This window comes from Comamonas humi (assembly GCF_054782535.1).
In genome coordinates this window covers 1-57,405 of sequence record NZ_BAAGSH010000004.1, presented here as the reverse complement: position 1 = coordinate 57,405, position 57,405 = coordinate 1, and the positions used below count along the sequence as shown (strand labels likewise).

51 protein-coding genes (1 of these 51 only partly in view) are annotated in these 57,405 nt (G+C 60.8%); 18 read left to right on the top strand and 33 right to left on the bottom strand.

Features of this window, described 5'->3' with window-relative positions; all coding sequences use genetic code 11:
- From ACYVKR_RS03140 to ACYVKR_RS03095, 10 genes are all read right to left on the bottom strand, one after another.
- Positions 1 to 1,171, bottom strand: partial view of an IscS subfamily cysteine desulfurase gene (locus tag ACYVKR_RS03140; RefSeq protein ID WP_460479303.1) — the 5' portion only. Its footprint begins 44 nt before the window's first position; 1,171 of the gene's 1,215 nt are visible here — the first part of the coding sequence; it begins with the start codon at positions 1,169 to 1,171; its stop codon lies beyond the left edge, outside the window.
- A 141-nt stretch (positions 1,172 to 1,312) separates the two neighbouring features.
- Positions 1,313 to 1,885 (bottom strand): MarR family winged helix-turn-helix transcriptional regulator, encoded by a 573-nt coding sequence (locus ACYVKR_RS03135; protein WP_460479302.1) that lies wholly within the window; start codon positions 1,883 to 1,885, stop codon positions 1,313 to 1,315.
- Positions 1,886 to 2,116: 231 nt separating this feature from the next.
- A complete protein-coding gene (locus ACYVKR_RS03130) occupies positions 2,117 to 3,127 on the bottom strand; it encodes a branched-chain amino acid ABC transporter permease (RefSeq protein WP_460479301.1) in 1,011 nt (336 codons plus the stop codon).
- A 1-nt stretch (position 3,128) separates the two neighbouring features.
- Positions 3,129 to 4,016, bottom strand: coding sequence for a branched-chain amino acid ABC transporter permease (locus tag ACYVKR_RS03125; protein WP_460479300.1), 888 nt, complete (start codon positions 4,014 to 4,016; stop codon positions 3,129 to 3,131).
- 3 nt (positions 4,017 to 4,019) lie between these two features.
- Positions 4,020 to 4,727: an ABC transporter ATP-binding protein gene (locus tag ACYVKR_RS03120; RefSeq protein WP_460479299.1), complete on the bottom strand. Its 708-nt coding sequence runs from the start codon at positions 4,725 to 4,727 to the stop codon at positions 4,020 to 4,022.
- Positions 4,720 to 5,496 (bottom strand): ABC transporter ATP-binding protein, encoded by a 777-nt coding sequence (locus tag ACYVKR_RS03115; RefSeq protein WP_460479298.1) that lies wholly within the window; start codon positions 5,494 to 5,496, stop codon positions 4,720 to 4,722. Before ACYVKR_RS03115 ends, ACYVKR_RS03120 begins: the two co-directional genes overlap by 8 nt.
- Before the next feature lie 97 nt (positions 5,497 to 5,593).
- The gene (locus ACYVKR_RS03110; protein ID WP_460479297.1) at positions 5,594 to 5,995 is read right to left on the bottom strand and encodes a cupin domain-containing protein; all 402 of its coding nucleotides are present in this window, start codon (positions 5,993 to 5,995) and stop codon (positions 5,594 to 5,596) included.
- A 70-nt stretch (positions 5,996 to 6,065) separates the two neighbouring features.
- On the bottom strand, positions 6,066 to 6,620 hold the full coding sequence (locus ACYVKR_RS03105; protein WP_460479296.1) for a flavin reductase family protein: 555 nt from the start codon (positions 6,618 to 6,620) through the stop codon (positions 6,066 to 6,068).
- Between the two features lie 17 nt (positions 6,621 to 6,637).
- Entirely contained in the window at positions 6,638 to 8,080 is a 1,443-nt protein-coding gene (locus ACYVKR_RS03100; RefSeq protein WP_460479294.1) for a 4-hydroxyphenylacetate 3-hydroxylase family protein, read from the bottom strand.
- Positions 8,081 to 8,137: 57 nt separating this feature from the next.
- On the bottom strand, positions 8,138 to 9,355 hold the full coding sequence (locus ACYVKR_RS03095) for an ABC transporter substrate-binding protein (protein WP_460479293.1): 1,218 nt from the start codon (positions 9,353 to 9,355) through the stop codon (positions 8,138 to 8,140).
- Between the two features lie 499 nt (positions 9,356 to 9,854).
- Between ACYVKR_RS03095 and ACYVKR_RS03090 the strand changes: the two genes are divergently transcribed.
- Both ACYVKR_RS03090 and ACYVKR_RS03085 read left to right on the top strand, forming a co-directional pair.
- Positions 9,855 to 10,532, top strand: coding sequence for a DUF2848 domain-containing protein (locus ACYVKR_RS03090; protein ID WP_460479292.1), 678 nt, complete (start codon positions 9,855 to 9,857; stop codon positions 10,530 to 10,532).
- Between the two features lie 21 nt (positions 10,533 to 10,553).
- A complete protein-coding gene (locus ACYVKR_RS03085) occupies positions 10,554 to 11,906 on the top strand; it encodes an amidase (protein WP_460479291.1) in 1,353 nt (450 codons plus the stop codon).
- Between the two features lie 111 nt (positions 11,907 to 12,017).
- On the opposite strand, the gene ACYVKR_RS03080 is transcribed toward ACYVKR_RS03085, so the two are convergent.
- From ACYVKR_RS03080 to ACYVKR_RS03055, 6 genes are all read right to left on the bottom strand, one after another.
- On the bottom strand, positions 12,018 to 12,968 hold the full coding sequence (locus tag ACYVKR_RS03080; RefSeq protein WP_460479290.1) for a LysR family transcriptional regulator: 951 nt from the start codon (positions 12,966 to 12,968) through the stop codon (positions 12,018 to 12,020).
- Positions 12,969 to 13,113: 145 nt separating this feature from the next.
- Positions 13,114 to 14,787, bottom strand: a complete 1,674-nt coding sequence (locus ACYVKR_RS03075) for an amidohydrolase (protein ID WP_460479289.1) — start codon at positions 14,785 to 14,787, stop codon at positions 13,114 to 13,116.
- A gap of 950 nt (positions 14,788 to 15,737) precedes the next feature.
- Positions 15,738 to 16,136: a MarR family winged helix-turn-helix transcriptional regulator gene (locus ACYVKR_RS03070; RefSeq protein ID WP_460479288.1), complete on the bottom strand. Its 399-nt coding sequence runs from the start codon at positions 16,134 to 16,136 to the stop codon at positions 15,738 to 15,740.
- A gap of 105 nt (positions 16,137 to 16,241) precedes the next feature.
- Positions 16,242 to 17,738, bottom strand: a complete 1,497-nt coding sequence (locus ACYVKR_RS03065) for a UbiD family decarboxylase (RefSeq protein WP_460479286.1) — start codon at positions 17,736 to 17,738, stop codon at positions 16,242 to 16,244.
- 29 nt (positions 17,739 to 17,767) lie between these two features.
- Positions 17,768 to 18,349 (bottom strand): UbiX family flavin prenyltransferase, encoded by a 582-nt coding sequence (locus ACYVKR_RS03060; RefSeq protein WP_460479285.1) that lies wholly within the window; start codon positions 18,347 to 18,349, stop codon positions 17,768 to 17,770.
- 88 nt (positions 18,350 to 18,437) lie between these two features.
- Complete coding sequence (locus tag ACYVKR_RS03055; protein ID WP_460479284.1) at positions 18,438 to 18,866, bottom strand: PACE efflux transporter; 429 nt, start codon at positions 18,864 to 18,866, stop codon at positions 18,438 to 18,440.
- 121 nt (positions 18,867 to 18,987) lie between these two features.
- Here ACYVKR_RS03055 and ACYVKR_RS03050 point away from each other — a divergent pair, with 121 nt between their 5' ends.
- Positions 18,988 to 19,869 carry a LysR family transcriptional regulator gene (locus tag ACYVKR_RS03050; RefSeq protein ID WP_460479283.1) on the top strand — a complete coding sequence of 294 codons (882 nt, stop codon included), beginning with the start codon at positions 18,988 to 18,990 and terminating at the stop codon, positions 19,867 to 19,869.
- A 171-nt stretch (positions 19,870 to 20,040) separates the two neighbouring features.
- Positions 20,041 to 21,138: a dimethylarginine dimethylaminohydrolase family protein gene (locus tag ACYVKR_RS03045; RefSeq protein ID WP_460479282.1), complete on the top strand. Its 1,098-nt coding sequence runs from the start codon at positions 20,041 to 20,043 to the stop codon at positions 21,136 to 21,138.
- A 192-nt stretch (positions 21,139 to 21,330) separates the two neighbouring features.
- Here ACYVKR_RS03045 and ACYVKR_RS03040 read toward each other — a convergent pair whose 3' ends face one another.
- Complete coding sequence (locus ACYVKR_RS03040) at positions 21,331 to 22,107, bottom strand: helix-turn-helix domain-containing protein (protein ID WP_460479280.1); 777 nt, start codon at positions 22,105 to 22,107, stop codon at positions 21,331 to 21,333.
- A 203-nt stretch (positions 22,108 to 22,310) separates the two neighbouring features.
- Here ACYVKR_RS03040 and ACYVKR_RS03035 point away from each other — a divergent pair, with 203 nt between their 5' ends.
- The 4 genes from ACYVKR_RS03035 (at position 22,311) to ACYVKR_RS03020 (ending at position 26,423) form a co-directional block, all read left to right on the top strand.
- Positions 22,311 to 23,039, top strand: a complete 729-nt coding sequence (locus ACYVKR_RS03035) for an SDR family NAD(P)-dependent oxidoreductase (RefSeq protein WP_460479279.1) — start codon at positions 22,311 to 22,313, stop codon at positions 23,037 to 23,039.
- Between the two features lie 45 nt (positions 23,040 to 23,084).
- Entirely contained in the window at positions 23,085 to 24,059 is a 975-nt protein-coding gene (locus ACYVKR_RS03030; protein ID WP_460479278.1) for a Bug family tripartite tricarboxylate transporter substrate binding protein, read from the top strand.
- A 31-nt stretch (positions 24,060 to 24,090) separates the two neighbouring features.
- The gene (locus tag ACYVKR_RS03025) at positions 24,091 to 25,263 is read left to right on the top strand and encodes an alpha-hydroxy acid oxidase (RefSeq protein WP_460479276.1); all 1,173 of its coding nucleotides are present in this window, start codon (positions 24,091 to 24,093) and stop codon (positions 25,261 to 25,263) included.
- Between the two features lie 110 nt (positions 25,264 to 25,373).
- Positions 25,374 to 26,423 carry a porin gene (locus tag ACYVKR_RS03020; RefSeq protein WP_460479275.1) on the top strand — a complete coding sequence of 350 codons (1,050 nt, stop codon included), beginning with the start codon at positions 25,374 to 25,376 and terminating at the stop codon, positions 26,421 to 26,423.
- A 338-nt stretch (positions 26,424 to 26,761) separates the two neighbouring features.
- Here ACYVKR_RS03020 and ACYVKR_RS03015 read toward each other — a convergent pair whose 3' ends face one another.
- The 3 genes from ACYVKR_RS03015 to ACYVKR_RS03005 all read right to left on the bottom strand — a co-directional run bounded on the left by ACYVKR_RS03015 (position 26,762) and on the right by ACYVKR_RS03005 (position 31,849).
- Positions 26,762 to 27,916 (bottom strand): helix-turn-helix transcriptional regulator, encoded by a 1,155-nt coding sequence (locus ACYVKR_RS03015; protein WP_460479274.1) that lies wholly within the window; start codon positions 27,914 to 27,916, stop codon positions 26,762 to 26,764.
- Between the two features lie 185 nt (positions 27,917 to 28,101).
- Positions 28,102 to 29,673, bottom strand: a complete 1,572-nt coding sequence (locus tag ACYVKR_RS03010; protein WP_460479273.1) for a delta-60 repeat domain-containing protein — start codon at positions 29,671 to 29,673, stop codon at positions 28,102 to 28,104.
- 724 nt (positions 29,674 to 30,397) lie between these two features.
- Positions 30,398 to 31,849: a hypothetical protein gene (locus ACYVKR_RS03005; RefSeq protein WP_460479272.1), complete on the bottom strand. Its 1,452-nt coding sequence runs from the start codon at positions 31,847 to 31,849 to the stop codon at positions 30,398 to 30,400.
- 349 nt (positions 31,850 to 32,198) lie between these two features.
- On the opposite strand from ACYVKR_RS03005, the gene ACYVKR_RS03000 reads away from it, so the two are divergent.
- Together ACYVKR_RS03000 and ACYVKR_RS02995 are read left to right on the top strand one after the other, a co-directional pair.
- Positions 32,199 to 33,353, top strand: coding sequence for a helix-turn-helix transcriptional regulator (locus tag ACYVKR_RS03000; RefSeq protein ID WP_460479271.1), 1,155 nt, complete (start codon positions 32,199 to 32,201; stop codon positions 33,351 to 33,353).
- Between the two features lie 131 nt (positions 33,354 to 33,484).
- Positions 33,485 to 33,685, top strand: a complete 201-nt coding sequence (locus tag ACYVKR_RS02995) for a hypothetical protein (RefSeq protein ID WP_460479270.1) — start codon at positions 33,485 to 33,487, stop codon at positions 33,683 to 33,685.
- Positions 33,686 to 34,076: 391 nt separating this feature from the next.
- On the opposite strand, the gene ACYVKR_RS02990 is transcribed toward ACYVKR_RS02995, so the two are convergent.
- Positions 34,077 to 34,544 (bottom strand): winged helix-turn-helix transcriptional regulator, encoded by a 468-nt coding sequence (locus tag ACYVKR_RS02990; RefSeq protein ID WP_460479563.1) that lies wholly within the window; start codon positions 34,542 to 34,544, stop codon positions 34,077 to 34,079.
- 130 nt (positions 34,545 to 34,674) lie between these two features.
- Here ACYVKR_RS02990 and ACYVKR_RS02985 point away from each other — a divergent pair, with 130 nt between their 5' ends.
- From ACYVKR_RS02985 to ACYVKR_RS02970, 4 genes are all read left to right on the top strand, one after another.
- Positions 34,675 to 35,973, top strand: coding sequence for a D-amino acid dehydrogenase (locus tag ACYVKR_RS02985; protein WP_460479269.1), 1,299 nt, complete (start codon positions 34,675 to 34,677; stop codon positions 35,971 to 35,973).
- An 80-nt stretch (positions 35,974 to 36,053) separates the two neighbouring features.
- Positions 36,054 to 36,179, top strand: coding sequence for an alanine racemase (locus ACYVKR_RS02980; RefSeq protein WP_460479268.1), 126 nt, complete (start codon positions 36,054 to 36,056; stop codon positions 36,177 to 36,179).
- Positions 36,180 to 36,192: 13 nt separating this feature from the next.
- On the top strand, positions 36,193 to 36,612 hold the full coding sequence (locus ACYVKR_RS02975) for a type III PLP-dependent enzyme domain-containing protein (protein ID WP_460479267.1): 420 nt from the start codon (positions 36,193 to 36,195) through the stop codon (positions 36,610 to 36,612).
- A gap of 339 nt (positions 36,613 to 36,951) precedes the next feature.
- Positions 36,952 to 37,722 carry a TetR/AcrR family transcriptional regulator gene (locus ACYVKR_RS02970; RefSeq protein WP_460479266.1) on the top strand — a complete coding sequence of 257 codons (771 nt, stop codon included), beginning with the start codon at positions 36,952 to 36,954 and terminating at the stop codon, positions 37,720 to 37,722.
- Between the two features lie 296 nt (positions 37,723 to 38,018).
- Here ACYVKR_RS02970 and ACYVKR_RS02965 read toward each other — a convergent pair whose 3' ends face one another.
- From ACYVKR_RS02965 to ACYVKR_RS02910, 12 genes are all read right to left on the bottom strand, one after another.
- Entirely contained in the window at positions 38,019 to 39,401 is a 1,383-nt protein-coding gene (locus ACYVKR_RS02965; protein WP_460479265.1) for an aspartate aminotransferase family protein, read from the bottom strand.
- A 202-nt stretch (positions 39,402 to 39,603) separates the two neighbouring features.
- Positions 39,604 to 41,061 (bottom strand): flavin monoamine oxidase family protein, encoded by a 1,458-nt coding sequence (locus ACYVKR_RS02960; protein ID WP_460479264.1) that lies wholly within the window; start codon positions 41,059 to 41,061, stop codon positions 39,604 to 39,606.
- 8 nt (positions 41,062 to 41,069) lie between these two features.
- Entirely contained in the window at positions 41,070 to 41,477 is a 408-nt protein-coding gene (locus tag ACYVKR_RS02955; protein WP_460479263.1) for a c-type cytochrome, read from the bottom strand.
- Between the two features lie 53 nt (positions 41,478 to 41,530).
- Entirely contained in the window at positions 41,531 to 42,031 is a 501-nt protein-coding gene (locus ACYVKR_RS02950; protein ID WP_460479262.1) for a hypothetical protein, read from the bottom strand.
- A complete protein-coding gene (locus ACYVKR_RS02945; protein WP_460479261.1) occupies positions 42,028 to 43,521 on the bottom strand; it encodes an APC family permease in 1,494 nt (497 codons plus the stop codon). Before ACYVKR_RS02945 ends, ACYVKR_RS02950 begins: the two co-directional genes overlap by 4 nt.
- A gap of 16 nt (positions 43,522 to 43,537) precedes the next feature.
- A complete protein-coding gene (locus tag ACYVKR_RS02940) occupies positions 43,538 to 44,986 on the bottom strand; it encodes an aldehyde dehydrogenase family protein (RefSeq protein WP_460479260.1) in 1,449 nt (482 codons plus the stop codon).
- A gap of 37 nt (positions 44,987 to 45,023) precedes the next feature.
- Positions 45,024 to 46,034 carry a WD40/YVTN/BNR-like repeat-containing protein gene (locus ACYVKR_RS02935; protein ID WP_460479259.1) on the bottom strand — a complete coding sequence of 337 codons (1,011 nt, stop codon included), beginning with the start codon at positions 46,032 to 46,034 and terminating at the stop codon, positions 45,024 to 45,026.
- 23 nt (positions 46,035 to 46,057) lie between these two features.
- Positions 46,058 to 48,424 carry an efflux RND transporter permease subunit gene (locus ACYVKR_RS02930; protein ID WP_460479258.1) on the bottom strand — a complete coding sequence of 789 codons (2,367 nt, stop codon included), beginning with the start codon at positions 48,422 to 48,424 and terminating at the stop codon, positions 46,058 to 46,060.
- 49 nt (positions 48,425 to 48,473) lie between these two features.
- Positions 48,474 to 48,932 carry a (2Fe-2S)-binding protein gene (locus ACYVKR_RS02925; RefSeq protein WP_460479257.1) on the bottom strand — a complete coding sequence of 153 codons (459 nt, stop codon included), beginning with the start codon at positions 48,930 to 48,932 and terminating at the stop codon, positions 48,474 to 48,476.
- A gap of 33 nt (positions 48,933 to 48,965) precedes the next feature.
- The gene (locus tag ACYVKR_RS02920) at positions 48,966 to 50,828 is read right to left on the bottom strand and encodes a DUF1302 domain-containing protein (protein WP_460479256.1); all 1,863 of its coding nucleotides are present in this window, start codon (positions 50,826 to 50,828) and stop codon (positions 48,966 to 48,968) included.
- Positions 50,829 to 50,840: 12 nt separating this feature from the next.
- Positions 50,841 to 52,217: a DUF1329 domain-containing protein gene (locus ACYVKR_RS02915; RefSeq protein WP_460479255.1), complete on the bottom strand. Its 1,377-nt coding sequence runs from the start codon at positions 52,215 to 52,217 to the stop codon at positions 50,841 to 50,843.
- Between the two features lie 57 nt (positions 52,218 to 52,274).
- Complete coding sequence (locus ACYVKR_RS02910) at positions 52,275 to 52,688, bottom strand: helix-turn-helix transcriptional regulator (RefSeq protein ID WP_460479254.1); 414 nt, start codon at positions 52,686 to 52,688, stop codon at positions 52,275 to 52,277.
- 362 nt (positions 52,689 to 53,050) lie between these two features.
- On the opposite strand from ACYVKR_RS02910, the gene ACYVKR_RS02905 reads away from it, so the two are divergent.
- The 4 genes from ACYVKR_RS02905 to ACYVKR_RS02890 all read left to right on the top strand — a co-directional run.
- Positions 53,051 to 53,698, top strand: coding sequence for a TetR/AcrR family transcriptional regulator (locus ACYVKR_RS02905; RefSeq protein WP_460479253.1), 648 nt, complete (start codon positions 53,051 to 53,053; stop codon positions 53,696 to 53,698).
- Positions 53,699 to 53,827: 129 nt separating this feature from the next.
- Positions 53,828 to 56,143 (top strand): xanthine dehydrogenase family protein molybdopterin-binding subunit, encoded by a 2,316-nt coding sequence (locus tag ACYVKR_RS02900; protein ID WP_460479252.1) that lies wholly within the window; start codon positions 53,828 to 53,830, stop codon positions 56,141 to 56,143.
- A 115-nt stretch (positions 56,144 to 56,258) separates the two neighbouring features.
- Positions 56,259 to 57,047, top strand: coding sequence for a maleate cis-trans isomerase family protein (locus tag ACYVKR_RS02895; RefSeq protein ID WP_460479251.1), 789 nt, complete (start codon positions 56,259 to 56,261; stop codon positions 57,045 to 57,047).
- Between the two features lie 11 nt (positions 57,048 to 57,058).
- Positions 57,059 to 57,405 (top strand): alpha/beta fold hydrolase (locus ACYVKR_RS02890; protein ID WP_460479250.1); only part of this gene is annotated, 347 nt, incomplete at its 3' end.

Here is a 57,405-nt window from a genome sequence, read left to right as displayed (position 1 = left end):
GGTACATCTCCCACAGGGGCGACAGATCGCGGAGCTTGCCCACGCACCCTTGCAGCATCTGCACCGCGTTATCGATGTCGGCCTCGGTGGTGAAACGGCCCATGGTGATGCGCAAACTGGAGTGCGCCAGCTCATCGCTGCGGCCCAGGGCGCGCAGCACGTAGCTTGGCTCCAGGCTTGCGGAAGTACAGGCGGAGCCCGACGACACGGCAATGCCCTTGACGCCCATGATCAGAGATTCACCCTCGACATAGTTGAACGATGCGTTCACATAGTGCGGCACGCGCTGCGTGACATGCCCATTGATGAAGACCTGATCGATACTGGACAATCCCTCGATAAGCCGGTCGTGCAGCTTTTGAACACGTGCCACATCCGACGCCATCTCGGCCTTGGCGATCCGGTAGGCCTCGCCCATACCGACGATCTGGTGCGTTGGCAACGTACCAGAGCGCATGCCGCGCTCATGGCCGCCGCCATGGATCTGCGCCTCGATGCGGATGCGCGGTTTGCGGCGAACGTACAGCGCGCCAATGCCCTTGGGGCCATAGGTCTTGTGCGCAGTCAGGCTCATCAGATCCACAGGCAATGTCTTGAGATCGATGTCGATCTTGCCCGTAGCCTGCGCGGCGTCGACGTGGAAAATAGTGCCATTAGCTCGGCACATTTCGCCGATGGCGCGGATGTCCTGCACGACGCCGATCTCGTTGTTGACTAGCATGACCGATGCCAGGATGGTGTCTGGTCGCAGAGCCTCCTTGAAACGGTTCAGGTCCAGCAGCCCGTCTTCCTGCACATCGAGGTAGGTGACTTCAAAGCCTTGGCGCTCCAGTTCGCGCATGGTATCCAGCACCGCCTTGTGCTCTGTCTTGACGGTGATCAGGTGCTTGCCCTTGCCCTTATAGAACAGGGCTGCGCCCTTGATCGCCAAATTGTCCGATTCAGTGGCGCCCGAGGTCCACACGATCTCGCGAGGATCGGCTCCCACCAACTCGGCAACCTGGACTCGGGCGAGCTCAACAGCCTCCTCGGCTTGCCAGCCCCACGCATGCGTGCGCGACGCCGGATTGCCATAGTTCTCGCAGAGCCATGGAATCATGGCTTTAGCGACCCGGGGGTCCACGGGCGTGGTGGCACCATGGTCGAGGTATATCGGCAGATGTGGAGTCATTACTTTGTCTCAGAGGTAGTTGCCGTCCCATGCCGGCGGGTGTATTGCGCAGCCACGCGTTGCCTGGAAGAGCAATGCGTCGAAACAGCATCAAAGAAAGCTAAGTTACTTACATTATTACCGGCAACACCCCAGTTCTACTCACTGAACCCTGGAGCCCTTGGTCGGCATACGGTCTCTGCCGCGCGCAGCCTCGCTCGCTTCCTGGCGCTGGATAGCCTGCAACATCGCGACCGTGCGGGAGAAGTCGCCAATCAATGACGCAATGATTCTCGATAACGACTGAAAATCCCTCGCCGTGATGTGCTCGAACAGCCTGTCATTCACCAGCAGCAGCTCAGGACCAAGTGACTCGATCTGGCGCTCGCCTTCGGATGACAGGCGCACCAGTACACTGCGCGCATCGGTAGGATTAGGAGACTTCACGATCAGTCCCCGTTGATCCAGCTTCTTGAGCTCCATGGTCACGAAGGTGTTGCTCACGTGCAGTTCGTCGGCGATCTCATTGATGCTGATACCGGTGTCGCCCTCGTTCTGCGCGATGATCATCATCATGTTGTACTGGGGCGAAGTCACCCCAATCCGCGACGCTAGGTAGCCACGCGCAACTTCCAGATAGGAGGCAGCACTACCAAGGTCATACAACAGCCGTCGAAATGCCTTGTCACTACCGCTGGCTGCATCAACAACAGCCGGTATCGAAACGGTGGGCATCAGGGTAAATTTGGACGCACGCCGAGCATCCACGCGCTTCCCTCCCGCCGATTTGGAGGCGCGTGGCGTACGCGGCTGCGTTGGTTTTGAGGAACTCCCACGAACAGGTTTGCTCGCGGGTACGGACACGTTGACGGACTTGCGACTCATCGTTGCATGATACCCAACCGACGTCTCGCAGGTAGCCAGTACATCCTGCGCCTGGCAATCAGCCGCAGGATGTGCGCAGCCCTAAGCGCCGGGCGCCACTTGTCTGGGCGTGCGCTCTCCCACCGATCTGCGCCGCTCCAACCAGGCCAGCCATTCGCCCACCACTCCGCGACGAAACAGCAGCACGCACAGCATGAAAACGATGCCGGTCACGATCGATACCGAGTCGCCCAGGCGCTCGAAACCACTCCATCCGGTAATAGATGCGAGCCATGCACCGACGTCACCCAGTTGATTCTCCAGTAGCACTACCAGGCACGCGCCAACGGCCGGACCGAAGATCGTGCCCATACCGCCCAGCAAGGTCATCAGCACCACGCTGCCCGAGAGATGCCAATGTATGTCGGCCAGCGTGACCACTCCGAACAACAGCGCTTTCATCGCCCCCGCCAGGCCTGCAAGCGCGGCCGACAGGACAAACGCGAGCTTCTTTACACGCACCACGTCATAGCCGAGCGAAGTGGCACGCGGCTCGTTGTCGCGCACCGCCACCAGTACCTGGCCGAACGGCGAATGAATGGTGCGATAGATCACGTAGCACGCGCCGATGAACACCGCGAGGAAGGTGTAGTAAAGCGCACGGTCGTCCGAAAGATCGACCAAGCCGAAGAGCGTGGATCGGGGAACCGACTGCAGGCCGTCCTCACCGCCGAGCGCCGGCTGCTGGAGGATGATGAAGTACACCAGCTGCGCCAATGCCAGCGTGATCATGGCGAAATAAATACCCTGGCGACGCAGCGCGAGGCTGCCAATGACCCATCCCAGAAGTGCGGCCACGGCCATGCCCAGAAGCAGGGCGACTTCGGCCGTCACGCCCCAATGCTTGAGTGCGTAGCCAGCGCAGTAGCCCGCACCACCAAAAAATGCCGCGTGCCCCAGCGACAGCAGGCCGCCATAACCCAGCAAGAGGTTGAAAGCACAGGCCAGCAAGGCAAAGCACAGCAGCTTCATCAACAGCACGGGATACACCAGTGCGGGCGCCACCAGGCTGGCGATGAGCGCCAGCAACAACAATACGCGGGTATTTTTCATCTCATTTCCCCTTGCCAAACAAACCCGCCGGGCGCACCAGCAGTACCAGCACCATCATCAGGAACACGGCGGTCGACGACGCCTCGGAGTAGAAAATCTTCACGAGACTCTCGATCAAGCCCAGGCCCAGGGCCGTAGCGACGGTGCCCACAGTGGAGCCCAGCCCCCCAATGACGACCACCGCGAACACGATGATCAGCAGGTTCGAGCCCATCAGCGCATTGACCTGCAACACCGGCGCTGCCAGAACGCCGGCAAATGCCGCCAGCGCCACGCCAAAGCCATAGGTCAGCATCACCATGCGCGGCACGTTGACGCCAAAGGCTTCCACCAGCTTGGGGTTCTCGGTACCGGCGCGCAGCAGTGCGCCCAGGCTGGTGCGCTCGATCACGTACCAGGTTCCGCCGCAGACGACGAGTGCAATCAGGACCACCCAGGCCCGGTAGGTGGGCAGCACCATGAAGCCTAGGTCGATAGCCGAGCGCAGCGCCTCCGGCACTGGATAGCTCTGGCCTGACACCCCATATGCCGCCCGGAAGATGCCTTCGAGCACCAGGGTCAAGCCAAAGGTCAGCAGCAAGCCATACAGGTGGTCCAGCTGATAGAGGCGCCGCAGCATGGTGCGTTCGAAGAGCATGCCTCCAGCGCCAACGATCAACGGCGACAGTAACAGCGAAGGCCAGTAGCCCACGCCCAGGAACGTCAGGCCCATGAAAGCGACGTAGGCACCGATCATGTAGAACGCGCCATGCGAGAAATTGATGATGTTCAGCAGACCGAACACCACGGCCAATCCCAGAGAGAGCACGGCATAGAACGCGCCGTTGACCAGGCCCAGCAGCAATTGGCCGCCCAGGGCCGCCACGGGAACGCCAAAAATTTCGTCCATTGCCTAGACTCCAATCAATTCGTTGAGCGTCGCCGCCTTCTGTTCCAACTCGCTCGCGGGGAAGTGCTCGACGATCTGCCCGTGCTCCATCACATAGAAGCGATCGGCCATCGTCTGCACGAACTCGAAGTTCTGCTCCACCAGCAAGATCGTGTAGCCGCGTTGCTTGAGCGCCTGTAGGGCCACGCCGATCTGGTCGACGATGGCAGGCGCAAGGCCTTCCGAAATCTCGTCGAGCAGCAGCAGCCTTGCGCCAGTGCGCAGGATGCGCGCGAGCGCCAGCATCTGCTGCTCGCCGCCCGACAACCGTGTTCCCTGGGTATTGCCGCGATTGGCAAGGTTGGGAAACAGCTGGTAGATCTCATCCGCCGACATGGGCTTTCCGCCAGGCAACGGCGGGGGGAGCATCAAGTTCTCCAGCACCGAGAGGCTCGAGAAGATGCCGCGCTCCTCGGGGCAATAGCCAACGCCGCAACGGGCGATCGAGAACGTGGGCAGCCCAATGGTCTCCGTGCCGTTGATGCGAATCGAACCCTTACGCGCTCCCGTCAGGCCCATGATGGAACGCAGCGTCGACGTGCGCCCCGCTCCGTTCCTGCCTACCAGCGTCACCAGTTCGCCCTCGCGGACGTGCAGGTCCACACCATGCAGCACGTGGGACTCCCCATACCACGCATTCAACCCCTTGATATCCAGTACTGCTTCATGCATGAGCGGCCTCCCTGCCTGGCTTCTTGCGTCCCATGTAGGCTTCGCGCACGCGCTCGTCGGCGGCGACTTCCGCGTAGCTGCCTTCGGTAAGAATCTGGCCGCGCTGCATCACGGTGATCCGGTCGCAGATGCCGGCCACCACTTTCATGTTGTGCTCCACCATCAGCACGGTGCGGCCTGCTGCGACCTTCTTGATGAGTTCAGTCACGCGGCTGACGTCCTCATGCCCCATGCCTTGGGTCGGCTCGTCCAGCAGCATGACCTTGGGCTCGACCGCCAGCGTCGTGGCCAGCTCCAGGGCGCGCTTCTGCCCATAAGGCAGATCGCCCGCGCGCAGGCCAGACTGCGCGGCCAGCCCCACCTGCTCCAGCGCGCTGATCGCCCGCTCGTTGAGCTGGTCAAGCACCTGCTTGTTGCGCCAGAAGCGGTAGGTCAGCCCCAGCGAGCGCTGCAAACCCATGCGCACGTTCTCCAGCGCGGTGAGATTGGCAAACACCGAGGAAATCTGGAATGAGCGAACCAGCCCCCGGTCCACCAGCACCTCCGGCCGCGTATGGGTGATGTCCTCTCCGTCGAAGTGGATCGTTCCACTCGATGCGGGAAGAAAGCGCGTGAGCAGGTTGAAGCAGGTTGTCTTGCCAGCGCCATTGGCGCCAATCAATGCGTGGATGTGACCGCGCCGAATTCGCAGGTTCACACCACCGACCGCGATGAAGCCGTTGAACTCCTTGCGCAGGTCTTTTGTCTCTAGAATAATTTCGGATTGCATACGCAGCGTACCCGGGGAAGGCTTGAAGAAAATGCGCGACGCGGCGCCATGACCCGGCACGAGGCCAGGTCACGGAGCCGGCTACCTCAGCGCGCCATCAGCGCGTGGGGTAGGTATCCATGTCGGCGTAGTAATGCAGTTCCAGCAGCACGCAGCCGTTGTTCGACTTGAACGGGCCATGGAAAGCTCCGGGCGGACGGCAGGCGTAGGTGTGAGGCTTGAAGGCCTGGCCGCCCTGACCTTGCTCGTCGTTACCCACTGTGAGGTCGCCCTCCACCAGATAGACCTCTTCGAAGTAGTCGTGGACAAAAGGCTTGGTGGTGAAGATACCGGGCTTGAAGCGCAGCAAGCGGGTGCGGAAGCCCTCTTTCTTCTGCTCGTCCAGATGACCAGAGAGGATCTTCTGCTCAATGCCTTGCGGATAGCCTGGAGGGACTTCCCAGCCCTGGGTATCCATGTCTACCGGAAAGAATTCCTGATGCGTCTTGCTGATTTTCATGATGAAGGCTCCTGGTTAACTTCAGTGAATGAACGGATGAATGAAATGGGTGAATGGCGGGCGGTTCTCTTCAGCCGAATCCCGCCATCACCATGTCGGAAAGGCTGCTGTCCGCGGGCGGGGCTCCGAAATCGACGCCCCAATAGGTGCCGTACTTGCCCCTATAGAACGCAAGCGGCACGGCGTGCGGCACATCGCTGTGCACGGCGGTGACCCGTCCCACGAGAATCAGGTGATCTCCGCCAGGGAAGTGCTCGTGCATGTCGCACTCAAGGCTGGTCGCCGCGCCGCTCACCAGCGGGCATCCATTGGCGCCAACCGTGTGCTCCACGACATCCCACGGGTTGGTGGTCGACGGCCGGGCGAACGCGTTGGACACGCTCTGCTGGTCCGCCGTCAGGATATTCATCGTGAAGTGGCGCGCCTGTTTCCAGGTCTGGTATGCGTTGGAGCTGTTGAGCAGGCAGAACAGCACCAGCGGCGGATCGAGCGAGACAGAGGTGAAGGAGTTCACCGTCACGCCCACCTTCTGCCCTTCAGGGGTAGTGGTCGTCACTACGACGACGCCAGTGGTGTAGTAGCCAAAGGCGTTGCGCAGTGCACGCGGGTCAATAGCGGCAGACACGTCGTGCTCCTTCAGATTCAGGCTGCCGCCTGGTCGAGGTCGTAGCCGGACAGGAAGCTGTCCACCTGGCCGAGCGCGCGATCCCAGTCGTACGAGCGGTAGGAGTAGCCGCGCGTCACGATGTTGGCGCCGCCGTAGAACATCTCGTATTGCAGGTGGCGCGAGCCGAATTCCGAGCCCACCGCGTCCCAGGCCAGCTTGAACAGCTTGACGCGGCCGACGTGATCGGTCACCGGCGACCGCTGGGTCTTCTCGATGTACTGGGCGATATCGGGATTCTGCAGGTCACGGAAGGACGACGGCAGCATGATCATTCCGCCACCGGCCAGTTCGCGAATCTGCGTCATCAGCTTGGGATAGAGCTGCTGCGTGATCACCATCGCCGAGTACAGCATCTGGCGGTTGGGGACGAAGTACTTGCCATAGTGCGTACCTGCCACTTCCATACCGTGCAGCAGGCCTTCGACCATCGCCACTTCGGCTGCGATCTGGCCCAGGGCCTCCTGCACTTGCGGAAACTTGATCACGCCGTTGACTTCGGCGATCTTACGCGCCAGGCCCAGCAGGAAGCGCGACTTCACCGTGAAGCGGATCTGGCACTGGTAGTTCTGGTACAGGTGCGTCGGGGCGACATGCCACTGCGCCTGGGCCATCTGCACGTTGTTGTGCACGAACACGCGGTCCCACGGCACCTTCACTTCGTCGAAGTAGATGAGTGCGTCGTTCTCGTCGAAGCGGCTTGCCAGCGGGTTGTCGAAAGTCGAGGTGGATGCGGCCTCGAAGGACTTGCGTGAGAAGAACTTCACGCCCTTAGCGTTGAGCGGGATGCATGCGGAGAAGCTCATGCTTTCCTCGCCCGGCTTGAGCGGCGCCATCGCACCAACGAAGACCTCGTTGGACATGGGGGACGCGGTACCAAGCATCTTCGCGCCCTTGATGGTGATGCCCTCCGCATCCTCATCCACCACGCTGGCAATCAGGCCATCGGCCTGCTGGCCGGCATCCTTGCCGCGGTCTGCCTGGGGGTTGACGATGACGTAGGTGAGGTACAGATCGTTGTCGCGGGCGTATTCGTAGTAGCCCTGCAGCGCCTTGGCGCGCTTGGTGTCATAGCGCTCGAAAACGTCCATGCCCATCACCATGCCGGAAATGCACGAGGCCACGTGGTCCGGCGAACGGCCCAGGAAGCCGCAGGTCTGCTCGGTCCAGGATTCCAGCGCCTTGCGGCGCTCCACCAGTTCACCATGCGATGTCGGCAATTGCCACATGCGGTTGACCTGGCCGCCGCTGGTGGGCGACTTGAAGGTCATGCGCTCGATGTTCTCAGGCTTGGCCTGATAGTCGAACAGCCCTGCAGCGGAGCGGATCGCCTCGCGGAATGCGGGGTGCTCCACATGGTTTTCCACGCGCTTGCCGTCGATGTAGATCTCACGGCCATCGCGCAGGCTGTCGAGATGCATTTGTCCATTCTTTACCATGATGGGTTCCTTTTTTGCTTGGGTAACTTGAGATAGGCTTCAGAGCTTGCAACCGCTCTTGTCCAGCGGAATGAATGCGGAAGCGCCGGGAATGACTGCCTTGACGTTGTAGTAGTCCCAGGGCTCCTTGGACTCCGAAGGCGTCTTCACTTCAACGAGCAGCATGTCGTGGACCATGCGACCGTTCGGCTGAATGCGACCGTTGGTTGCGAAGAAGTCGTTGATAGGCGTTTCACGCATCTTGGCCAATACAGGCTGCGGCGCCTTGGTACCGGCGGCCTGAACAGCCTTCAGGTAGTGCATGGTTGAGGAGTACACGCCAGCCTGCACCATCGTGGGCATGCGCTTGGTTTTCTCGTAGAAACGGCGCGACCAGGCACGCGTGGCCTCGTTCTGGTTCCAGTAGAAGCCGGTCGTCAGCACCATGCCCTGGGCCTGTGCAAGGCCAAGGCTGTGAATGTCGGAGATGAACACATGCAGGCCCGCCAGCGTCTGCTTGCCCGACTTGCGCAAGCCGAACTCGCCGGCCTGCTTCACGGCATTGACGAAGTCACCGCCGGCGTCAGCCAGTGCAACCACCTTGGCCTTGGAGCCTTGAGCCTGGAGCAGGTAGGATGCCAGGTCCGAGGCATTCACCGGATGGCGTGCCGTACCGACCACCTTGCCGTTGCGCGCCTTCACAGCACCTATGGCATCGCTCTCCAGCGAATGGCCGAGTGCATAGTCCACCGTCAGGAAGAACCAGCTGTCCAGCCCTTGCGACATAAGCGCATTGACGGTGTTGGTCGCCAAGGCATAGGTGTCATAGGTGTAGTGCACCGTGTTCGGCGAGCAGGCGTCACCGGTCAGCTTCGAGGTGCCGCCGCCGTTGACGATGACCACCTTGTTCTTCTGGCGGCCCACATCGGATACCGCCAGCGCCACCGAAGAAGGCAGCAGGTCGGTGATCATGTCCACGCCCTGTACGTCAAACCATTCCCGAGCCTTGGCCGCAGCCACGTCGGTCTTGTTCTGGTGATCGGCGGAGACCACCTCGATCGGCTTGCCGAGCACCTTGCCGCCGAAGTCATCGACAGCCATGCGCAGTGCCGTCACAGAGCCCTGGCCGCCAATGTCGGCGAACAGGGAACTCATGTCGGTCAGCACGCCGATCTTCAGCGGCGCTTCACCAGCTTGCTGGGCGGACACCGTTGCCATGGAGACCATCAGCGCCGCAACTGCAGCGAGGCTCCGAATACCTCGTTTCGAGACTTTCATTTGACTTCCTTTCCCTTGCTGAGATGGGCACCGCCCACATGAGTGAATGCCTGGGAACGAATCATCAAATTAGCTAAGTAACTTAGCTATAAGGTCAAACCCCAAGTCCTCAAAAAAGAGCCAAAAAGAGGAAAAGAAAGCCTACTCAGGCCACCCCAAAGAAACGATAAATCATGTTTAAAAACAATTGCTTATTTAAAAATATTCAACAACCAGAAAGGAACCCATAAAATTTTCTTGTCACGTCTACCAAGAATTTCTCATTGGACAGATTGCGCAACCCATTTCGATACTGGCCTTGCTGGAGCACGGACAGGTTTCAGGCGTGCGCTCAACAAGCCATGCCACGACGTGGATGCTCCGGCGGTAGGTACACCAACGTGTAGCTATGTACCCATTCATCGTCATCGAGCACTGTGCAACTGCATCTTTTTAGGAGCAGTCGGATGCCTTGCCAGTGGCGATGCCGCCCTCTTCGGCTTAACTGCAAATTCCCACCATGCAACTGCAATTCACCACCCCCGAAGGCCAGACCCTGGCCCCCATCTTCGACACCCTGATCGTCGCCGGCTGGGCCGGCCGCGACCATGCGGCCATCGAGCACCACATCGAGGAGCTGGCCGCGCTCGGCATTCCGCGCCCCAGCGCCGTGCCGCTGTACTACCGCATCGCCAGCAACCAGCTGAGCCAGAGCAGCACGCTGCAGGTGCTGGGCCCGGACTCCTCGGGCGAGGCCGAGGTCTTCGTCTTCACCCACGGCGGCGAGATGTTCGTGAGCCTGGCCTCGGACCACACCGACCGCAAGCTCGAGGCCTACAGCGTGGCCTTTTCCAAGCAGGCCTGCGTCAAGCCCGTGGCCACCCAGGCCTGGCGCTTTGCCGACGTGGCCGGCCACTGGGACGAGCTGATCCTGCGCTCGTGGATCGTGGAGGACGGCCGCGAGGTGCTGTACCAGGAAGGCACGCTGGCCAGCCTGCGCACGCCCCAGGACCTGATCGCCGGCCATACCGGCGGCAAGAGCCTGCTGCCCGAGGGCAGCGGCATGACCTGCGGCACCATGGCGGCCATCGGCGGCATCCGCCCGGCCACGCAGTTCGCCATGGAGCTGCACGACCCGCGCAGCCAGCGCAGCATCCGCCACCGCTACCGCAGCGAGCTGCTGGACATCGTCGCCTGATCGACCGGACAGGATGCGCCCATGACAACCACCCTCATCCAAGCCGCCGAGCGCCTGGCCCAAGGCCAGACCAGCGCCATGCAACTGGCCGAGCAGGCGCTGGACCGCGCCGCGCAGGGCGAAGGCCCGCGCGTGTTCACCCGCGTGCTGCGCGAGCAGGCCCTGGCCGAGGCCCGCGCCAGCGATGTGCTGCGCGCGGCCGGGCTGGCGCGCTCGCCCCTCGAAGGCCTGCCGGTCTCGGTCAAGGACCTGTTCGACATCGCCGGCCACCCCACGCTGGGCGGCTCGAAGTTGCTGGCCAACGCCGCACCCGCCACGCAGACGGCCGAGGCCGTGCAGCGCCTGCGCCGCGCGGGCGCGGTCATCGTGGGCACCACCAACATGACCGAGTTCGCCTACTCGGGCCTGGGGCTGAATCCGCACTACGGCACGCCGCGCAATCCCTGGCAGCGCGAGGTGGACGGCGGCGGCCGCATTCCCGGCGGCTCGTCGTCGGGCGCGGCCATTTCGGTGACCGACGGCATGGCGCTGGCCGCCATAGGCTCGGACACCGGCGGCTCGGTGCGCATTCCCTCGGCGCTGTGCGGCCTGACCGGTTTCAAGCCCACGGCACGCCGCGTTTCCATGCAGGGCGTGCTGCCGCTGTCGGCCAACCTCGATTCCATCGGCCCGCTGGCACCCAGCGTGCGCTGCTGCGCCGCGCTGGATGCGGTGCTGTCGGGCGAGCAGCACGCCGAGTTGCATCCCGCTTCGCTGCGCGGCCTGCGCCTGCTCGCGCCCACGAATGTGGTGCTGGATGGCATGGACAGCACCGTGGCCGCCGCCTGGCAGCGTGCGCTGTCGCTGCTGTCCGCCGCGGGCGCGCAGATCACCGAGGCCGCGGTACCGCCGTTCTCCGAACTCGCGCAGATCAATGCCAAGGGCGGCTTCACCGCCGCCGAGGCCTGGGCCTGGCACCGCCACTACATCGACGGGCGCCTGTCCGAATACGACCCGCGCGTGGGCACGCGCATCCTGCGCGGCAAGGACATCAGCGCGGCCGACTACCTCGAGCTGCTGGCGCGCCGCCAGCAGTGGATAGACCAGGTCGAGGCGCAGATGGCCGACCATGATTTGCTCGTCATGCCCACGGTGCCGGTGATCGCGCCGAAGATCGCCGAGCTTGAGGCCAGCGACGAGGCCTACTTCGCGGCCAACGGGCTGATGCTGCGCAACCCCACGCTGGTCAACTTCCTGGACGGCTGCGCAGTGTCCCTGCCCTGCCACCGCGCGGGCGAGGCGCCCGTGGGCCTGAGCCTGGCCGGCACGGCCGGGCAGGACCGGCGCCTGCTGTCGGTGGCGCTGGCGGTGGAAGGACTGCTCGCCCGGGCTTGACGGCAAACTATCAAAAAAGGAGCTGCTGGCGCTCATCCCTGCTTGATTTCAATACCAAATCACATTGAAATACAGCAGCAACAAGCGCCAGAAGCTCCTTTTTTGATAACCCTACGCCTCTCCCGCGAGGCTGCTGCCGGGCAGGCGCGCGATCGCCGGGCCCTGGTTCAGCGCAAAGGCCGTGGCCACTTCCTCGGCGGCATGGGCCACCGCTTCGGCCAGCGGGTTCTGGTGGTCGCAGCGCCAGCAGGCCACCAGCGGCAGCGGCGGAAACTCGCGGTCCACGCGCAGCAGTCGCAGGCGCTGCTCGGCCAGCTCGCGCTGGATGATGGCCGGCGGCACGGCCGCCACGCCCAGGCCGTCGCAGACCACGCGGATCATCGTCGCCACGGAGGCGATGCAGTTCAGGTGCGGCGAGGCGCCGCTGTCGGCACTGAAGGGGCTGAACAGCTGCTCGATCACCGCATACGGCTCGGAGCCGCGCGCAAAGCTCATGATCGGGAACGCCGCCAGCTCGGCCAGGCTCAGCGTCTCGTCGCCGATGCCCAGCCGCGGGCTGCCGACCCAGGCCATGGCGAACTCACCCAGCGAGAGGTTGGCGATCGCGCTCGCCGCCACCGGCTTGGCCTGCAGCGACACGTCGAGCTGGCCCTTGGCCAGCTGCTCCGACATGTGCAGCGTGGTGTCGCTGGCGATCTCGACCCTGAGGCGCGGGTAGCGCTGCTGCAGCAGCGCGAGGAAGTCGGGAAACCAGCTGTGCACGATGGACTCGATGGCGCCGATGCGGATCACGCCCGCATAGGCCTGCTTGTCCAGCATGTCCTCGCGCATCTCGCGCATGAGCCTGAGCATGCGCTCGGCATGCACCAGCGCCTTGGCGCCGTCGGCCGTGAGCGTGACCTCGCGCACGCCGCGGTCGAACAGGCGCACGCCGAACTCCTGCTCCAGCGTGGCGATGCGGCTCGACACCGCCGCCTGCGTGGTGAACAGCCGCTCGGCCGTCATGCGGAAGTTGCGCAGCTCGGCCAGCAACACAAAGGTTTCCAAGAAACGCAAATTCATATCGGAGATTCTAGGCCCCGATCTCTCTATCACTGCCATAGCGATCCCAGCTTAGGCTACGCCAAACCGATACTCAAGGATTAGACGGCTAAAGCCAAATACAGCCTCGGCCGCCAATTTGCAATGTCAGTTTGCGATATTCCAGTTAGAACGCAGGATCCCGAAAGCTCTCCTTGCCTTCGAATATCGTATACATGACCTTGGCTTCGCCAACGTCCGTAGGTGCAAGATCGAATAGATTCCTGTCCATGACCACCAGATCCGCCTTCTTGCCTACTTCAATCGAACCCCGGTTTTTTTCCTGGAACATCAGCTTGGCACCGTTGATGGTGTAGCTGGTGATCATCTCCTTGAGTGTTGCTCGCTCCCAAGGCTCCATTGCCGACGGCAGATCGCCCGGCTTGGCCTTGTCGGGATCCAGCCGCGTCATGCCGACCTCAAGGCCCGTGGGAGGATACATGTCGCGCTCAAAGGTATCGGTCGAGGGGAAATCGCTTGATGAAACCACCGTGATGCCTGCATCGATGAAGCTTTGGAAGCGCTGCTTGTTCTTGGCCTTGTCGCCAGTCACATCGTTGTACCAGCCCTTGCCGAACCAGGCGGCCTGCGGAACAGCCAGCACATTGAGTTGCTTAAACCTCACCAGGTCGTCGCCACGAACCCAGTCGAGATGGGTGATGGAATGCCGCGAATCCCAGCTGCCGTTCTTTGCCGCCGCGACCTGAAACGCATTCAGCACATTGTTCGACGGGAAAAAATCAGGATTACCGATCGCATGAACGTAGACGCGGAACTTCTCCTTGTCCAGAGCAACAACCGTGTCTTCAAGCACCTTCTGATCCCAGACTAGCTTGGGAGCCCCCACTCCGTCGGCAAAGATCTTGATCGAATCGACCTTGAAGTGATTCCCTTGGTATGTGTTGCGCAGCGATTTCAGGTGATCAACCTGCGAGACTCCTTTGTTTTCATCCGCCCACAGGGCCAAATCGTACTGCGCGGTCAGCTCATTGCCCTTGTCCATTTGCTGCAATGCCTGTAGCAGGCTTTCGGTCGGGTAATGCACCGGCACGAAGGCCGAGGTAATACCATCCTTGCCAGCCGCCTTCTGCCAGGTACGGATCGTCTCCTTGTATTGATCGACCGTGAAGTCTGGCTGAGGCAACGCCTGGATGACCATATTTTGCGCCGCGAACTCGTACAGGACACCTGTCGGTTCGCCAGTGGCCGGATCACGCTCGATGACGCCTCCTGTGGGGTCAGGGGTGTTGCGGTCGATGCCAGCCAATTGCAGTGCCTTCGAGTTTGCATAGGCACCATGATGGTCATTGGCGATGATGAGCACCGGAATGTCTGCGATTACTTCATCGATCAGCTGCTTGGCCAGTACGCCCTTGGCTGCCGCCTCCTGGCCCATCCAGCCGACAGCACGCAATTGCTTCATGCCCGGGTTCTTGGCACGATAGTCGCGCAATGCCTTCTGGCGCTCATCCAGCGTGCTATAGGGATTCAAGCTCAGCCAATACAGGCTTTCAGCCATCAGATAGGCATGGTTGTGGCCATCGACGAAGCCTGGCAGCACCATTCGGCCTTTGAGATCCACCACCTTGGTGTTAGCAGACTCAAATCGCGCGCTGCCGCTGTCGTCGCCGACATAGACGATCTTGCCATCCTTTACGGCCACGGAATTTGCCCACTCCTGTTGGCCATTGACGGTATAGATGGTGCCGTTCTTCATCACCAAGTCGGCCTTGTCGCCATGCCCATCACCTCCACAGGCGCCCAGTGCCGCCGTCAATGCCAGCGACACTACCAACTTCAAGCGCGCGCTGCATCCCGGGCGTGGTTCACGCAAATTTCCGTACTTGGTACTAGGTTGTGCACACCGTGCCGTAGCGGCATATTGAGTGTCGAGTACATCGACGATTGCCACATTCTTGAGCGACTGGAGACGATAGATCACTAAGCACCTCTATGAATTGATGAATACAGGCAAGCAGTTGCAGCTCCGAGGAGTGGGCTAGCGCGATGCCTCAAATTGCACATAGCAAACCAATCCATCAGGCCAACCGCCCTCCTTATACATAATCCAATTAACTAAGTTACTTATCAATAAAGGTTTCCCCTTATCGACCACACGACCATCGCGACACCTGATCTCACGGTACGCCGTGAGGAGAAGGATGAACTATTCGGTGCGCATGGACTGCAGTCCGGCCGACGTGGAAATCGCGGAAGAAGTACATGTGGCAGTACCCACACCTGATCGGCGCATAGACAGCCTGGCCAGCCTTTCAGTCAGCTTTGTCTGCAGAGCCTGCTGCCACCTGCGCAGCACCGGCAACGGGCTTTCAATGCACTGTCGCGTGGGCCCATTGCCGCTCCGCAAAGGAATAGCAGCAGCGTCCACGCGCTGCTGTATGTCTATTACCCCGAAACGCAGTCCGACGAATGGATTGGTCTACGCAGCGAAGACATCGGTGCATTGCTACACACCGCGACTCATAGCGATGATTTACATGAGGTGCAGAAGCGCTCCATGCCGTTGTACAGCAAGGTCAATCTGCGCAGTTACCCTTGAATCCATCTGCGGGCCTTCGCGCGTTGTCCTGATCTGACTCACGGATGATCAGTCCTTCGGCCTACCCGAATATACGAACTGTTGCACGCAGAAATGGATGCGCAGGCATCTTCATGGACCTATCCAAAGCAGCAACTCCATGCCCATCTCGACTCAACAGATCCCATGGGCTGTGACGTTCACCCGCCACACTAGTGATTTCGGACACTGGAAACCATCTTCTCCAGCATCTGCGGCAATATCGTCTGTTCCTGTGAGGTAAGCATTGCCAGCAACTGCTCATCGAAGGCTGCAACCAGCTTCAGCGCCTTTGCAAATACGCCGCGTGATTCCAGACTCAAGCGTATATACACCGCACGTTTGTCCTCAGGTGCCGGGATGCGCTGCACCCAGCCGCGAGTCTCCATGCGGTCAATCGTCCGCCCAAGAGCTGTTCGATCCGTCTGCGAATGCTCGGCCACCGTGCTCATCGGCACGTCTCCAGGAAAACTGTTCAGGATGCGTAAGGCCCGCCACTCGGGCAGGCCCAGGCCCAGCTCGCTCAGCGCGCTGGCTAACAGCCGCTCGCGCTCCCGCACGACCTCGGTCATTCGGTACAAGCTGTCCTGCGGTAGGCCTAGATTGCGGCTGCATCCCATGATGGAGGTTCGATGTCGTTGTACTCGGAAAGGGCCAAGATCGTACCATTCGCTTGCTCAACAAGCATCGAATCCATATTCGCACCAGCGTGCCAGAACCTTGCGCTTCACGGCCTCGGGATACGAGTGCTCAAACGAAGCGATACCCGCACGGGACTCGCCTCGGAATTGCTCGGGATAAAGACAGTTGATCACAGCTTTCCCTCCCGCACCTGCGGCCTTGTCCTCATCGTTCAGGTAAGGCACCATGGGAAATTCGCGCACGGTCGGGAACGAGAAATGATCGTGTGCAGGATGCGAGCGCGTAGCGAGTGCCCAAACGACCTGGTTGATGTCTGCAATGTCGATGTCGTTTCCGACGAGGATCAACTTAGGAATCAGATAGCCCGGGTGCGAGCTGAAAACCACTTTGGCGACACGGTGCGCGAATTCCGCGGCATTGGTTCCAAGCGCCGCAAGGCCCTGCACGTCCACTGACACCACGGCCCAGCAGGTTGCAGCCTCGTAGGAGCACCAGACCATATCCACCGGCAAGCCGGCCGCCTGAACCACATCCAACAGCTGTGCCGAGACCATGGTGCCCCAGATGGTGTGGTTTTCCTCCGGTGGCGTGCCCGCCACGCAGATTGGCAGGATCGGATCGTCGCGAAAGGTGATCGCCTCGACATGGAACACCGGCTGCATTCCGCCCTGATGATGCTGGTAGCCATGGTATTCGCCCATTGGACCTTCCATGGCGGTTTCCTCGAGGCTGATTTCCCCCTCGAGCACGATCTCCGCATTGGCAGGCACCCACAGTCCATTGGTCTCGGTCTGCACAAGCGGCACACCCTGCCCCAGCAGCGCGCCGACGTATCCCGGCTCGCTCACACCGGTCGGCAGCGGCATGCCGGCGACCGCCACCGCGGCGGGCGGCGCTCCCAGCGCCATCGCCCAAGGAGTGGCCTTGCCCTCTCTGGACCACATCTCGCGGATCATGCCGATATGCTGCGTGGGGATCGCAGGCCCAGTCAGCCGGTTTCGGTCCAGCAGCATCAAGCGGCCGATGCCCCAACTGTCCCAGGTCTTATCAGGCGACTGCACGACATGGAAGCCGTAGGTGCCGAAGTAGCGCCCGCCATCCTGCGCGTGCAGCAAAGGCACGGGGAAACGGGTCAGGTCAACCTCCTCTCCCCGCCAGATGTTTTCTTTAACGGGGCCGGTCGCTTGCCGCAGCGGCGCGATCGCTTCGGCTTTCATTGCAGCACGGATCGCAGCAACGATCGCCTTGGGGCGGCTGTCCGGCGGCAAGCCCAGATGCAGCGCCAGGCGTGCATACTCTTGGCCCTTTTCACTGCACATTCCCGCAGGCGCACCGAGCACGCGAGCGCCCGGCATACTGCCAGCGATCCGATGAAAAAGAGGCGCGGGTAAGCGTTCTTCATAGACACGTCGAGTAACGGCGGCCAGCTCCAGGTCGGCACTCACCTCCGTACTCACATCTATAAGATCCTTACGGCGCCTCAGCTCACCAATAAACGAACGAAAATCCAAGGCCTGTTCAATCCAATGCATAACTTCACTCCTAGTTCCTGACCTCCGGCTCATGCCTGCGCGGCGCTACCTGCGAGCCCCTGCCATCTCTTCAATCCGGGGTCGTCAATGCCGAACATGTCCAGCAGCCGCCCCACGCTCTGATCGATGACGTCGTCGAGGCTGCGCGGCCGGTGATAGAAAGCCGGCACCGCTGGGAAGATGACAGCGCCGGCCTTGGCCACGGCGAGCATGTTGTCTAGATGGATGACATTCAGCGGCGTCTCCCTGACCATGAGCACCAGCTTGCGCTGCTCCTTCAACGCCACGTCGGCGGCCCTTGCGATCAGATTCTCGCCATACCCCACCCGAATGCCCGCCAAGGTCTTCATGCTGCAGGGCACGATGGCCACGCCATCGTGTTGAAACGAACCACTGGAAATGCAGGCCGACTGATCCGCATCGGAATACACCTTGGTGGCCAGCCCTTGCACGTCATGCAGGCTGTACGAGGTCTCTTCTTTGAGTGTGACCTTGGCCCATTTGCTCATTACCAGATGAGACTCCACGTTCAGCGCGGCCAGCCGCTCCAGCAGGCGCACGCCATAGACTGCGCCTGTGGCGCCAGTCATGCAGACAACCAGTTTTTTCATACGTCATTCATCAATATATGTGCGTGTGCATGCATATTAATGAATGAAACCCACGAAGTCAACCGGCGCGGGAATATATAGCAGTGAGTTACCGACTCTTGACCCAGGCGCGGCGAAGCCCGTCGTACGCCCAGTTGTAGGCCACGGTGTAAGGGAACATGAACAGGATGAAGCCAAATTCCAGCGCCAGGGCTTGCATCAGTGGGAGCTGCATCACGGCGGCGGCCAGCGGCACGCCGAAGGCCACGATGCCCAGCTCGAATCCGCCGGCGTGCAGCAGGCGCAGCTTCAAATCTCGGTGGATGCGCGCGGGCGGCCATAGCCTGTCAAACATCATGCTGTAGACCGCGTTCCACAGCATGGCGAGGGTGGCCAGCAGCAGGCTGATCGCACCAGCCTGTGCTATCGGCCGATCCAGCCACCATGCCGCTACGGGAGCGCAAATGGCAATGGCGATGAGCTCGAACCCCACGGCGTGGATTGCGCGCTCGGTCCAGGTCTTGTGTTGGGCTTTCATAGTGCTTTCTTCTTGGAGGAAAGCCCGCAGTCTCATATGTTATTCAGGCATTTCAAAGTTGGTATTTATCCATAAATACGATAGATTGAGCCGACCTATCAAATCCACTTGCATTGCATAGATGACTGACATCAGCTTTGACCAGCTCCAGGCCTTTGTGGCGGCTGCCGAAAGAGGCTCGTTCTCCGCAGCCGCGCGGCATTTGCGCAAGGCGCAATCGGTAGTGAGCACCCATGTGGCCAATCTTGAGGTATCGCTGGGCGTGGCGCTGTTCGACCGCGAAAGCCGCAGCCCCATTCTCACGCAGGCCGGCGTGCGCTTGCTGCATGAGGCCCGCGTGGTGCTGGAGCGGCGCGAGCATCTCGTGGGCGTGGCTTACAGCATCGAGCGCAACGTTGAGGAGTCGCTGGTGATCGCGGTCGATGAGCTGTTTCCCATGCAAACTCTCGGGCAGCGTATGGTGGATTTCTCCAAAGCGTTTCCGTTCGTCGAGCTGAAGCTGCTGTTCCCGCGCATGGAGGATGTCAGCCAGCTCGTTTTGAGCGCTGCCGCCGACCTGGGCATCATGTGGCGCCAGGAATCGCTGCAGCCCGAGTTGGGCTTTCGCAACATCGGCTGGGTGCCGCTCAAATTGGTCTGCGCAAGCAACCATCCACTGGCCCAAGGCAGCATTGCCTGGGAAGAGCTCAAGCGCTACCGGCAGATCCAGGTCACGCCACGCGGCGGCGGCCAGGAGAAATCGCGCCTGCGCGTGGCCTCGTCTGTGTGGTGGGTCGAGAGCTATCGGGCGATGCTGGAGTTGGTACGGTTGGGCTTGGGCTGGGCCGTCGTACCCTACCACCTGCTAGATGAACTGCGGGAAGACTCCGGACTGATCGCCCCTAGCCTTGATTTCGACGTGGGCGACGTCCCAGTGCCGCTTGAGTTGGTCTGGCACAAGCAGCGCCCCTGCGGGCCGGCTGCTGCATGGTTGCGAGAGCACCTAGTATCGATAGCCCCTTAGAACAGACCGACACTGATAAACTCTATTTATCCGAATAACAGATAGATATTAATTTGAATGCATCCGTTTTAAAAATAAGAATCGGGCCATTGCTTGCACACCCATCGCCTCACTGCGGGGCGCAGATGCAGGCAAGGCATTCATCGATTTCCTGTTTTGAAAGGTACATTCATGACCATCAACACCACCAACGCCGTCGCCAATGCAGGCGCGTCGCGCCGCAACCTGTTGCGCGCAGCCTTCTCGCTGCCCTTGATGCCCGCCATGCTCCACACACCTGCCATCAGCGCGGCTACCGCTTCTGCCGCAAACATCTTTGTCGAGAGCGAGTTCGCCCCGCTGCGCACTGTAGTGCTGGCGCAATCGGAAGTCGCCATCTCCAAGGCCATGCTCAATGGCCAGGAAATGGCCTTCATCCCGGAGGAGCTGCGCAAGAATCTGCCCGTGGGCCGCGACTTCGGTGAAGCCCAGCCCGAGCTGCAGCGCATCTGGGAGCAAGAACGTGAGAACTTTGGTGCCGTGCTCAAGAAATACGGCGTCGAGGTGCTGCGCCCGCGCAAGCTGACTGCGGTGGAAAAGGCCGTAGCGGGCGATGACGGCTACAGTAACTTCTTCGTGCGAGACCCGTTCTTCACCGTGGGCAATTTCGTTGTCGAAGGCTCGCTGCGCTTTTTGCACCGCCGCAACGAGGTACTGCCCGTGCGCCCCGTGTTCGAAGAGCGCGTCTACCCCGCCGAATGCAGCTATATCGCGCTGCCGCGCCCCGAAGTCGGCACCGAGGCCAATCTGGGCACGGGCCCATTTCTGGAAGGCGGCGACGTGCTCGTGCTGGGCAATCATGTGTTCGTCGGCAGTTCCGGCCTGGCCTCCAACCCGCGAGGCGCGCAGTGGCTGGCCAAGCTGCTCAAGCCCGCAGGCTACGCAGTGGAGTTGGTGCGCCTCAAGCCCGAAATCCTGCACCTGGACTGCGCCCTGGGCCTGATCCAGCCAGGATTGATGGTGGTGTGCGAGGAAGCGCTCCTCGACGGGATTCCAGACACGCTCAAGTCCTGGAAGAAAATCCCTGTGTCAATGCAAGAGGCCGGTAATCTGGCCACCAACGGCCTGCCGCTGAGCCCCGACGTCTACGTCGCCGACCCGGCCTTCCAGCACATCGGTGATCAACTGGAGCGCCATGGTGTGAAAGTCGAGTACGTGGACTTCCGGATCAGTCGTTCGTTTGGCGGATCCTTCCGCTGTAGCACACAACCACTGTTGCGCCGTTCCTGAGTGGGCCGTCTCCTTCAGGCTGATCTCAGACATTCGGTCTTGTTCGCTGAATGACGGCCTCATCCAGGACTTGACGTTCATCAACGTGGCCGCTATCGCTCCTCCGCTGCGCTACTCAAATCGGCCTTCGCGAATCTGCGCCCAATTCGTGGACCACACATGTCAATGGCTCAAGGCCCGCCAGGGCGGCACCTAAGCTGTCATGCTCAGTGTGCGCGCAGCTTCCTGCATCGGCTGCAAATACTGTCCGATCACCGTCTCCGTGGATGCAATCTGCAGCAGCCAGGAGCACGATATGCAGGCATGCACCTGTGCCCCTTTTCGAACGGGCACCGAAACCGCCCCATACCGCTCCACCGACTGAGGAGGAACCACCGAGAGGTCCCGGAGTGCATAGCCCTGGCGACGGATATCCTGCAGCCGCTGCGGTAATTGGCCTGAGCGCAAAACCGCGTGATCCAACTCGTCCGTTGAACGGGCCAAGCGCTGCAGGACTTCATCGCGCTCCGGCTCGGGGCAGAAGGCCAGATAGCACAGCCCGAGCGAGGAGCGCAGCATCGGGGGCCTGAACCCCAGTTGCCGGTAATTGGCCGCCAATCCCATCACCACGGCATCCACGAAATCGAGGATGAGCATGCTGGAGCCGTCCCGGATCGCCAGATTGACGGGCCAGGGCACCTTGCGCTGGAGCCGATCGCAGATCGGCCGCGCCAGTTGCGCGAAGTCGTGCGCGCTGTCCTGCTGCGCCAGCCGTGTGGCCGCGGCCGTCTCGCAGACATAGCGCCCGCGAGGGCCCTGACGCCGGATCCACCCGCTTTCGACCAAGGTCTGCAGCAACCGGGCCAAGGTGGCCTTGGGCAGCCCCGTTTCCTCGCGCAGCTCAGTGAACGACATCGCGGATGAGCGCTGGATGGCACCCAGCACTTGCAATCCCCGCTGCAATGACTGGACGGAGGGGGAGGTGGCCATTTTGCGTGGTTAAAGTTCCGATATGCGGAACTATAGCCTGCCAAGAAAAAAGCAACCGGTCACCATGAAGCCCTCGTTACACAAGGTTTTCATATGGACTGGAATTTCAGCAAAGCGCTGCCTCACAAGAGCAGCAGCGCAGTGGCTATCCTGATAGCAACGCATTCACGGCACAGCCGCCATCAAATGTTCGGGAGGCGTGCATGAACAAGCGTACGGTGTTTTTGACCGGCGGGGCCTCGGGCATTGGACGTGCCACGGTGGAGCGATTGGCTACAGAGGGAGATCGCCTGGTGGTGATGGATCGGGATACCGATGCCCTGCAATCCCTGGAAAACGCCATGCAGGAGCGAGGCCTCGACGTGCGCACGCATGCCCTGGACGTGCGTGACCGTGCCGCCATTGCCCGCGTGCTGGACAGCGAAGCCCGCGTGGATGTCGCGATTGCCGTTGCCGGCCGATACCGCTCGCATCCCTTCGACGAGCTGTCGGACCAGGATTTCCGCGAGACGGTGGATATCAATCTCTTCGGTGTTTTCATATTTGCCCAGGAGGCGGCACGGCGCATGAACGCAGGGGGCCGGATTGTGGTCGTCTCCTCGCGCGGTGCCCTCGGCATGAACCGGGCTGCGGACTATGTGGCCTCCAAGGCAGGCGTCGTGGGGCTGGTGCGGGCCATGGCCATGGATCTGCGTGAGCGCCAGATTGCCGTCAACTCGGTTGCGCCAGGCTTTACCGACACACCGATGACCCGCAGCATGCCCAAGGATCTGTATGCCGCATCGGTCGCACTGGAGCCCTCGGGCGCGGCCGCCTCCCCCGCCGACATCGCCCAGGCCATTGCCTTCTTCGCCGATGCCGATACGCACTTCATCACCGGACAGACCCTGCTGGTCGATGGCGGCAAGTCGCTCGGAGCGATCGGGCTTTGATGAACTAACTCGGTCCATACCACACAACTATTCTCAGGAGACATCATGCACCGTTCTTTGAAGCAAGCCGCTCTGGCATTGGCTTTCACGCTGGGTTACTCCCTGGTATCACATGCGCAGCCCTGGCCCAGCCGTCCTATCACGCTCGTCGTCGGCTGGCCCGCCGGCGGCGATACGGACGCCGCGGCACGGCTGTATGCCGACAAGCTGACCGCCGCCTTGCACCAGCCGGTGATCGTCGACAACCGGCCTGGCGCCAGCGGCGTCATCGCGGCGTCCTTCGTTGCCAAGGCTGCACCCGATGGCTATACCTTGCTGTATACCCCCAGCACCTTCACGCTGGTCCAGCATGTGCTGAAGGTCTCGCCCGGGATCGCACATGACGTCCAGCGCGACTTCACGCCCATCATCAAGGACCAGAATATTCCGCTGGTCCTGGTGACCGGCCTCTCTTCCGGGATTCGCTCTGTCAGCCAGTTGGTTGAGAAAGCCAGGTCGCAGAATGTGAGCTATGGATCTCCGGGCGTTGGCACGCCCCAGCACATCCTGGCGGAAATGTTCAACAAGGCGACCAAGGTGCGCCTCTCGCATGTGCCCTACCGCGGTTCAGCGCCTCTCGTTGCCGACGTGCTCGGCGGTCACGTGCAAGCGGGCTGGACCACGCTGGGTGTCATCGCCAGCCACGCCAGAAGCGGCAAGCTGACCCCGCTGGCGTTGGCCGAGAAACAGCGCAGCGCGCTGCTGCCCGAAGTCCCCACCTTCACCGAACTGGGCTATCCCACGCTGAAATTCAGCGCCTGGCAAGGCCTGCTCGGCCCCAAAGGGTTGCCGGAGCCGATCGTTCAGACCCTGAACAAGACCATCAACCAGGCTCTACAGATGCCAGAAGTGCGGGCCAAGCTGGCCACGTTGGGCATGGAGCCAGCCGGAGGCGCTCCCGCGGTGCTTGCACAGCAAATTGAGTCGGATAGCCGGCTGTATGAAGACTTGATGAAGGAATTCGGAATCAAGCCCGAATGACCGGCCACCCTCGCTTGCCGAACACAACACCATGAAACCGATCCTCTGCGTCGAAGATGCACGCCGTCTTGCACGGCAGCGCATTCCACGGATGTTCTATGACTTCGTCGACTCGGGCTCCTGGACGGAGTCGACCTACCACGCGAACGAACAAGCGTTTGCGGCAATCCGGCTGCGGCAACGGGTCGGCAAGAACATTGAACACCGCAGCACGCGGACCCAACTGCTGGGCAGCGACTGCGCCTTGCCGCTGGCCATTGCGCCCACCGGCCTGGCTGGGTTTGTCTGGGCGGATGGTGAGATCCTGTGCGCCCGCGCCGCCCATCGCTTCGGCGTGCCGTACAGCCTGTCCATCGGTAGCGTCTGCTCGCTGGAAGAAGTCCGACGCCACACCCATGGACCTCTCTGGCTGCAGGTGTCGCTGCTCAAGGACCGCAAGTTTCTGCAGGGGCTGGTCGAGCGCGCCAGGCAGGCCAACTGCAGTGCGCTGATCCTGACGTTGGACTACCACGTCGCCGGACAAAGACACTGCGATGCGCGCAATGGACTTTCGCTGCCGCCGCGTATTTCCCTGCGCCAGCTCGCCGACATGCTGTCCTCCCCGGCGTGGTGCGCAGCCATGTTGCGTACCCGGAACCGGGGATTCGGCAATGTGATCGGCCATGCCAAGGGCGTGCACGACCTGCAGTCCTTTGCCCAGTGGCATGGCAACCAGTTCGAACTCAATATCGGCTGGGACCAGGTGGAATGGCTCAAGCGCCTTTGGGGCGGCCCCTTAATCGTCAAAGGAATCCTGGACCGCGAAGATGCCTTGCATGCGGTGTCCGCTGGTGCGGATGCCATCGTCGTGAGCAACCAGGGCGGACGCCAGCTCGATGGCGCCCCGCCGACCATCGAAATGCTGCCCGAGATTGCAGATGCGGTAGGAACGCAGACGGAGGTGCTGATCGACGGTGGAATCCGTAGCGGTCAGGACATCGTGCGAGCGTGCGCCCTGGGTGCCCGCGGTGTACTGGCCGGACGCGCCATTCTCTATGGCATGGCCGCGGCGGGCGAAAACGGCGTCTCAAGAATTCTGGAAATCCTTCGCTCGGAAATGCTGAGCACCATGGCGTTTTGCGGCATGAACGAGGTCAGCCAGCTCACGCCAGCGAACATCGTGCCGCCCAGCCACCGGCCAGTTCATGACACCAATGGGCCTTAGCGCTCATCTCCCCTACTTCCTTCCAAGCAACAACAGTCCGTGCCTAGGTCTGCACGGATGGCACGGTCACGCCCTTTAACCAACCATCAAATCAAGGAGACACAAGCATCATGAAGAAAATCATTCTTGCCGTCGGGGCCGCAGGCCTGGCGGGTACTGCCCTGGCTCAGTCCAAACTCGAGATCTTTGGAACCGTCGACATGGGCTTTGCGCGCCTCACTGGCGCCGGGACTTCCAAGCTGGGACTGTCCACCGGAGGAATCAATATCAGCCGCATGGGGTTTCGCGGCACGGAGGACCTGGGCGGCGGGCTGAAGGCGGGTATCTGGCTCGAAGCCGGCATCGACCCCGACACCGGTGCCGGCAAGGCGGCTGGTGGCGGCCTGAGCTTCAACCGCCGGTCCACCGTCAGCCTGATGGGCAGCTTCGGTGAGGTGCGCCTGGGCCGCGACGATTCGGCCTCCTTCCTGAATACGCTGATCTTCAGTCCCTTCCTGACCAATGGCGTGGGCGGCACCATGGCCTTGGCGATGCTGGGCGCTCCCGGCGCAGGCACCGCAGCCGGCGGTGCGCCAGTCCAGATCAGCAATGCCATCAGCTATTTCCTGCCGCCGAACCTGGGCGGCTTCTACGGCCAGGTGCAGGCGGCCATGAGCGAGAAGTCCGGCAACGCGCCCGACCACCGCCAGGGCGACTACCGCGGCCTACGCCTGGGCTACCGCCAGGGCGCATTCGACGGCGCACTGGCCATCGGCAGGTTCTACGGTGATGCCTCGGAGAACCATGTCACCGCTAGCAACATCGGCCTGTCCTATGACTTCGGCGTGGCCAAGCCCATGCTGCTGTGGGCCAGCGAGAAACGCGGCGAACTGAAGGTCACGGCACTGCAGTTGGGTGTGACCGCACCGCTGGGCAGTGGCGAGCTGCGTGCCTCCTATGCTTATCACAACACGGCCAACAGTCTGGCAGACTGGAGCAAGATCAGCATCGGCTATGGCTACAACCTTTCCAAGCGCACGCAGCTCTATGGCACCCTTGCCTACCTGAAGAACAAGAACGGCGGCAATCGCTCCATCGGCGTGCAGGGGCTGAGCGCCACTGGTGCCTCCCTGGGCGGAAGCTCCAGTGGCCTGGAACTGGGCATCCGGCATTTCTTCTGATGTAGGAGCATGGCGCCGAGCCATGCCCCAAGCATCGGCGCCCGATATTGCATGACACTAAGCACCTGCTTCAGGCTGATCTGAGACATTCGGCTTTGTCCTGCCAAGTTCCGTTGTGACCGATGCCGGACGTCAACTCGAAAGCGTCTAGGGGTCAGTTCAAAGCCGGGTCGATTCAAAGACCGAGAAAGCCTTGGGCTTGCAGCATAAAACCAGTCCAAGTTTTTATCCACGTCCCATCCACTGTACGTGATCAAGGAACTGGACATTAGCCGAACACTTACTCAGTATCTATCTGCTCAGGCACAGTCAGATGCCTGTGGTCCTCAAAGCTTTTGCTATTTACGCATATGAACTGGAGGCACATTGCCCAGCAGCCGTATCAGATCCTGTTGCCGCGTCGCGCCGGTCTTGGCAAAGATGGAAGATAGCTGCGAGCGCACAGTGCTGATCTTCACGCCCAGTTCCGTGGCTACCTCCGCTGGTGTACTGCCGCGCAGCAGCGGCGGCAGCAAGCGCGTCTCGGCGGGGCTCAAGCCGAAGATGCGCGCCACGAAGTTCGGCACCGACGCGGGCGCGGGCGCGGGCGCGTGTCGGGCCAGCACCAGCATGCAGGCGCCGGGCTGCGCCTGCACCGCCGCGCCGGATGCTGCGCCTTGAACCTCGATGGGCAGCGCCAGGGCCATGAGCCCCGCGGCTGCATCGCCCGGCGCACCACCCACGCCATTCCCTAGCACGCCGCCGCCCTGCCCGTGCGTGCAGGCCCGCACCAGCGCGGCCAGCGGGTCGTGCGGCGCCACATGCGCGGGCAGGCTGCCAAGCCAGCGCGGCGCGATAGCGGCCAGGGCCCGCGCGCTGGGGTTGGCGTACAGCACTCTCGCGGCGGGGTCGAGCATCAGCACGCCGAAATCCAGCGTATCCAGAAAACGGTGCAGCAGCGTCACCTGCTCCTGCAGGCGGCGCGTGGTCCAATGCAGGTCGAAGGCACGCACCACGTGCGGAAGGATCAGGTCCATTCGGACGAGGTCGTTCGCGTCGAAGTCGGGCTGCTCGGGCCTGCGGAAAAGGCTTAGGTGCGAGGGCGGCGCCAGCCCCGGCACGCTGCCGTCCGATACGGCGCTCACCAGCAGGTATTCAGCAGACAGGGGCGCCAGATATTCACGGTAGAAGCGACTTTGGCGAAACACGGGCAAAGCCACGATGTCGCTGCCGCGCATGACGTTGCCCTGCACGAAGAAGCCCTGCGCAACGCCCGATTGCAGCCAGGCGTCGTGCTGCCACCAGTAGTCGGAGTAGGCGCGGGCCGCTTCCTCGGGGTGATTCCAAGCGGCGTAGAAGCTCTGGTCGCGCTGGCCCTGGCCGGCAGCCACAAGCATCGAGAAACTGGCATCGAAGGTTTCAGCGATCACGCGCAGCGCATCGGACCAGGCGTCGTCATGGCCCACGGCGCCGTACAGCGCGTGCTGGATGCGGTCGAATGCAGCCAGGGGCATGGCCCCGTCTTCTGGCGCGGCAGTCTTCGGGTTCATCGCCATCTCTCCTGGTCGTACGGGTGTCACGGTTGTGGCACATCGCCTGGAGGTAGGCAATGGGGGGGATGCTTGGATGATTTGAGTGAAAAAGCTTTCAACGCTTATTTGGCAAGCGTTGAAAGCTATTTAAACAATAGCACTAATATTCAGTTGCGCCGCATCCGCCGCACGCCCAGCGCTGCACAGGCCAAGGCCAGCAGTGCCAGCGCCCATCCAGAGAGAGTGGGGACGGCAGTGGCTGCCGGGGCTGTAGGGGTCAGGGCTGGAGAGAAGAAAACCTGCTCGGATGCGGGGCCTGCGCCGTTGGCGTTCACGGCGCGGGCGGAGCAGGCATACGGCGTGTCGTTGGTCATGCCTATGAGGGTGGCCGGGCTGGGCGTGTTGGCCGCCGTGACCGATCCGCCGGGGCCGAACGGGGTGCAGGCCACATCGTAGCCCGTAATAGGGTCGGGGCCTGGGGGAATTGGCGGCGTGATGGTGAGCGTGACCTGGCCGTTGCCGGGTAAGGCCTGGGTGATGGTGGGGGCGGCAGGGGGCACACCGGGCAGGTCTTGAATAATGGCCAGGCCGTTTCTGGGCTGCTGATCCACACGGGCGAACCAGCCGCCGAACAGCACCTTTTGCGGCGACAGCGGCAGCACGGCGTAGGCCACGAAGCCGGCATTGACCACACCCACATCGTTGAACGCGGCTTGGACAGTATTGGCCGCGATGTCGATGCTGGCCACGCGCTGGTGCGGCGCGCCACCCACCTGGTCGAACGCGCCCGCAATCACCATGGCACTGCTCCCCCCGCCTCGCGGGCGGAAGGCATAGATGGATTCGTTGGCGTCCACGGACAGGGTGTTGTCGATCGAGCCATCGGCATTCAGCCGCGCCAAGCCGGTGCGTGGCTGGCCGTCCACCTGTGTGAGCAGGCCGCCGATCAGCAGCTTGCCGTCTCCCTGCAAGTACATCGCATTCACCCAACCGGTGACGCCGGGGTCGCCGAAGGCGGCATCCAGCGTGCCGTTGGCGTTCAGACGGGCCACGCTGTCGCGCGGTTGGCCGCCAGCCTGGTTGAACATGCCGCCGATCAGCACTTCGCCGCCGGGTTGCAACGCAATGGCGCGCACGCCGTTGTCCAGGGCCGGGTCAGCGAAGGTCGCGTCCAGCGCGCCGTTGGTATCCAGCCGCGCCAAGTAGTAGCGCGCCGTGGTGCCCACCTGGCTGAAGTAGCCGCCGACCAACAGCTTGTCGTCGGGTTGCACCATCAGTGCCTCGACGCCGTTGCCGGACGTGACGGTGACGTTGGGGTCATAGGCCCCGTCCAGCGTGCCGTCCGCGTTCAGCCGGGCGATGTTGTTGCGCGCGACACCGTTCACATGGTCGAAGCGCCCACCGATCACGATCTTGCTGTCGCTCTGCACAGTAATGGCGTGCACCTCACCCGCCGTGGCGGAGGGACCGGTGCCATACGTCACGTCAGGGGTGAAGGCTGGATCCAGCGTCCAGTCGGATCCGCTCAACCGCACCAGACCCCGGCGCGTGATGGTCCCGCTGTAGAACGTTTCGCCGCCGGCCAGCACGCTGGTGCCGTCATAGCGCAGGACGAAGGTGGTGCCGCTCACGGCATTCCACGGCGTGGCCACCCAAGTGGCATGGGCTGGCACAGCAACGGCCAGGGTCAGCAGCGCCAGGGCGGCTTGCCAGTAGCGGCGAAGAATGACGGTAGGCACGGTGTTTTCCTCATGGAACATGAATGCGGCGATGATTGCAAACGCCGCGGGGGAAAACATCCGTCAAATGAAGGAAAAAGCTACGTTTAGCCACATTCCGGCATCGGACTGACACAAAAACGTACCTCCATGGACGCGACATGGCGATACATAGCTACAAAAACCAGAAAGGTATCGCCATGGCTAGGGCATGTCATCAATCAAATCCCCTCCAGTTGAAAGTCACAGCCTCAGCGTTAAGTACAGGCCATGAGTAAAAGATACGCCCTCCTTGATGCCCAGTGGGAACGCATCATGGACTCCAGTGTCAGATGCTACTCAGATCCGGGAGGGCGTCGCCCTCAAGGCAGCCCTCAATCCGGCGAAAACACCATGTAGACGGGGCTTCCACACTGAACCGTCTGGCTGCCGAGCGCCTGGGCAAGCCACGAGCCACCAAGCGCAAACGTGGTGACGGTGTCGCTGTCCTCGTTTCAGAAAAACATGGCTGCTTGCCGGTGGAGAGCTTGCGGGTCAGCGCGCGGCGACGGTGATGAGCCTGGTGCGACTAGCTACGCTGCATGGGTATGATCCATGGGTCTACCTGCGCGATGAGCTAGGACGGCCTCTGGCACATCCAAGCCACCGTATCGACCACGCCTCTGTGAAACGTATCGTTCCAGCAGACATTTCCTGCGCAACGCCCTCACTCGTGCGGCACCGCCCGATGTGAAGATCCAAGCGGTCAGTGGTGATATTCCCACCTCAAGCAGCGCATGCCAATGCCACCCAGCAGCAGGCTGAACATCAGCAGTGCCCATTCACCCAGGATGGGGACTGTCTGGACCGTGCTGGCGCCAACGATTGTCCGGCAGTCAGTCGACCAAGGGGTCGAACCCGTCGCGGTGTCCCATGCATCATCCGTGGGCGACGGCGTGCTCAACTGATTGGGACAGAGGGCCGAAAGACCATCCAACAATGAGGTAGGTGCGGCAGGCGGGGAACCTGTAAGGCGGTTGTAGTGAACGTAGAAATATTGCAGCGCCGCCAGCCCGCTCATATCGGGGATGGGGCCAGTGAGTTGATTGTTGGACACCGCGAACCTATTGAGTGACGTCAACCCCGCCAAGCTTGGAATCAGCCCCGAAAGCTGGTTGCTACTGACATAGAAACTCTGCAGCGCTATCAATCCGCTCAAGCTGGGGATGGTTCCCGTGAGTCTGTTGTTGGCGACGTCAAAATTGACCAGCGCCGCCAATCCACTCAGTGCGGGAATGGAACCCGTCAGTTGATTGTTGTAAGCCCGGAAATCTTCGAGGGCGGCCACTCCAGCCAGACTAGGAATGGCGTCCGCCAAGCGGTTGTTTTCAACCTGAAAGCGTGCCAGCACGGCTAGCCCTGTCAGGCTGGGAATGGGGCCTGCAAGCTGGTTGTTGGCGGCATAAAAGAATTGCAGCGCAGTGAGATTGGTAAGCGCAGGGATGGTGCCCGATAGCTGGTTGTTGCTGACCGAGAACGTGCGCAGCGCGGTCTGCCCGCTCAAACTGACAGGGATCGAGCCGGTGAGTTGGTTATCGGCAGCGATGAAGGACTGCAAGGCCATCAGGCCGGTGAAATCGGGAACAGGGCCAGTGAGCTGATTGCCTGTGACATCAAAACGCTCCAGCGCAGGCAAGCCGCTCAGGCTGGGGATGGAATTCGTGAGCTGGTTGTAGGAGGCGTTGAATTCCCGTAACGCCGTCAAGCCGCTCAAGCTGGGGATGTCACCCGTGAGTAGGTTGTTCTGGACGTTGAAATCCTGCAGCGCCGTCAGCCCACCGATACCAGGAATGGCTCCTGTCAGTACGTTGCTTTCTGCATAGAAGCGCCGTAGCGCCGTCAGGTTGTTCAGCGTGGACGGCAGCGTACCGCTGAGGCCATTGTTTTGAAGCGCCAGGCCCACGACGTGATCATAGGCGTCCTCGCAAATCACGCCATACCAACTGTCGTCGCATGGGTCGCTGGTGCCACCCGCGTGGTCTTGCCAGCCGTTTTTGTTCGTCCAGCCTGCGCCGTTGGTGCCGACATATAGATCGACCAGCGCCTGCCGTTCGCTAGCGGGAACGGCTGCGAAAGCCGTCAGCGCACAAGCACTCAGAGTGGTGGCAATCAGGGCGCCACGCAGTCCGCCGATGACATCTTTAAGGTGGTGCGGCATAGGCTGGACTTTCTCGACAAATCTTGAGTTTCAAAGTGTAGATTTTGAATAGCGCAGCCTGGAAAATCTTCCTTCATTTGACGGATGCTTTGTAAGGTGGTTTTTGAACAATGGCCGCCCCTGTGGAGAAGATTTCACTCATCGCAGCCCTTCGCGGCCTCGCTACGCCCTCCTTTAGTCAGGCCTTAGCATTGCTGTGCACGAACGTCATGACACCCAGCTTGGCCACCAGCGTACGGCACGGCCCACTCGCATACTCCGTCCCTCCACTTCCGTCTCGGCCGCCCGGAGAATCCCCTATTCCCTGATAGCAATCGATATGCCAAAACGATGATAACCAGGAGAAACCATGAGCCAGCCCAAAGAAGTGGCAATAGGTGAATCGATATCCCAGGCAGCGTTCAATCACGTCCTGCACGCGCTATATAGTGCCGTGGGGCGAGACAACACTTGGCCCGATGTGGTACGCGTAATAGCCGATATGTTTAGTGCCAGCGTGGCCTGCTGGTGCGCAACAGACGCACAAGCGCCACGGGAGCACAGTTTCTACGCTGCCTGGAACCTTCCCGAAACGCTGAACCGCGCCTACCAGGATCACTGGGTACAGCACGACCCCTGGCTGCATGCCGGCATGGCCCAGAAAGCATTCGTGCAAGGCCGTGTGCTGCGCGGCACCGACATGGTGCCGGCCCCGGTGTTGCGCCAAAGCCGCTTCTACCGCGAATACATGGCGCTGTACCCGATCGAACACCTGCTGACGGCGGTGGTGTCTGACGGTAGCGTACCAGGCCTGGCGCCACCGATGATCCTGAGCTTGTTCCGTGCGCCAGAGCAGCCCGACTTCGGCGAACACGATGTTGCACGGCTGCAGTTGCTGTTTCCGCACCTGCTGCGCGCCTTCGACCTGCATTGGACCACGCGCCGCCTGCAGGAGCAGGTGACGCTGCTGCACCGTTTTCTGGATACGCTGGATTTCGGTGTGGCCTTGCTCGACCCCGCGGGGCAGGTGCTGTATGCCAACCACAGCGTGCAGGCCATGGCAAGGGAGCCAGCGTTGGCGCGCTGGCTGGGCTGCCTACCTGCGCGTGTGGAGATACACGATCCGTTAAGCCGCCTGGTGCACGCCAGTATGCGCGGGCAAGGTGGAGGCACCACGCTCGGCGAACCCACGTCCGAACTCCTGGCCCTGGCGCTACCCATCGAAGGCAAAAGGGAAGATGCACTGCCGGGCGGCTGCATCTTGCTGCTGGCCCGGCATACCCAGGCACCTGCGGCAGTGTCTGGCTTCGTGATGCGCATCTTCGGCTTGAGCCCTGCCGAGGCGCGCCTGCTGCCACCCCTGCTGCGCGGCAGTACACCGGCAGAGATCGCCGTGGAGGTGGGCGTGAAGATCAGCACCGTGCGCTCACAACTGTCCTCCATCTTCGCCAAGACCGGAGCCGCACGCCAACAGGACCTGATTCGACTGCTGGGCAATGTGCCTCCAGTCCGCATGCGGAAATAACAGAGACTTTGCGGACCACAGACACCTGACTGCGCCTGAAGTTCCCTTTAAAACCTTGGCCTGCCGGAGGCAAGGAATCCGGCCGAACAGGGTCTCTGCGTGAAAAGCTCCAGATTCAGTGAAACGCAGATATGGGCTGCAGCCCACTCAACTTTCAGCAGGTCCTGGCGATCCTGTCGGCGAAGGCCCTGGAGCTCGAAGCGAAGGATAGGTCGCGCTTCCTGCGAGTCATCGGCATTGATGCCACTACGCCAGAAGATTTTCGTGCGGCAGCCAAGAAGAACCGGTCGAAGACGGTCGGCGCGACCAAAGTCCCAAAGAAGAAGGCATAGGGAGCACTGAGATCCAACGGCCCTTCAGCATCTGGCCAGCCGAGCCCCTGAACTCTTCTCGGTCTCGGCAAGCCACCGCGTCGGCTCGCGCCCTGTGTTGTGTGGGCTCGCGGTATCGGTATGTTAGGACTGCCGCATATCGTAGAGCAGTCGCTCGAACAAGCGCTCGACCACCGAACCAATGACTGCTTGAGGTCAGATAGCGTGAGCACGGTCAACGGGAATGAGCGACCGAAGACGCTGCGAAGCAGTCTGCTCACGACAGTACAAAACTCAGCCCTACGCCCTAGCGAACTCAGTCGCTTAGTGCACGCCCTCACTTTGCTCCAGCGCGCCACACGTAGCTGGGATGGCGCCGCTGATCGCGAGTTCGTCGAGCGATCTAGAGAAGTTAGCGATCCAACGGTAACGCCAATGTGTCCTTGATTTCTTCCATCACTACGTAGCTGTGCGATTCCGCCGGCACCGGGAGCTTCTTCAGGATGTCGCCCAGCAGGCGACGATATTCGCGCATGCCGCCCAGGCGGGCTTTGACCAGGTAATCGAAAGCGCCAGAGACAAGGTGACATTCCAGAACATCTGGCACATGCAACAGTTCCTTGCGCACCTTGTCGAAGATTTCTTCCGACTTGGATGACAGCTTGAGTTCGACAAACACCAACAAGGTCTTACCTAGCGCCTCCGGCGAGAGCCGCGCGTAGTAGCCAGCGATCACGCCTTCCCGCTCCATACGCTTGACGCGCTCCGAACATGGCGACGCCGACAGTCCGATCCGATCGGCCAGTTCGGTGATCGCGATGCGTCCCTCGCGCTGGAGGATGTCAAGGATCTTGCGATCTGTGCGGTCGAGAGGGTGAATTTCGCTCGTGGAAGCCATGGCATCAATCAAATATCAGAAAATTCAACTGAATAAAGATGATTTTTCGGTGAAATTAACTTATTAATTATCTATATTCTAATGTAAATCACCTTAAACAGAGAGAATTTCCATGAAAGTCATTGTTCTTGGCGGCGGCGTGATTGGTGTCAGCAGCGCTTACTATCTTGCCCGCCTGGGCGCGGAAGTGACCGTGCTAGATCGCCAGGATGGTCCTGCACAGGAAACCAGCTTCGCCAACGCTGGCCAAGTCTCACCCGGCTACTCCACTCCATGGGCAGCCCCGGGCATTCCACTCAAGGCCCTCAAATGGATGCTCCAGAAGCATGCGCCGCTGGCCATCCGGCTCGACGGTAGTCTGTTCCAGCTGAACTGGATCGCGCAGATGCTGCGCAACTGCACGCCTGAGCGCTATGCCGTCAACAAGGAACGCATGATGCGCGTGGCCGAGTACAGCCGCAACTGCCTGCAGCAGCTGCGCGCCGACACCAACATCGCTTACGAGCAGCGTACCGGCGGTACGCTGCAGCTTTTCCGCACCCAGGTCCAGTTGGACGCCGTGCAGCGCGATATCGCCGTGCTACAGGAATGCGGGGTGCCCTACGAACTCCTGGACCGCGACGAACTGACGCACGTGGAGCCGGCGCTGGCACAAGCGCGCGAGCGCCTCACTGGCGGTCTGCGCCTGCCCAACGACGAAACCGGCGACTGCCACCACTTCACCAGCCAGTTGGCAAATATCGTCCGTGGCCTGGGCGTTGATTTCCGCTTCAATCAGCATGTCGAGGGCCTGATGGTCGAGGGTGATCGTATCGCCGGCGTACGCGTGAATGGTGAAGTTCTTCAAGCCGACCGCTATGTGATGGCCTTCGGCAGCTACTCGCGCGCGGCGCTGGCTCCCTTGGGGCTCGACCTGCCGGTCTATCCGGTCAAGGGCTACTCGCTGACCGTGCCTCTGGCCGATCCCGCGCTGGCACCGCAGTCCACGGTGCTGGACGAGACCTACAAGATCGCCGTCACCCGCTTCGACAACCGCATCCGCGTCGGCGGCATGGCCGAACTGGGCGGGTTCGACTTGCGGTTGGACCCTCGCCGACGCGCCACACTGGAGATGGTGGTGAACGACCTGTTCCCAGGTGGCGACGTGCCCCACGCCAGCTTCTGGACCGGCCTGCGACCTATGACGCCGGACGGCACCCCTATCATCGGCGCCACGCGCTATGCCAACCTGTTCCTGAATACCGGCCATGGCACGCTGGGCTGGACCATGGCCTGCGGCTCCGGCCGGCTGATCGCCGACTTGGTCAGCGGCCGCCGTCCAGAAATCAGCACCGAGGGCCTAGCGCTCGACCGCTACAGCCGCGCAGCAACACGCCCTCGCGCGCAAGCATCGGCCCCTGCCGCCGCCTGAGCGATGGCTCGCCCCTCGGGCGCGCTCATCGACCTCGCACGGCGCTACAGATCACCGCCTTCGACGCGACCACCTATGGCTTGCCTGGCGAGCGCAGCCTGTGCAACTCGGCCGGCGTGCTAGGCTGGCCAGGCGCCCGGCGCGACTGGGCCCGCCCTGGCATCCTGCTCTATGGCGCCGATCCCATGCCGAAGGCCATAACATGACCTACGGCCCGTGATGACGCTAGGCAGCGAAATCTTTGCCGTGCGCACGCTGCAGCCCGGCGATGCCTTGGGCTATGGCGACGGCTACATTGCGCAGCGAGCGACGCGCGTGGGCCTGGTGGCCGTTGGATACGCTGATGGCTATCCGCGCACCGCGGCGGCCGGCACACCTGTGGCGGTGGACGGTCAGTCCACCCAGCTCGTGGGCCGCGTGTCCATGGACATGCTCACCGTGGATATCACCGATCTGCCTAAGGCCGACGTCGGCAGCGCGGTCGAGCTTTGGGGCTCACAGGTCGATGTGAACGCGGTGGCCCAGGCGGCAAGCTCCATCTCCTACGAGCTGCTGTGCAACGTCAAGCGGGTACCACTCCAATACACCGCCCTTTCACTCCCGGGCAGTCGGGCCCATGACGTGCAATCCGCCGCTTAGCGCATTGGTATCGACCTGAGCCGAGTCCTATCTGATGGGCTGCTTGTAGGCGAGCGCCTTTCCTCCGACCAGGAAACATGTTATTTCCAAGCAAGACATTCAACCGCAAGAAGTTGGTGCGGCAGCAAACCCACACCGTCTACTCTGCCCTATGATAGAGATGGTCAATGATGGTGCCTTTATTTATGTAGGGCAGACTCAGAACTTCGTCCGTTAAAAACATGGCCTGATGCGTACGCCGTCTTTGTGCCCAAAATAGAATCATCCTGCGGCTACTCTATTTGGCCCAGCTCCAGCGCCCCTGCCCCAAGCTTATCAACGCAAGAAATATTCATCGATATGCCCGAAATCGAAAAATCCAAGTCGAACATAAAAAAGGCATCAGAGAAGCCCAGCGTCAAGCAGGTAAGCGACTCTATCATCGAACGGGATAAATCCAAATCCTCTAGAAACTCGAAACAAGGTCCAGGCCGGCCAAGAGTTGATAGAGACACTCACACTCAGATTCTTGATGCGGCTGAGCAACTATTTTCTAAAAATGGCTATGTACTCACGGCAACGAGAGAAATAGCGCAACAGGCAGATGTACGCCAGTCAATGATTTCTTACTACTTCCAGTCAAAGCAAGCGTTGTTTGAAGCTGTTTTCAAGCGACGTGCCATGCAATTATCAGAAGCACGTCAGCGTCACCTAGATGAACTTCTCGAAAGAACCGACAGCAAGCCCACAGTAGCAGAGGTAATTCAAGCATATCTTGCACCACAATTTGCACTCAAGCAAAGTGGCGCCGGCGGCCTCGCCTTTGTTCGCATTCAATCCAGGCTGCATAACGAGCCGGAAGAGCTTGCCTTCAAATTGCGGCGAGATGTCTACGATCAGTGCACCAAACGCTATATTTCCGTGCTAGAGAAGCTACTACCCGAAGTAGATCCTGCAGATGTGAACTGGCGTATGGTTTTTCTTGTTGGCACATACCTTTATATGCTTGCAGGAGTTGATCGCCTCGAAGATTTATCTGATGGTCGCTTCAACACGACCAACTCCGACGAATTGGTTGCACGAATGAGCAATTTCCTTGCCTTTGGATTTCAGGCTCCCTCCACCTTTTAGCAGGCCATATTGCAAGGCTATTTTTTACACACCTTAGCACCGATTTCTTGGGGTAGATGGTTGAAATATCGTCCCTAGGCACTCCAAAAATTTATAGTATCGCAGCCCTCTACTGCAAGCAGCCCTAAAATACAGTGTCAAAAAAAGCCCAGCGCAAGGCTGGGCTGAAGGGGTCTTACTCGCGCAGGTACAAGTACCCAATACCCCAAGAGAACACAAAGCAAAATCAATCCGGCAAGATTGGAATTCCAGGGCACCACAGGGTATGCGACCAGCCAATCCCACGGTGCATCGGCTTACATCCAGCCCCGCTTCTTCAGCTCGTCGTAGGTTTCATCCAGACTCTTTTTAGTAGCGTCCACTACTTTGTCAAGCTCCTCGCAGGTGATGGTGAGCGGAGGGGCAATAATCATCCGGTCATTCACGATAGCGCGGATGACAACACCGTTCTTGCGCGCAAACTCGCGGCAAATAGCATTCACCTGCTTGTCGTTGTCGAACAATGCGCCCGTTGCCTTGTCCTTGACGATCTGGATCGCCCACATCAGGCCAACGCCTTCGGTGTAGCTCACCAGCGGATGGTCGTGCAGTTCCTTCAGGCGCTTTTCCAGATGTGGCCCGGTTTCGGTGCGCACCTGATCCACGATCTTTTGGTCCCGCAGCAACTTCACATTGGCCACGCCCACGGCGCAGGCTACCGGATGGCCGGAATAGGTGTAACCATGGCGGAATTCCCCCCCCTTCTCGATCACATCGGCCACACGGTCACTGACCATCACCCCACCCAGTGGGATATAGCCGCTGGTCACGCCCTTGGCGAAGGTCATCAGATCGGGCTGGTAGCCGAAGGTCTCGCAGCCCCACCAGTTACCGGTACGGCCAAACCCGCAGATCACCTCATCGCTGACCAGCAAAATGCCATATTTGTCGCAGATTCGCTGAATCTCGGGCCAGTAGGTGGACGGGGGAATCACTACACCGCCAGCGCCTTGCACGGGCTCGGCTACAAAGGCTGCAACCTTCTCTGCACCGATTTCGAGGATTTTCTCCTCGAGCCAGCCGGCCGCCTTCAGGCCGAATGCCTCGCGGCTCATACCTGCACCCAGCATGTGGTAGTGCGGCTGTTCAATATGGGCAATGCCGGGAATAGGCAGATCGCCCTGCTCGTGCATCCAGGGCATACCGCTCAGCGATGTACCACCGATGGTGGAACCGTGGTAACCATAGTTGCGTGCAATCAGCACCTTGCGCTGCGGCTCACCCTTGAGACTCCAGTAGTGGCGCACCAAGCGGATGATGGTGTCGTTGCCTTCAGAGCCCGAGTTGGCGTAATAGACACGCTTGAACTGCGGCGGACTGACCGATGCAATGAGCTCTGCGAGTTCGATCGACGAAGGGACGGCCGAGTGGAAGAAGGCGTTGTAATAGGCCAAGCGCTTGAGTTGCTCATGTGCAGCCTCGATGAGTGCAGGTTGCCCGTATCCCACATTCACGCACCACAAGCCGGCCATGCCGTCGAGGACGCGTTTGCCATCGGCGTCGGTGATCCAAACGCCCTCGCCCTCCTGGATCACGCGCACACCTTCGGCATGCAGCGCGGCCTGGTCGGTAAAAGGATGGATGAAATGCGCCTTGTCGGCGGCCTGCCATTCGCTGGTGGTGCGCTGGGAAATCGTCATAAAGCCTCGTTCAAAGTAGTCTCAGTGAAATGCGCTGATGTCAGCGCCGCATGACCTTCACTGTAGGCTTTGGCTTGGCCATTCACGAGGTGCATAGAGGCCACAAAGATGAAGGCTGGTAAGCCACTGCCCCCATGATTGCAATAGAAAAAAGGGGACGGCGCATGCATGCCCTCCCCCTTGTCATTTCGCCCCTTTGTGCCTACTTTTGCATCTCCGAAGCAAACAACTGGCGCACTTGCCTGCCGGCACGAAGGCCGCTTTCAACGGCTCCATCCAGGTACTCATGCCAGCCACCAGCCGTGGCAGCGCCTGCCAGGAACAGGCGCCCTTCGGGCTCAGCCATATGCTGTGCAAGACTCATCTGACCAATGCGGTACGAAGGCCAGGCTTGCATGGAGAACGGATCCTTAGCCCAGTCATAGCTGCTGATGCCCGCCAGCTCCGCTCCGGGAATAATTTTTCGCAGCTCACGCTCGACTATGTCGGGGTCATTGATGTCGATGAGCGATCTGCGGCCCACCGTCAAAGAAATGATGGAGCCGATCTTGTCGTCGTTCTTCACAGTCTGTACCACGGTCAGCGGGTTGGGCGAGTCACTGAAGGCAAACACGTTGCCATGATTTTTCTTCAGTTGCACATAGACCTTGGAGCCTTCCGACATCTCGCCCTGATCGATGAAGCTGCGCTTGCGCTGCGATAACTCCGGAGTGAAGCGGATACGGTTGTAGGTATTGGTCGGCACAGTCACTACCACCGCACGCGCAGTAACATTCTGCCCACCTTCCGTGGTGACGCGTACATGGTCCTTAGTCTGCTGAATGGCCGTGACAGGCGCCACCAGGCGAACCTCTGCGCGGCTGTGCTTGAGCATGGATTGCATCAACCCCAGCGTTCCGCCCTTGCCGATCCGGTAGCGACGGTCTGCATCATTGAAACTGTAGTAGTCCCACGCGGCACAGGAGAAGAGCTTCACAAAGCTGATGTAGCTGAACTGATCGGTGGGCCCCGCGCCGTACAGTGTCATCTCGGCATTCAGAATGGCCTTGTGGGTATCGCTGAGATTGAGCCTGGCGATATGTTCAGCTGCGGAGATCTTCTCCAGCTCTTTCACCTTGGGGTTGGCGAAAGGCTCGTAAGGCCTGGGAAAGAGCTCGCGCGCACCGGCACAGAATGCTTCCATGCCTTCGCGATCAATCTCGTCCAGTTCTTTGAGCCCAATTTCCTTGAGCTTGCCATCGGCCATGAGCAGACGAGCGCTGTCGACGTTGGCAATCAGTTCTTCTTCGACGCCGTGACCATAGCGCTGGACTTCTGACCAGATGTGCGGCTGCAACCAATGGATCCAGGCACCACCGAACTCAAGATGCTCACCGGCAAACTCGCCGCGATAGGTACGCCCGCCCAGGCGGGAGCGCCCTTCCAGAACCAGCACGCGATAGCCTTCCGCACCCAATTCACGTGCAGCAGTGACGCCGGCGAAACCGGCGCCCACGACGATGACGTCATACTGGAATCTGTGCGATCCACGCTTGCCATCGGGCAGGGATTTTCCATTGGACGGGGCGGCCGCGACTGCCGCGGGCAGCACTGTGGCCGCCCCCATAAGGATACGGCGACGGGACAGCATCGGGTTTTCAGGAGAGTTAGCTAGCTTCATGTTCGGGCTCACGGCTTCGTCGACAGAAATCGCACCATGGCCGCCCGGTCCTGTTCATTGGCGATGCCGGCAAAGGCCATGTTGGTTCCGGGTATCGCGGCGCTGGGTGACTTCAGGAACTCGTCAAGCTTTTGCGGCGTCCAGGTGCCCTTCGCACTCTTCATTGCAGGACTGAAGCTGAAGCCTTTGGCCTTGCCGATCGGGCGCCCCACTACCTCGGCAAGATTGGGGCCTGCCGCGTGCCTGCCGCTGCCATCATTGGTGTGGCACGCGGCGCAGGTCATGTACAGCTTTTTGGCGCGCGCAAGCTCATCCGCGCTGCCTCCCTCGCTGTCCTGCGCAAAGGCACCTGCAGCCACCAGACCACCCAGCATCGCCATTAGCACTTGCCCCATGCGGGGTAATTTCAGCCACATATTCAATTCCTCCGAAAGCCGGCCTAGCAAAAGGCCTCCATGACTACCGCCGTTCATTGACCGAACCCACCTGATTGCCACATCTCCTGGACTACTCGCCAGCCCTTGGAAGTCTTCTTCAGCACAAAGAGTTGCCGAATGGTTTCGGCCTTCTCGAGCTTGGGCGGATTGGCCTCGCAATGCAACACGGCAAATGCCGATGCCGCATGCGTCGTAGCGATGACAGGCTCTTGCAGCGTGAAATTGCAGCCCTTGTTCCCATCCGGCCCCAGGTAATCCCCCCAATCCGCCAACGCCTTGATGGCATCGCTCATGCCTCGCTTGGGAGTGGCCTCGCCTTCACCGATGATGGTGACGTTGTCCGCGTAGAAGCGATGCGCGAGTTCCGGCGGCGAGGCTCCTCGTTGGTTCGCGGCCTGCTGACCCGCAAAGAACTGGCGCACCTCTGCCTCAGGAGTCTGGACTCCGGCCTGCGGTCCCTTCGCGAAGCTGCAGGCAACGGTTGTTCCCAGCGCCATCGCCACGGCCACTCGTGCCATCCAACTATGTTTCATGTCTTGCTCCTTTCAGATTTTTCTGCGGACTCATCGGCCCGGAAGATGGCAGCGAACTGCCGCGCGCGGTACTTTTTCATCCACAGCCCAAAGAGCACACCGCCCACCATGGCGATCGGAATGCCGATGGGCACACGGTTGACCATCGGGTTCTGGCTGCCGCTGAGGAACTCGAAGTTGTTGACGGCAGCCACAAGGGCCCCGCACAACCCCAGGAAGGCCAGCGCCGGCGCAAGCACGTGCTGCCAAAGCTTGCGATTCGCACGCTGGCGGAAGTACGCGATCACGGCCAGGCTGGTCAGCGCCTGCATGAACATCACCCCCACTGCAGCGAAGCCGAGCGCCACCAGGCCAAGGCCCAGCATGGGGTGGATGCCGAGGTAGGCCGCAACCAGCACAATAATCAGGGAGATCGCTGCCACGGCGGCACTTGCACGCGAAGGCGAGCCATGCACTGGATGCGTGCGGCCAAGCGCGGAGGGAATGCAGCCCTGGCGCCCCAGCACGAACATGTACCGCGCAGCCACGTTGTGCAACGACAGCACAGTGGCAAACATGCTGGTAACGATCGCTGCCTGAATGACGTGCGTGAACAACTTGCCGACATACTGGTCACTGAGCTTGAAATAAACCAGTCCCACATCAGCCTCGGCAATGCCCTTGATGTTGTCCGGCCCTACCGCCCCCACCGTGATCCAGGAAGTCACGAAGTAGAAAACCCCGATGGTGAAGATCGCCAGGTAGGTGGCACGCGGCACGGTCTTTTCTGGCGATTTGGCCTCCTCCGAATACAGTGCCGCAGACTCGATACCGAAATAGCAGGTAAAGGCCAGAAGAATGGCCACGCCAGGAGCTCCCTTCACCATGCCACTCCAGTCGAGTGACTGGGCCGGAAAGGCGGCACGCCCCATTTGCGTGACGATGGCAGAGTCAAACACCAGTAGCAGCAGGAACTCGAACAGGATCACGACCATCACGGCGCGGGCACTGAAGTCGATCCGACGCGAACCCAGGAACGAGATCAAGAACCATGATCCCAACGAGAACCAAAGCCAGTGAATGTTGAGATCCAGCAGATCATGCGCCGATGTCTGCATCACGAATCCGAGGTAGCTCAGGCCTCCGGGCACGAAAACCGTGTAGGACAGCACTGCCACCCAGGCCGAACCCAGCCCGATGACAGGCCCCAATCCGCGGGCCGTATAGGCATAGAACGCGCCACCCACGACGACTTCGCGGCTTATGGCCGAGTAACCCACGGCGAACAGGGCCACCACCACCGAGGCAACCACAAATGCCAACGGCAGCGCAGAGCCACTGCCAAAGACCAGTGCAACCGGCAGCACCCCCACCACCGCGGCCAGCGGCGCCACGGCGGCAATCACGAAGACTGCAAGGCGCAGGGTTCCCAGGCTACGGCGCAGGGATGCTTCGCCAGTGGGCACGGCATGGGCTGACGACACTTGAGCAGGAAGCGATGCTTGGTTCATGATAACTGCCCCCATTTCATGCCCCGGTCGCCGCGCCCATGATGGCCTTGGTCTCCAGGAACTCCTCGAAGCCCCATTGGCCCCACTCGCGCCCATTGCCGGATTGCTTATAGCCCCCCCATGGTGCGGCGATGTCAACGCCCGCGCCATTCAGGTGAACCATGCCCGTGCGCAGCCGCGCGGCAACGCCTGCGGCCTCTTGCTTCGACCCGCCAAAGACATAGCCGGAAAGACCATAGGGTGAGTCATTGGCAATACGCACTGCATCGTCCACCGTGTCGTAAGGAATGACGGCTAGAACCGGTCCGAAGATCTCTTCCCGGGCGATAGTCATCGAGTTGTCCACCTGACTGAACACCGTGGGCTTTACGTAGTAGCCATTCGGGCAGCCCTCGGGCCTTTCCATGCCGCCAACCACTAGGCGAGCGCCCTCTGCCATACCGGTATCGATCATGTCGAGCACGCGGCGATACTGGCGCTCGTTGGCGATGGGACCGACATGGGTGCCGACATCCAGCGGATCGCCCACCAGGAGACTGTCACAGACCTCTTTGGCCAGTGCCTCGACCTCGGCAATGCATGCGCGCGGCACCAACATGCGCGACGGAGCGGCACAGGTCTGTCCCGCATTGCCCATCATGGTGGTAACGCCGTGGGTCACCGCTTCGCGCAGCGGCGCACTGGGCAAGATGATGTTGGCCGATTTACCCCCCAGTTCCAGCGATACTCGCTTGGCGGAGTCGGCTGCGACCTTGGCCAAACTGGCGCCGGCTGCGTTGGAGCCCGTAAGCGAGACCATATCAACCAGGGGATGCCCCGCCAGCAGCTCCCCCAGCTTCGCGCCCTCGCCCTGCACCAAGTTGAAGATGCCGGGCGGCACTCCAGCGGCGTCCAGGATCTCGGCAAGCACTGCTGCGGAATATGGCGCATTCTGGCTGGGCTTGAGCACGATGGCGCATCCCGTGGCAAGCGCCGGTGCCACTTTGCAGACAATCTGGTTGATCGGCCAGTTCCATGGAGTGACGAGCGCGCAGACGCCCACAGGCTCGCGCACGATCTGCGTGGTGCCCTGCATCCGTTCGAACTCGAACTGCTTGGCAACCTGAATGGCGGTCTGGAAGTGCCACAGGCCCACCGGTGCCTGCACCGGCCTGGAGAGTGCTTCCAGCGGCGCGCCCATCTCCAGCGTGATGGCCTGGGCCATGTCAGGCAGGCGCCGCTCAAACTCGGCGCAGATGCTTTGCAGCAATTCGATGCGCCGGGCCAGCGGCCACGCCGCATAGCGCGGAAAAGCCCGAGCAGCAGCCTGCACTGCACGGTCTACATCTTCTGCGCTACCGAAGGCAATATGCCCCGATACCTCGCCCGTGGCTGGGTTGATCACATCGCGGCCACCGCTGCCGCTTGCAGGTGCAACCCATTGACCATCGATATAAAAGTTAAGCAGATGCTCTGCAGAAACCACGGTGTACTCCTTGAAAATAGTAATGGTGTGAGTCGGCTTACTGAGCCTTGCGCATGCTCATTCCACGCGCGGTAAACAGAATGCTGTTGGTGCCATCAGGACTGACGGCAGCGGTGTATGCAGCGCGGTCCGGACGTTGCGAAGACTTGAAGCTGTTGGCACTGTCAACACTCGTCAGCTCAATACCGTCCAGTGCCGTTGCGATGATCGAGCCATCGCGCAATTGCAGAAAATCAGTGATGGAACTGGTGACCGCTGTCGGTACTTGTCGCCATGTGTTCCCTTGGTCTGGGCTGCGCAGCACAGTGCCGCGGAGGCCTCCAACCAGTAGCGAACCGTCGTGTAACACGATGCCCGCCCACAGGCTGCCGCTATAGCCTGTGTCGATGGCATCCCAATGCCGGCCCCCATCGGCCGATCGCAGCAAGGCACCACGCTCACCTGCGACGTACAGCGCTTGCTGTGCGTCCGCAAAAATACGGAACAGGTTCTGGTCCGCGCGCTTTTTCCCGGGAGCTGCCGGTAGTTCAACCTTGTTCCACGTCTTGCCGCCATCCTCCGTTCTGAGCATCAGCGACCACAGCCCCACAGCGATACCTTCGGTGGGGGTCCTGAAATAGACCGAGAACAACGGTTGATCCGTTTCTGAGGTGCTTTGCTGCAGTGTCCAAGTCTCTCCACCATCTTCCGTCTTGAGCACAACGCCCCAGTGCCCCACCGCCCAGCCCGCTTTTTCATCGACGAAATAAACGCTGGTCAGCATGGCTGGCACGGGCACGCTGCGCGCCTGACGCCAGGTTGCCCCCATGTCGTCGGACAGCGCAATGGTTCCGCGCTCGCCCACAGCAACGATGCGCTTGCCGGCGAGGGCCGCATCGAGATACATGGTGCTCGTCAGGCTGGAAGACTTCCATGCCGGGTGGATGAGCGATTTGGCATCCGCAGTCACTTGCGCCATGGCGCCGTGTCCACCGGCTGCGCAAGCCGTGAGAACAGCAACGGCCAGGCCCAACCTGCGGGCCGCCTCGGCCAGCATCTGCAATGTCATTCGAGTTGTAGTCATGGTCAGCGTCAGTGCGTAAGAATCGATGGCGAATAGGCCTTGCCCTTGCGGGGGACGAGCCGTTCAAGCACCACGGCCAGTGCAGGTAGTGCAGTGAATGCCATCACCAGATTCACCACAAACATGAAGGCGAGCAGCTTGCCCATATCGGCCTGGAACTTCAGATCCGAGAATGCCCAGGTACATACGCCAACGGCCAGCGTCAAGGCGGTGAAGATCGTCGCAATGCCTTCGAACTCCAGTGCCTTGCGCATGGCAACCTGGATGGTGTCGCCATCTGCCAGGTGCATTTGCAGCCGGTTGTAGATATAGAGTGCGTAGTCCACCCCAATGCCAACCGCCAGGACCATGACAGGCAAGGTCGCAACCGTGAGTCCGATATGCTCCACCTTCATGAACCAATAGCCGATGAAGGTGCCCACCGTCAGCGGGAAGCAGCATGCGATGGCCGCGCGCAGATCGCGGTAGACCAGCAGCACTAGGCCGATGATGGCCGCGTAGACATACAGCAGCATTGGCGTTTCGCTGTGTTCCAGCTCGTCGTTGGTGGCAGCCAGCACGCCCGCATTGCCTGCAGCCAGCTTGATGGCCACGCCTTCCGGCGGCAGGTTGTCCGCGGAGAACTGCTTGACGGCACCAATCAGTCCACTGATCGTCACGGCCTTGTGATCCGCGAGATAGAAGGTGACTGCCGTCATGCTGCAATCGGCGTTGTTGTAGCCGCGGATGCGTGAGATTTCCGCGGCCAGGGAGTCATGGTTACCCGCGTCGATAGGCGCTACCGCCATCTTGGGATAGCCTTCGTTATAGCCTTGGCTATAGGTGCGCAGCATGCCGACAAACGAATCGGAAGCCACCACGCCAGGCACTGTCGACATGGCCGCGATGAACTCTTGCACGTACTGGCTGACCAGCACGTTACTGCATGATTGCGCGGGCGCGGCAACCATGACCGTCAACCAGTCCTGCCCGATATCGAAATTCTTGGCGATGGAAACGGCGTCTCGGTTGAATCGGGCGTCTTCACGCAGCTCAGGCGCACCGGGCTGCACCGTACCGACGATGCGATCGCGGCTAAACCAAACTGCAGCGCCCAGTACCGCCACCGACAGCACCGTGACGACAACGGCAACCCGCCATTCGGCCACCACCGCCAGCATGCGAATGATCCGCACCCGGGTTTCGCGCTTGGTCATGGCGTTCTGCGCATACTCCGGAGAAAAGTGGCAATACGACGCGGCCAGCGGCAGCATTACGAGATTGGTCAGCACCTTGTAACCTACGCCCAGCGAAGCCGTGATCGCCAGTTCACGAATCATCGGGATCGGGATCAACAGCAGCGTGATGAACGAGATGAAGGCCGTCACCAGCGCCAGTACACCCGGCACCAACAAGCCGGTGAAGCTGTCGCGCGCAGCTTGCATAGTGGTCTTGCCATGGGCCAGCCCTCGTACGATGAAATTGATCTGCTGGACCCCATGCGACACCCCGATGGCAAAAACGAGGAAGGGCACCAGTACCCCCAGCGGATCCAGCCCATAGCCCATGAGCCTGAGTGTTCCGAACTGCCACACCAGGGAAGTCAGCGAGCAGATGATGGGCAGAAAGGTCAGGCGCCAGGAGCCGCAGTACCAGAAGACGGCGCCGACTGTCAGCAGCAACGCCAGGCCGAAGAACTCGATGACGCTCTTTCCCCCTTCGGCTACGTCACCAATTTGCTTGGCAAAGCCGATGATCTGCACCTCGAAGTTATCGTCCTCGAAAGGCTTACGCAGCTTTTCCTCCAGCAAACTGTTGTATGCGACGTAGTCCAACCGCTGCCCATCAGGGGCGATTTCATTCAGGTCGGCGGTCACCATGGCGGAGGTCTGGTCCCGCGAAACCAACACGCCAACATAGCCGCCCTGGCTGGTGGAGCGCTGAATCTTGAGAATAGCTTCAGGCGTCAAGGATTCCGCAGTCACCGTGCCTGGAATCAGTGGCTCGGCCCGGAATCCCTCTTCGGTGATTTCGTTGACGAAGGCATTGGGAGTCCATAGCGACTTCACGCCCCCACGGTCCACGTAGGGCAAGAAGGTCACTGCTTGCGAAACCTCAAACAGACGCGTCAGCGCCTCCCGGGTCCAGATAGTGCCATTCCTGGAGCGAACCACCACGGTCAGCCGGTTCGTTCCTGGCAGGTCCTTGCGATACTGGTTGAACGTATCCACGTATGCATGCCCAACGGGGATCTGCTTCTCATAGCCAGCCTCCATCTTCAACTGGAGCGCGAAGTAGCCCATGATCAGCGTAAAGAGGCCGAGCATTGCAAGGGTCAGGGCCCTGCGCCGGAACAGCCAGCGCTCGAGGCCGGCCACGATAGGTTTGATGTTCATGGGAGAGAGAGGGACAAAAGTTCTTATGGGAGCTGGCAGTGGCTGTGTGCTATCCGTGCCGGGCTGCGGCGTGTATCGCCTGGCGTATCCGGTGATAGGTGCCGCATCGGCAGATGTTGGTCATGCGCTCATCGATCTGCTCGTCTGTCGGGTGAGGAATCTCGGTGAGCAGCGCGCTGGCGGCCATCAGCATTCCGGACTGGCAGTAGCCGCATTGCGGCACTGCCAAGTCCAGCCAGGCTTGTTGCAAGGCATGGCGGCGATCGCTGGACAATCCCTCAATGGTTGTGATCTGCCTACCTTCAGCAAGCTGCAGCGGCGTGATACAGGAGCGAGTGGATTTGCCGTCGACATGCACGGTGCATGCGCCGCAAAGCCCTGCCCCGCAACCGAACTTAGTACCCGGCATTTCCAGCTTGTCGCGCAGCACCCAAAGCAAAGGCATGGCGGGATCTGCCTCGACTTCCTTTGGGTTGCCATTCACAGCGATCTGAAATTTCCTGGACATGGTCGCTCCTGTTCTACACCTGCAAAGCCAAGCTTAGAAAGTACGCGTCACAAAGAAGCCGATCGAGTCACGATCCTTCAGCCCATTGCTCGTCGTATTGCCGCCCCAGTATTTGACGTAGCTGATGCCCCCCTGCCAGACCAACGGGTTCTGGGCAAAGTTCACCGCAAGCGTCGTGGCCTTCACGCCTTTCATCCAGGACGGCGTAATGGCCGAAGGCGTATAGCCATAAAGCGCCTGCTGGTGATAGATGCTTGGCGTTACCTGCCATCCGGAGATGAGCGAGCCGTCATATGTGACGCTGAAGAACACGGCGCCGCCGAGCGAACTTGCAGTGCCCTGCGTGCCGGTGATGGTGTTGGAAGGATTGCTGTAGTCGTACCAGTAAAGGCCACCCGCCGCTGGCGCCTGCATCACCTGGGTTCCGTTGATGGTCCGGTAGTACCGCTTGTCCTTCGAGACCCCTGGGTAGTAGATCCAGGAGGCTTCCGCCAGAAAGTAACCCGATTGCGCGCCAATCCAGTCAAGGAACGGAGCCGAGCTGGGCGTCAGGCTGTTCTGTGCATTCACGATCAGCTGGAACTTCTTGTTATCCCGGTAGGCGGGACAATCAAATGACGTGGCGGCATTGTTGGTCGTGCTGTCCAACGGACCGCCGAGCCCGAAACATCCTGTCAACGCAATGGCGTCGCGGGGACGATAAGACAGCTCCGTCCCGATTGCCCAGCGTCCCAGCGGGAAGTTGGCACTGACGCCAAAGACATCGCGATTCTTCAGGTACGTCATGTTCGCATCGCTGGGACGGAACGTGAACACCGGCGACTTGTCCGTATAGCGCAAATAGTAGAAGCCGAGATTCAGGTCGGTGTCCTCGGGGTTGTATGCGAAACGCGCGCCAAACTGGTTTCCGCCCTTCCCGCCTGGTTCCCGTTCATTGACGGGATAGCCCAGTGATGGAAGATCGTATGCCCCGTTGTTATTGGTATAGACCTGATTGGCGACGTTGTTGTATACGTTGCTATTGCGCGGATTCTGTCCGCCTTGACGCGCGATAGCAGCGGGATCCAGTCCCCCAACGTTGTAGTTCGGAGCGGTATTGTTGAACACCAGCTGCCGGTTCGGCCCCGCGCGACCGAATACGTCGGACGTGGACCAGTACGAGCCGACGGGAGAAAAGACATTCTTGTTCCAGTTCAGCTGATAGTAGGCTTCCATGGACAATCCGCGCGACAGCCCCATCGACGTGCTGATCATCGGTGCCGGCAGGATGATCTGCTTGAGCTGCTGGCCTGGGGTCGCATACCGCTGATAGTCAAGCGCATTCGTAGCGTTGATGCCGCCCAACAGGAAGTAGCTTTCCCCCCAGTTGATAACCTGGTTACCCACACGCACCCGACCGGACTGGTCCCCCACCTCCACCTTCTTTTCCGCCCACAGGTCGAGCAAGCGGAAATTGCGCACCACTTGGTGCCTGGCCGAGTCACTCAGCGGTGTCCGCTGCGTATCGCCGGCGGCAAAGTCATACAGACCCGTGCCACGGATCATGAACTTGTATTCGTCATTCGGAGCACGCCACAGCGCCTCGCTGGCGACGCCGCTGTAGAGGCTGTAGAACTGCCCCTTGTGATAATTCAGGTTGCCATCGTCTCCGTTGGACCACAGCGCCGTATCTGCCGACATACCACAGCCACCCGAAGTGGGATCCCCAGTGAGCGAGCAGCTCGGATTGCGCAGGCGGTAGCCACCGCCCACGGTCACGTCCGTCGTGACCGTGAGTTTCGCACCCTCCATGCCCACATCGTCGAAATTTGCTGCCTGTGCCGGAGCGGCCAACAGTAGCGCGATGGCACTGAAGCTGGCTCCGAGCGCGGCGAACCCCTTCGTTGTCTTCTTCATGATGGCCTCTCCTTAGCGATCGCTGATGCGCTGCAGGCTTTCGCTGGTATAGAAGTTTTCCTTCAGCTGCGGTGCCGAGCCGGCGGCAGCCGGATAGAACTTGAAGTCCTTGCCAGAGCTGAAGTTCAGCGAATCAGCCATCAGCCGGAGGTTGGTGAGGTCATACATGATGGTTTGCGGAATAACGCAGGCACCACCCAGTTCCCATGCAGGGATTGGCGTCGACTCCTTCCATTTCCAGACCTTGCCCTGTGCATCGAAGTCCTCACCGCCTACGGCCACCCAGGAGTCCTCGTCCAGATACAACGTGCGCTTGGGATTGGCGTGGCGGATACCGGATTTCACCGTACCCTCGATTACCCAGACGCGGTGCAATTCGTAGCGGCGCAGTTCGGGCTTGAAGACGTTCGGCTCCAATAGCGTGTCCTGCATCTTCTTGCTGAAGTCGTACATGCCGAAGGCGTTGTAGGGCACGTACATCTCCTTCTTGCCGACGACCTTCCAGTCGAAGCGATCAGGTGCGCCATACAAGATGGTGGTCTGGTCCACGTTGTAGAGGTTTTCGTACCCGATCTGCGGCGCGTCATAGTCGTAGGTCGGCAGACGGCGGACACGGCGCTGGCCTGTGAAGTAGTAGTAAGCCTCGGTGGGCTTGTCGAAATAGAAGCGCTGGATTGCCGCCTGGCCGCTCAGCGACGAAGGCTCGATGTAGCCAAAATAAAGCCCTTGGAACAGGGAACCGCCACCCGGCTTGTTCTCGCCCTTGACGCTGTTGGGCTGCATCTGCCAAAGGTTGTAGACGATCTCCACACCGCGATCCGTGCCAGCCTTGGGTGATATCCAGGTCCGCGCTGCGGGGAACTCCTCAGCCACCCCCATGTAGCGGGTCAAATGGTTCCAGACCGCCTCAATGCCCTTGCTCGGCATTGGAAAGGGCACCCCTGGCAAGACTGCACCGTCCAGACTCCAGCCATCCGCGCCGATTTTGGCCTGCGATGCGTTCTTCTTGGTGTTTTCCTGGACCACATCGGGTGCCACGCAGGTACGCCGCGAGGGATAGACGGGCAACGTGAATCCCTTGAGCTGCTTGATGAGCTGAATCTGACCTGGCGCAAGACTCTCCGCATACTGGTCAACGTTCGAAGCATCGATCACGAACAAAGGCTTGTCATCCTTGTACTTGAAATAGTCTCCGCGTGGCTTGCCGTATACATAGCCTGGCAGTTGCGCGCCAGCGCCCTCATAGGCGGGCACCTTGCCATTTTTGCTCGCAGCCATCTCACCACCCAGTGGCGTCAAGTCCTTGCCCAGCGATGCGGGATCCCCCGCCATTGCCGCCGTTGCCCACGCGCCTGCAACCAGACAGGCCAGCTTCGTCCATCCCAACATAAAACGCTCCTTGAAAAAATTTTCTAATCACTAAAGGCGGGATGCCTCACGCAAGTGCTACATGCACGAAACCAAAGCGCCACCGCTCTGGCGAAACGATTGGGGAGACTGCCCGGTCCAGCGCTTCACGGCATGGCGCAGATTGGCGGCATCGCTGTAGCCGACTTCCTCCGCAATGCGCTCGAGCGACCAGGATGTATTCAGGAGATAGCGGCATGCCTGCTGGCCGCGCGCCTGCGCCATCAGGTCGCAAAAACGCACATTCAGCTCGAACAGCCTGCGCCGCAGCGTCCTCGGCGAGAGCAGCAGGCTTTGCGCCACCTCGGCCAACGCAGGCGGCGCATCGGCACGACTCGCGAGCAAGGCTCGCACGGCGTCGAGCAGACGCTCGTCCGGAATACCGGAGCCAAGACGCCAGCGCGCCCTCAGGCCCGACACATCATCAATAGGCACATTGGGGTTGGTACACATCTTCTTCATCCGTCGACTAAAAACAAGTCACTTGACTGACTCGAATTAAATCCAAGTCAACTGACTTGCAACACTAGAGCTTTCCCTAGGTTGAAGATGCTTTTATCAACCAACTTCGTCAAATCAATTGACGCATTGCAGATTTTATAAAAATCAATTAGTTATTGGCACAAAGCAGCCATTGCCTCAGCCTTTAAGGCACCTCTCCAGATACATCAAGGTTGATGTAAATTTTTAAAAACCAGGTCATTCGTATGACTGTAGAATGATCTGCGTTGGGATGGTGCAACCCTGGCGATGGAAGATCTATCCCGGTTCGTGCTCCCTCCGCACAATGGACAGATCGTTGAAAGTCAGGAAAGATGAAGCAGCTCTTGTTTTCGGCTCCGCTGTCAGCCGAGCCAGCCAATTCCGTCACACCGCAGAAGCATCGACGCGAGGCACGCCTTCAAAGCATCATTGACGAAGCCAAGCGGGTTCTAAGCCGGCAAGGCTACGCAGACTTCACGTTGCGCAAGGTAGCTGCGGAAGCTGGCGTCCCTCTTGGAACTTTGCAGCACTACTTTCCCACTCGGGAGTTGCTGCTGAGCACCGTGATCTCGCAAACCATCCGTACCTACAACGAGGGCTATGAACGGCTGGCCTCGGGCTCCGGCACTCCGGAACAACGACTGCAAGCCATCATCGACAGGGTGCTGGCCGAGATTGATGAGGATGATGTCCGACCGTTCTTTCTGGAAATCACCGCGCTTGCAACGCATGAGCCATTTGCGGCGGAAGCGCTCTCGGAAAGCCACCGCAGCTATCTTGGAACCTTCTGCCGACTCATCGCTGAAATCAATCCCGCACTCAGCCAAGCTGACTGCGAGCTTCGCGCCTTGCTGATCGCATCACAGTTGGAGGGACTCATGATGTTCCGCCAGGATAGCCACAGCGCCGCCAAGCCCGAACGCAACGCCCTGCTGCGGGCTGTGAAGCTGGTAGCGCTGTCGCTGAGTAACGCGCCCTGAAGCACCTGCAGGTCACTAGGCAAATGGCCTGTTCGCACCTGCATTCCTCTCTCCGTCGGGCGTAGCCTACGCATATGAAGATAACCACATTGATGGGCTCTTCAACCACACTTGACGATGAGGCAATCAATGACCAGCGAGCACGAATCCACCTCGCACAGCAGACGCAGTTTCCTGGCTGGTGTCGCTGCAACGGCAGTGGGCGTAGCCTTTCCTTTGACCTCCTGCCATCGCGCCGCGCCACACGGTGACGAATCCGCTGGGACTTCCGTGGCGCCCCCCTCCGATGCCCAGCCAGTGCAGATGAACGCCTGGGTGGTGATACAACCAGACAATGGCGTTGTGCTCAAGATTCCTCAGGCTGAGATCGGCCAGGGCACGTTTACCGCCTTGAGCCAAATTCTTGCGGATGAACTGGACGTCAATTGGGCCGACATCCGCCCCGAGTTCTACGACCCCGGCTACAACCTTGCGCACGACAACGTCTACGTCTGGACGGCCACCCTCGGCAGCAAAGCCATCGCGGATCTGTTCACGCCCGCACGCATCGCTGCAGCCACCATCCGTACGTTGCTGGTGCAGTCAGCAGGCCAGTCACTAGGCGTTTCCACACATGACTTGATCGCCCGCAATGGAGCGATTCATCACCCGGGCAGCGGCCGGCAACTGCGCTACGCGGACGTAGCCCAGACAGCTGCACAGCTCCCGTCACCTCCGCAAGAAAGCGTCCAGCTCAAGCAAGCCAATTTCAACTTCATCGGCAAATCGATGAAGCGCCTGGATCTGCCCGCCAAAGTCGATGGCTCACTGGTCTATGGCATCGACGTGCGGCTGCCTGGCATGAAGTACGCCGCCATACGCCAATGCCCGGTGCCGCATGGCCGCCTCAAATCCTACGACGCGTCGGCCGTCAGGGCGCGACCTGGCGTAGTGGCCATCCTGCCTGTCCAAGGGGGCAAGAGCGGCATCAATGACGCCACACCGGGATGGGGCGTCGACTATGGCATGGATGACGCAGTCGCCGTCATTGCTGACGACTGGTGGACCGCCAAGACAGCGCTGGATGCGCTGCCGATCGTCTGGAGCGAAGGCAAGGCCGCATCGGTTAGCAGCCAGTCGCTGGAGCGCGAGTTCAAGCAGACGCTCATGCATTGGCCGAAGGAGGCCAAGCCGGTTCGCAATGATGGCAACGCCGCGGCAGCGATCGCGGGTGCGGCGAAAACCCTGGAGCGCGAATTCTGGGTTCCCTATACCGAACAGGCTTGCCTGGAACCGTTGAATGCGACTGCGCGCGTCGATGACAACATGTTCGAGGTCTGGGCCGGAACCCAGTTTGCCGACGAAGCGTTGCGCATCGCTGCGCACTATGCAGAGTTGCCACTCGAACAAGGTCGGCTCCATTTGTTGCCGGCTGGCGGAGGCTTTGGACGGCGCATCAACAGCGATTTCATCGCCCAGGCCGTGCAGATCGCCAAGGCAACCAAGGGAGTACCGATCAAGGTGATCTGGAGCCGTGAAGAAATGATTCAGCACAGCTTCTACCCTCCGCTCACCGTTACACGACTGAAGGCTGGGATTGACCAATCAGGCAAGATCGTTGGATGGGCCTCGAAATCGGTGGGTGGCACTACCACCGATCAAACCTACGGCGAGACTCGCATTCCGCAAACCATTCCCAACGTGCTCGTCAACTACCAGTTGCGCGAGACCCCCTTGCGCTTTGGGTGGAAGCGCGGTGTCGGTTTTGCCCAGCACACGTGGATGAATCAGTGCTTTATCGATGAACTCGCGGAGCTTGCTGGGCGCGACCCACTGGAGTATCAGCTCTCGATGTTGCGTTCCGAAGACATTCCGGCCGACTTTGAAAAGCGGCAACTTCAGGTAGAGCGCGTCGACAAGCAACGCCGTGTGCTCGAAGAACTGGGTCGCATTGCGCAGTGGAATCAAAAGCTAGGGCCGGGACGGGGCAAGGGCCTCGCGGTGCACGACCTCAGCTACTGGCCCGAGTACCTCTCTACCGGCGCAGCGGCGATAGCGGAAGTTACGCTGAATCGAGGCGAGCTGAAAATCGACCGCGTCGTGGCGGTACTCGATTGTGGCCGAGTCATCAACCCCGATAGCGCCAAAGCACAGATCGAGGGTGGCATCGCGTTTGGACTCACTGATGCGCTCTACAGCGAAATCACACTCGCCCGAGGTCGCGTGATGCAGTCCAACTTTCATGACTACCCGATGCTGAGAATGAGCGAAATGCCCCGCATTGAGGTTCACTTCATCGACAGTGACCGATCACCTGAAGGACTCGGCGAATACGGGGTGCCCATGGCCATCGCAGCGCTCGTGAATGCCATCAGAAATGCGGGCGGCCCGCGCCTGTACCGACTACCGCTGGCACCTCAACTGGAGAAGCTTCGCAGCGCCGCAGCTCCCCCTCAACCAACCTAGCGTAAACCCTAGATCTCTTGTTTATCTGAGCATTCTTGAATAATATTGGTCGGCCGACCGATTATTTGGCTAAACCTGCCATCTAGCCTCATCAACCAACGAACTCATAAGTCCCATGACCCGCACCTACCGAATCGGCCAGATCGTGCCCAGCTCCAACACCACCATGGAGACCGAGATCCCGGCCATGCTGCGTGCCCGCGAGGGCATCCGCCCCGACGAGCGCTTCACCTTCCACTCCAGCCGCATGCGCATGCACAAGGTCACCAAGGAAGAGCTGGCCGCGATGAACAAGGAAGGCCTGCGCTGCGCCGCCGAGTTGGCCGACGCACGGGTCGACGTGATGAGCACCGCCTGCCTGGTGGCCATCATGGCCATGGGCCTGGGCTACCACCGCCAGACCGAGCAGGAGCTGACCGCCGTGGCCCGCGCCAACCAGTGCCTGGCCCCGGTGATGACCTCGGCCGGCGCGCTGGTGGAGGGCTTGAAGATCATGGGCGCCAAACGGGTGTCCCTCATGGCGCCCTACATGCGGCCGCTGACCGACCTGGTGGTGCAGTACATCGAGCACGAGGGCATCGAAGTCATCGACTCCATCTGCTTCGAGATCCCCGACAACCTGGAGGTGGGCCGGCGCGACCCGCTGCAGCTGCTGGACGATGTGAAGCGCCTGAACACCCAAGGTGCCGACGTGATCGTGGCCTCGGCCTGTGTGCAGATGCCGTCGCTGCCGGCCATCCAGCGCATCCAGGATGCGACCGGCATCCCCACCGTCTCCACGGCCGTGTGCACGGTGCGCCGCATGCTGGACCACCTGGACCTGGAGCCCGTGGTGCCGGGCGCCGGGGCGCTGCTGTCGGGCGCCTATCCCCACAGCAACTTGGCCAACGCCGCCCAGGCCTGAGGAGCACCCACATGAGCAGCACCTCCAGCACTTACCTCTACGGCGGCCAGGTCCACGCCAATGGCATTCGCCAGCACTACCTGCGCTATGGCGGCGCCGAGGGCGCGCGCGCCCAGCGCGATGCCGTCATCCTGGTTCCCGGCATCACCAGCCCGGCCGTCACCTGGGGCTTTGTCGCCGAGCACCTGGGCCGCCAGTTCGATACCTATGTGCTCGATGTGCGCGGCCGCGGCCTGTCGTCGTCGGGCCCGGGCCTGGACTATGGCCTCAATGCCCAGGCGGCCGACGTGACCGCCCTGGCCCAGGCCCTGGGCCTCGCGCGCTATGCGCTGGTCGGCCATTCGATGGGCGGGCGCAT

Bases quoted from the DNA above. Each gene is read 5' to 3' on its own strand.
- ACYVKR_RS03135 (WP_460479302.1), bottom strand. From the start codon at position 1,885: ATGCCCACCGTTTCGATACCGGCTGTTGTTGATGCAGCCAGCGGTAGT.
- ACYVKR_RS03130 (WP_460479301.1), bottom strand. From the start codon at position 3,127: ATGAAAAATACCCGCGTATTGTTGTTGCTGGCGCTCATCGCCAGCCTG.
- ACYVKR_RS03125 (WP_460479300.1), bottom strand. From the start codon at position 4,016: ATGGACGAAATTTTTGGCGTTCCCGTGGCGGCCCTGGGCGGCCAATTG.
- ACYVKR_RS03120 (WP_460479299.1), bottom strand. From the start codon at position 4,727: ATGCATGAAGCAGTACTGGATATCAAGGGGTTGAATGCGTGGTATGGG.
- ACYVKR_RS03115 (WP_460479298.1), bottom strand. From the start codon at position 5,496: ATGCAATCCGAAATTATTCTAGAGACAAAAGACCTGCGCAAGGAGTTC.
- ACYVKR_RS03110 (WP_460479297.1), bottom strand. From the start codon at position 5,995: ATGAAAATCAGCAAGACGCATCAGGAATTCTTTCCGGTAGACATGGAT.
- ACYVKR_RS03100 (WP_460479294.1), bottom strand. From the start codon at position 8,080: ATGCATCTCGACAGCCTGCGCGATGGCCGTGAGATCTACATCGACGGC.
- ACYVKR_RS03095 (WP_460479293.1), bottom strand. From the start codon at position 9,355: ATGAAAGTCTCGAAACGAGGTATTCGGAGCCTCGCTGCAGTTGCGGCG.
- ACYVKR_RS03090 (WP_460479292.1), top strand. From the start codon at position 9,855: ATGCAACTGCAATTCACCACCCCCGAAGGCCAGACCCTGGCCCCCATC.
- ACYVKR_RS03085 (WP_460479291.1), top strand. From the start codon at position 10,554: ATGACAACCACCCTCATCCAAGCCGCCGAGCGCCTGGCCCAAGGCCAG.
- ACYVKR_RS03080 (WP_460479290.1), bottom strand. From the start codon at position 12,968: ATGAATTTGCGTTTCTTGGAAACCTTTGTGTTGCTGGCCGAGCTGCGC.
- ACYVKR_RS03070 (WP_460479288.1), bottom strand. From the start codon at position 16,136: ATGACCGAGGTCGTGCGGGAGCGCGAGCGGCTGTTAGCCAGCGCGCTG.
- ACYVKR_RS03065 (WP_460479286.1), bottom strand. From the start codon at position 17,738: ATGCATTGGATTGAACAGGCCTTGGATTTTCGTTCGTTTATTGGTGAG.
- ACYVKR_RS03060 (WP_460479285.1), bottom strand. From the start codon at position 18,349: ATGAAAAAACTGGTTGTCTGCATGACTGGCGCCACAGGCGCAGTCTAT.
- ACYVKR_RS03055 (WP_460479284.1), bottom strand. From the start codon at position 18,866: ATGAAAGCCCAACACAAGACCTGGACCGAGCGCGCAATCCACGCCGTG.
- ACYVKR_RS03050 (WP_460479283.1), top strand. From the start codon at position 18,988: ATGACTGACATCAGCTTTGACCAGCTCCAGGCCTTTGTGGCGGCTGCC.
- ACYVKR_RS03045 (WP_460479282.1), top strand. From the start codon at position 20,041: ATGACCATCAACACCACCAACGCCGTCGCCAATGCAGGCGCGTCGCGC.
- ACYVKR_RS03040 (WP_460479280.1), bottom strand. From the start codon at position 22,107: ATGGCCACCTCCCCCTCCGTCCAGTCATTGCAGCGGGGATTGCAAGTG.
- ACYVKR_RS03035 (WP_460479279.1), top strand. From the start codon at position 22,311: ATGAACAAGCGTACGGTGTTTTTGACCGGCGGGGCCTCGGGCATTGGA.
- ACYVKR_RS03030 (WP_460479278.1), top strand. From the start codon at position 23,085: ATGCACCGTTCTTTGAAGCAAGCCGCTCTGGCATTGGCTTTCACGCTG.
- ACYVKR_RS03025 (WP_460479276.1), top strand. From the start codon at position 24,091: ATGAAACCGATCCTCTGCGTCGAAGATGCACGCCGTCTTGCACGGCAG.
- ACYVKR_RS03020 (WP_460479275.1), top strand. From the start codon at position 25,374: ATGAAGAAAATCATTCTTGCCGTCGGGGCCGCAGGCCTGGCGGGTACT.
- ACYVKR_RS03015 (WP_460479274.1), bottom strand. From the start codon at position 27,916: ATGCCCCTGGCTGCATTCGACCGCATCCAGCACGCGCTGTACGGCGCC.
- ACYVKR_RS03005 (WP_460479272.1), bottom strand. From the start codon at position 31,849: ATGCCGCACCACCTTAAAGATGTCATCGGCGGACTGCGTGGCGCCCTG.
- ACYVKR_RS03000 (WP_460479271.1), top strand. From the start codon at position 32,199: ATGAGCCAGCCCAAAGAAGTGGCAATAGGTGAATCGATATCCCAGGCA.
- ACYVKR_RS02995 (WP_460479270.1), top strand. From the start codon at position 33,485: ATGGGCTGCAGCCCACTCAACTTTCAGCAGGTCCTGGCGATCCTGTCG.
- ACYVKR_RS02985 (WP_460479269.1), top strand. From the start codon at position 34,675: ATGAAAGTCATTGTTCTTGGCGGCGGCGTGATTGGTGTCAGCAGCGCT.
- ACYVKR_RS02975 (WP_460479267.1), top strand. From the start codon at position 36,193: ATGACGCTAGGCAGCGAAATCTTTGCCGTGCGCACGCTGCAGCCCGGC.
- ACYVKR_RS02970 (WP_460479266.1), top strand. From the start codon at position 36,952: ATGCCCGAAATCGAAAAATCCAAGTCGAACATAAAAAAGGCATCAGAG.
- ACYVKR_RS02965 (WP_460479265.1), bottom strand. From the start codon at position 39,401: ATGACGATTTCCCAGCGCACCACCAGCGAATGGCAGGCCGCCGACAAG.
- ACYVKR_RS02960 (WP_460479264.1), bottom strand. From the start codon at position 41,061: ATGAAGCTAGCTAACTCTCCTGAAAACCCGATGCTGTCCCGTCGCCGT.
- ACYVKR_RS02955 (WP_460479263.1), bottom strand. From the start codon at position 41,477: ATGTGGCTGAAATTACCCCGCATGGGGCAAGTGCTAATGGCGATGCTG.
- ACYVKR_RS02950 (WP_460479262.1), bottom strand. From the start codon at position 42,031: ATGAAACATAGTTGGATGGCACGAGTGGCCGTGGCGATGGCGCTGGGA.
- ACYVKR_RS02945 (WP_460479261.1), bottom strand. From the start codon at position 43,521: ATGAACCAAGCATCGCTTCCTGCTCAAGTGTCGTCAGCCCATGCCGTG.
- ACYVKR_RS02935 (WP_460479259.1), bottom strand. From the start codon at position 46,034: ATGACATTGCAGATGCTGGCCGAGGCGGCCCGCAGGTTGGGCCTGGCC.
- ACYVKR_RS02930 (WP_460479258.1), bottom strand. From the start codon at position 48,424: ATGAACATCAAACCTATCGTGGCCGGCCTCGAGCGCTGGCTGTTCCGG.
- ACYVKR_RS02925 (WP_460479257.1), bottom strand. From the start codon at position 48,932: ATGTCCAGGAAATTTCAGATCGCTGTGAATGGCAACCCAAAGGAAGTC.
- ACYVKR_RS02920 (WP_460479256.1), bottom strand. From the start codon at position 50,828: ATGAAGAAGACAACGAAGGGGTTCGCCGCGCTCGGAGCCAGCTTCAGT.
- ACYVKR_RS02915 (WP_460479255.1), bottom strand. From the start codon at position 52,217: ATGTTGGGATGGACGAAGCTGGCCTGTCTGGTTGCAGGCGCGTGGGCA.
- ACYVKR_RS02910 (WP_460479254.1), bottom strand. From the start codon at position 52,688: ATGTGTACCAACCCCAATGTGCCTATTGATGATGTGTCGGGCCTGAGG.
- ACYVKR_RS02905 (WP_460479253.1), top strand. From the start codon at position 53,051: ATGAAGCAGCTCTTGTTTTCGGCTCCGCTGTCAGCCGAGCCAGCCAAT.
- ACYVKR_RS02900 (WP_460479252.1), top strand. From the start codon at position 53,828: ATGACCAGCGAGCACGAATCCACCTCGCACAGCAGACGCAGTTTCCTG.
- ACYVKR_RS02895 (WP_460479251.1), top strand. From the start codon at position 56,259: ATGACCCGCACCTACCGAATCGGCCAGATCGTGCCCAGCTCCAACACC.